The organism is Aliiroseovarius sp. YM-037, from assembly GCF_048060095.1.
Lineage (GTDB): Bacteria > Pseudomonadota > Alphaproteobacteria > Rhodobacterales > Rhodobacteraceae > JBLUOA01.
In genome coordinates this window covers 1-55,062 of the sequence record NZ_JBLUOA010000009.1, presented here as the reverse complement: position 1 = coordinate 55,062, position 55,062 = coordinate 1, and the positions used below count along the sequence as shown (strand labels likewise).

The 55,062-nt window shown below is 59.6% G+C and carries 57 protein-coding genes and 2 pseudogenes; 28 read left to right on the top strand and 31 right to left on the bottom strand.

From position 1 onward, the window contains the following. The 6 genes and pseudogenes from ACEWPJ_RS18045 to ACEWPJ_RS18020 form a co-directional block, all read right to left on the bottom strand. Positions 1-247 (bottom strand): annotated as a pseudogene (locus ACEWPJ_RS18045) (DUF411 domain-containing protein); the annotation flags it as partial. Further along, positions 244-870 carry an SCO family protein gene (locus ACEWPJ_RS18040; protein WP_037210201.1) on the bottom strand — a complete coding sequence of 209 codons (627 nt, stop codon included), beginning with the start codon at positions 868-870 and terminating at the stop codon, positions 244-246. The pseudogene ACEWPJ_RS18045 and the gene ACEWPJ_RS18040, both read right to left, overlap by 4 nt. Then, positions 870-1,331 carry a copper chaperone PCu(A)C gene (locus ACEWPJ_RS18035; protein WP_052071533.1) on the bottom strand — a complete coding sequence of 154 codons (462 nt, stop codon included), beginning with the start codon at positions 1,329-1,331 and terminating at the stop codon, positions 870-872. The genes ACEWPJ_RS18040 and ACEWPJ_RS18035 overlap by 1 nt, the downstream gene beginning before the upstream one ends. Before the next feature lie 25 nt (positions 1,332-1,356). Then, positions 1,357-2,016: a DsbA family protein gene (locus ACEWPJ_RS18030; protein ID WP_037210200.1), complete on the bottom strand. Its 660-nt coding sequence runs from the start codon at positions 2,014-2,016 to the stop codon at positions 1,357-1,359. Beyond that, entirely contained in the window at positions 2,013-2,438 is a 426-nt protein-coding gene (locus tag ACEWPJ_RS18025; RefSeq protein WP_416514352.1) for a disulfide bond formation protein B, read from the bottom strand. Before ACEWPJ_RS18025 ends, ACEWPJ_RS18030 begins: the two co-directional genes overlap by 4 nt. Beyond that, complete coding sequence (locus ACEWPJ_RS18020; protein WP_416514356.1) at positions 2,435-3,031, bottom strand: SCO family protein; 597 nt, start codon at positions 3,029-3,031, stop codon at positions 2,435-2,437. Before ACEWPJ_RS18020 ends, ACEWPJ_RS18025 begins: the two co-directional genes overlap by 4 nt. A 172-nt stretch (positions 3,032-3,203) precedes the next feature. On the opposite strand from ACEWPJ_RS18020, the gene ACEWPJ_RS18015 reads away from it, so the two are divergent. From ACEWPJ_RS18015 to ACEWPJ_RS17975, 9 genes are all read left to right on the top strand, one after another. Next, a complete protein-coding gene (locus ACEWPJ_RS18015; protein ID WP_323804412.1) occupies positions 3,204-3,632 on the top strand; it encodes a helix-turn-helix domain-containing protein in 429 nt (142 codons plus the stop codon). A 115-nt stretch (positions 3,633-3,747) separates the two neighbouring features. Continuing rightward, positions 3,748-4,293, top strand: a complete 546-nt coding sequence (locus tag ACEWPJ_RS18010; RefSeq protein ID WP_299832016.1) for a c-type cytochrome — start codon at positions 3,748-3,750, stop codon at positions 4,291-4,293. Between the two features lie 105 nt (positions 4,294-4,398). Continuing rightward, positions 4,399-5,169 (top strand): transglutaminase-like domain-containing protein, encoded by a 771-nt coding sequence (locus ACEWPJ_RS18005; RefSeq protein WP_200878986.1) that lies wholly within the window; start codon positions 4,399-4,401, stop codon positions 5,167-5,169. Then, a complete protein-coding gene (locus ACEWPJ_RS18000) occupies positions 5,159-6,079 on the top strand; it encodes a cation diffusion facilitator family transporter (RefSeq protein WP_416514351.1) in 921 nt (306 codons plus the stop codon). Before ACEWPJ_RS18005 ends, ACEWPJ_RS18000 begins: the two co-directional genes overlap by 11 nt. Beyond that, a complete protein-coding gene (locus ACEWPJ_RS17995; protein ID WP_416514350.1) occupies positions 6,076-6,627 on the top strand; it encodes a methyltransferase family protein in 552 nt (183 codons plus the stop codon). The genes ACEWPJ_RS18000 and ACEWPJ_RS17995 overlap by 4 nt, the downstream gene beginning before the upstream one ends. Before the next feature lie 221 nt (positions 6,628-6,848). Continuing rightward, positions 6,849-7,592, top strand: coding sequence for a hypothetical protein (locus ACEWPJ_RS17990; RefSeq protein ID WP_416514355.1), 744 nt, complete (start codon positions 6,849-6,851; stop codon positions 7,590-7,592). After that, positions 7,477-7,989 (top strand): isochorismatase family protein, encoded by a 513-nt coding sequence (locus tag ACEWPJ_RS17985; protein ID WP_416514354.1) that lies wholly within the window; start codon positions 7,477-7,479, stop codon positions 7,987-7,989. Before ACEWPJ_RS17990 ends, ACEWPJ_RS17985 begins: the two co-directional genes overlap by 116 nt. 210 nt (positions 7,990-8,199) lie before the next feature. Then, positions 8,200-9,027 carry an NmrA family NAD(P)-binding protein gene (locus tag ACEWPJ_RS17980; RefSeq protein WP_416514349.1) on the top strand — a complete coding sequence of 276 codons (828 nt, stop codon included), beginning with the start codon at positions 8,200-8,202 and terminating at the stop codon, positions 9,025-9,027. A 66-nt stretch (positions 9,028-9,093) separates the two neighbouring features. Then, positions 9,094-9,597, top strand: coding sequence for a DUF1772 domain-containing protein (locus ACEWPJ_RS17975; protein WP_416514348.1), 504 nt, complete (start codon positions 9,094-9,096; stop codon positions 9,595-9,597). A gap of 439 nt (positions 9,598-10,036) precedes the next feature. Here ACEWPJ_RS17975 and ACEWPJ_RS17970 read toward each other — a convergent pair whose 3' ends face one another. The 3 genes from ACEWPJ_RS17970 to ACEWPJ_RS17960 all read right to left on the bottom strand — a co-directional run bounded on the left by ACEWPJ_RS17970 (position 10,037) and on the right by ACEWPJ_RS17960 (position 11,067). Then, a complete protein-coding gene (locus tag ACEWPJ_RS17970; RefSeq protein WP_416514347.1) occupies positions 10,037-10,264 on the bottom strand; it encodes a hypothetical protein in 228 nt (75 codons plus the stop codon). Positions 10,265-10,433: 169 nt separating this feature from the next. Further along, the gene (locus ACEWPJ_RS17965) at positions 10,434-10,691 is read right to left on the bottom strand and encodes a helix-turn-helix domain-containing protein (protein ID WP_416514346.1); all 258 of its coding nucleotides are present in this window, start codon (positions 10,689-10,691) and stop codon (positions 10,434-10,436) included. Between the two features lie 124 nt (positions 10,692-10,815). Beyond that, entirely contained in the window at positions 10,816-11,067 is a 252-nt protein-coding gene (locus ACEWPJ_RS17960; protein WP_416514345.1) for a hypothetical protein, read from the bottom strand. 210 nt (positions 11,068-11,277) lie between these two features. On the opposite strand from ACEWPJ_RS17960, the gene ACEWPJ_RS17955 reads away from it, so the two are divergent. The 16 genes from ACEWPJ_RS17955 to ACEWPJ_RS17880 all read left to right on the top strand — a co-directional run bounded on the left by ACEWPJ_RS17955 (position 11,278) and on the right by ACEWPJ_RS17880 (position 24,294). Then, the gene (locus ACEWPJ_RS17955) at positions 11,278-11,631 is read left to right on the top strand and encodes a hypothetical protein (RefSeq protein ID WP_114276223.1); all 354 of its coding nucleotides are present in this window, start codon (positions 11,278-11,280) and stop codon (positions 11,629-11,631) included. Between the two features lie 43 nt (positions 11,632-11,674). Beyond that, a complete protein-coding gene (locus ACEWPJ_RS17950; RefSeq protein ID WP_416514344.1) occupies positions 11,675-12,295 on the top strand; it encodes a lytic transglycosylase domain-containing protein in 621 nt (206 codons plus the stop codon). Positions 12,296-12,402: 107 nt separating this feature from the next. Continuing rightward, positions 12,403-12,687 (top strand): TrbC/VirB2 family protein, encoded by a 285-nt coding sequence (locus tag ACEWPJ_RS17945; RefSeq protein WP_037931816.1) that lies wholly within the window; start codon positions 12,403-12,405, stop codon positions 12,685-12,687. Further along, on the top strand, positions 12,680-12,958 hold the full coding sequence (locus ACEWPJ_RS17940) for a type IV secretion system protein VirB3 (RefSeq protein WP_012187324.1): 279 nt from the start codon (positions 12,680-12,682) through the stop codon (positions 12,956-12,958). Before ACEWPJ_RS17945 ends, ACEWPJ_RS17940 begins: the two co-directional genes overlap by 8 nt. Continuing rightward, complete coding sequence (locus tag ACEWPJ_RS17935; protein ID WP_416514343.1) at positions 12,948-15,323, top strand: type IV secretion system protein B4; 2,376 nt, start codon at positions 12,948-12,950, stop codon at positions 15,321-15,323. Before ACEWPJ_RS17940 ends, ACEWPJ_RS17935 begins: the two co-directional genes overlap by 11 nt. Beyond that, positions 15,320-15,487 carry a hypothetical protein gene (locus ACEWPJ_RS17930; protein WP_416514342.1) on the top strand — a complete coding sequence of 56 codons (168 nt, stop codon included), beginning with the start codon at positions 15,320-15,322 and terminating at the stop codon, positions 15,485-15,487. The genes ACEWPJ_RS17935 and ACEWPJ_RS17930 overlap by 4 nt, the downstream gene beginning before the upstream one ends. After that, entirely contained in the window at positions 15,477-16,631 is a 1,155-nt protein-coding gene (locus tag ACEWPJ_RS17925) for a lytic transglycosylase domain-containing protein (protein ID WP_416514341.1), read from the top strand. The genes ACEWPJ_RS17930 and ACEWPJ_RS17925 overlap by 11 nt, the downstream gene beginning before the upstream one ends. After that, positions 16,631-17,440, top strand: a complete 810-nt coding sequence (locus ACEWPJ_RS17920) for a type IV secretion system protein (RefSeq protein ID WP_219436694.1) — start codon at positions 16,631-16,633, stop codon at positions 17,438-17,440. The genes ACEWPJ_RS17925 and ACEWPJ_RS17920 overlap by 1 nt, the downstream gene beginning before the upstream one ends. Before the next feature lie 14 nt (positions 17,441-17,454). Next, positions 17,455-18,111, top strand: coding sequence for a virB8 family protein (locus ACEWPJ_RS17915; RefSeq protein WP_036562862.1), 657 nt, complete (start codon positions 17,455-17,457; stop codon positions 18,109-18,111). Positions 18,112-18,113: 2 nt separating this feature from the next. Beyond that, a complete protein-coding gene (locus ACEWPJ_RS17910; RefSeq protein WP_416514340.1) occupies positions 18,114-18,809 on the top strand; it encodes a TrbG/VirB9 family P-type conjugative transfer protein in 696 nt (231 codons plus the stop codon). Then, positions 18,806-20,185: a TrbI/VirB10 family protein gene (locus ACEWPJ_RS17905; RefSeq protein WP_416514339.1), complete on the top strand. Its 1,380-nt coding sequence runs from the start codon at positions 18,806-18,808 to the stop codon at positions 20,183-20,185. Before ACEWPJ_RS17910 ends, ACEWPJ_RS17905 begins: the two co-directional genes overlap by 4 nt. Positions 20,186-20,189: 4 nt before the next feature. Further along, positions 20,190-21,176, top strand: a complete 987-nt coding sequence (locus ACEWPJ_RS17900) for an ATPase, T2SS/T4P/T4SS family (RefSeq protein ID WP_416514338.1) — start codon at positions 20,190-20,192, stop codon at positions 21,174-21,176. Further along, positions 21,173-21,367, top strand: coding sequence for a hypothetical protein (locus ACEWPJ_RS17895; RefSeq protein WP_416514337.1), 195 nt, complete (start codon positions 21,173-21,175; stop codon positions 21,365-21,367). The genes ACEWPJ_RS17900 and ACEWPJ_RS17895 overlap by 4 nt, the downstream gene beginning before the upstream one ends. Next, a complete protein-coding gene (locus ACEWPJ_RS17890; protein WP_416514336.1) occupies positions 21,364-21,777 on the top strand; it encodes a hypothetical protein in 414 nt (137 codons plus the stop codon). Before ACEWPJ_RS17895 ends, ACEWPJ_RS17890 begins: the two co-directional genes overlap by 4 nt. Positions 21,778-21,789: 12 nt before the next feature. Beyond that, positions 21,790-22,866, top strand: a complete 1,077-nt coding sequence (locus tag ACEWPJ_RS17885) for a type IV secretion system protein (RefSeq protein ID WP_416514335.1) — start codon at positions 21,790-21,792, stop codon at positions 22,864-22,866. Positions 22,867-22,944: 78 nt separating this feature from the next. Continuing rightward, entirely contained in the window at positions 22,945-24,294 is a 1,350-nt protein-coding gene (locus tag ACEWPJ_RS17880; RefSeq protein WP_276155363.1) for a hypothetical protein, read from the top strand. A gap of 53 nt (positions 24,295-24,347) precedes the next feature. Here ACEWPJ_RS17880 and ACEWPJ_RS17875 read toward each other — a convergent pair whose 3' ends face one another. The 3 genes from ACEWPJ_RS17875 to ACEWPJ_RS17865 are packed head-to-tail and all read right to left on the bottom strand — an operon-like array spanning position 24,348 to position 30,373. Next, positions 24,348-25,613 carry a GIY-YIG nuclease family protein gene (locus ACEWPJ_RS17875; protein ID WP_276155364.1) on the bottom strand — a complete coding sequence of 422 codons (1,266 nt, stop codon included), beginning with the start codon at positions 25,611-25,613 and terminating at the stop codon, positions 24,348-24,350. A gap of 5 nt (positions 25,614-25,618) precedes the next feature. Continuing rightward, positions 25,619-27,679 (bottom strand): DEAD/DEAH box helicase, encoded by a 2,061-nt coding sequence (locus tag ACEWPJ_RS17870; protein WP_416514334.1) that lies wholly within the window; start codon positions 27,677-27,679, stop codon positions 25,619-25,621. Further along, on the bottom strand, positions 27,680-30,373 hold the full coding sequence (locus ACEWPJ_RS17865) for a DNA methyltransferase (protein ID WP_416514333.1): 2,694 nt from the start codon (positions 30,371-30,373) through the stop codon (positions 27,680-27,682). Between the two features lie 269 nt (positions 30,374-30,642). Here ACEWPJ_RS17865 and ACEWPJ_RS17860 point away from each other — a divergent pair, with 269 nt between their 5' ends. Beyond that, entirely contained in the window at positions 30,643-31,560 is a 918-nt protein-coding gene (locus ACEWPJ_RS17860) for a DMT family transporter (protein WP_416514332.1), read from the top strand. 242 nt (positions 31,561-31,802) lie between these two features. On the opposite strand, the gene ACEWPJ_RS17855 is transcribed toward ACEWPJ_RS17860, so the two are convergent. The 5 genes from ACEWPJ_RS17855 to ACEWPJ_RS17835 form a co-directional block, all read right to left on the bottom strand. Beyond that, positions 31,803-32,114 (bottom strand): hypothetical protein, encoded by a 312-nt coding sequence (locus ACEWPJ_RS17855; protein WP_276155368.1) that lies wholly within the window; start codon positions 32,112-32,114, stop codon positions 31,803-31,805. Further along, entirely contained in the window at positions 32,111-32,299 is a 189-nt protein-coding gene (locus ACEWPJ_RS17850; RefSeq protein ID WP_276155369.1) for a hypothetical protein, read from the bottom strand. The genes ACEWPJ_RS17855 and ACEWPJ_RS17850 overlap by 4 nt, the downstream gene beginning before the upstream one ends. 2 nt (positions 32,300-32,301) lie before the next feature. Continuing rightward, on the bottom strand, positions 32,302-32,565 hold the full coding sequence (locus ACEWPJ_RS17845; protein WP_276155370.1) for a DUF6953 family protein: 264 nt from the start codon (positions 32,563-32,565) through the stop codon (positions 32,302-32,304). Continuing rightward, positions 32,562-32,759 carry a YodC family protein gene (locus ACEWPJ_RS17840; protein WP_276155371.1) on the bottom strand — a complete coding sequence of 66 codons (198 nt, stop codon included), beginning with the start codon at positions 32,757-32,759 and terminating at the stop codon, positions 32,562-32,564. The genes ACEWPJ_RS17845 and ACEWPJ_RS17840 overlap by 4 nt, the downstream gene beginning before the upstream one ends. Positions 32,760-32,851: 92 nt before the next feature. After that, positions 32,852-33,928, bottom strand: coding sequence for a hypothetical protein (locus ACEWPJ_RS17835; RefSeq protein ID WP_416514331.1), 1,077 nt, complete (start codon positions 33,926-33,928; stop codon positions 32,852-32,854). A gap of 142 nt (positions 33,929-34,070) precedes the next feature. On the opposite strand from ACEWPJ_RS17835, the gene ACEWPJ_RS17830 reads away from it, so the two are divergent. Continuing rightward, positions 34,071-35,018, top strand: coding sequence for a hypothetical protein (locus ACEWPJ_RS17830; protein ID WP_416514330.1), 948 nt, complete (start codon positions 34,071-34,073; stop codon positions 35,016-35,018). Between the two features lie 169 nt (positions 35,019-35,187). On the opposite strand, the gene ACEWPJ_RS17825 is transcribed toward ACEWPJ_RS17830, so the two are convergent. The 10 genes from ACEWPJ_RS17825 to ACEWPJ_RS17780 all read right to left on the bottom strand — a co-directional run bounded on the left by ACEWPJ_RS17825 (position 35,188) and on the right by ACEWPJ_RS17780 (position 47,729). Then, positions 35,188-37,182, bottom strand: a complete 1,995-nt coding sequence (locus ACEWPJ_RS17825) for a type IV secretory system conjugative DNA transfer family protein (RefSeq protein ID WP_416514353.1) — start codon at positions 37,180-37,182, stop codon at positions 35,188-35,190. A gap of 8 nt (positions 37,183-37,190) precedes the next feature. After that, positions 37,191-39,542 carry a relaxase/mobilization nuclease domain-containing protein gene (locus ACEWPJ_RS17820; RefSeq protein WP_416514329.1) on the bottom strand — a complete coding sequence of 784 codons (2,352 nt, stop codon included), beginning with the start codon at positions 39,540-39,542 and terminating at the stop codon, positions 37,191-37,193. Next, positions 39,529-40,122: a transposase gene (locus tag ACEWPJ_RS17815; protein ID WP_416514328.1), complete on the bottom strand. Its 594-nt coding sequence runs from the start codon at positions 40,120-40,122 to the stop codon at positions 39,529-39,531. The genes ACEWPJ_RS17820 and ACEWPJ_RS17815 overlap by 14 nt, the downstream gene beginning before the upstream one ends. Positions 40,123-40,640: 518 nt before the next feature. Next, positions 40,641-40,847 (bottom strand): hypothetical protein, encoded by a 207-nt coding sequence (locus ACEWPJ_RS17810; RefSeq protein ID WP_007120662.1) that lies wholly within the window; start codon positions 40,845-40,847, stop codon positions 40,641-40,643. 539 nt (positions 40,848-41,386) lie between these two features. Further along, positions 41,387-42,316, bottom strand: a complete 930-nt coding sequence (locus tag ACEWPJ_RS17805) for a DUF2493 domain-containing protein (RefSeq protein ID WP_416514327.1) — start codon at positions 42,314-42,316, stop codon at positions 41,387-41,389. Positions 42,317-43,181: 865 nt separating this feature from the next. After that, positions 43,182-44,033, bottom strand: coding sequence for an ATPase (locus ACEWPJ_RS17800; RefSeq protein WP_416514326.1), 852 nt, complete (start codon positions 44,031-44,033; stop codon positions 43,182-43,184). Beyond that, on the bottom strand, positions 44,030-45,652 hold the full coding sequence (gene metG, locus ACEWPJ_RS17795; RefSeq protein WP_416514325.1) for a methionine--tRNA ligase: 1,623 nt from the start codon (positions 45,650-45,652) through the stop codon (positions 44,030-44,032). The genes ACEWPJ_RS17800 and metG overlap by 4 nt, the downstream gene beginning before the upstream one ends. 109 nt (positions 45,653-45,761) lie before the next feature. Next, positions 45,762-46,862 carry a methionine adenosyltransferase domain-containing protein gene (locus ACEWPJ_RS17790; protein WP_416514324.1) on the bottom strand — a complete coding sequence of 367 codons (1,101 nt, stop codon included), beginning with the start codon at positions 46,860-46,862 and terminating at the stop codon, positions 45,762-45,764. Continuing rightward, positions 46,859-47,176: a hypothetical protein gene (locus ACEWPJ_RS17785; RefSeq protein ID WP_416514323.1), complete on the bottom strand. Its 318-nt coding sequence runs from the start codon at positions 47,174-47,176 to the stop codon at positions 46,859-46,861. Before ACEWPJ_RS17785 ends, ACEWPJ_RS17790 begins: the two co-directional genes overlap by 4 nt. Beyond that, positions 47,169-47,729, bottom strand: coding sequence for a GNAT family N-acetyltransferase (locus tag ACEWPJ_RS17780; protein WP_416514322.1), 561 nt, complete (start codon positions 47,727-47,729; stop codon positions 47,169-47,171). The genes ACEWPJ_RS17785 and ACEWPJ_RS17780 overlap by 8 nt, the downstream gene beginning before the upstream one ends. Before the next feature lie 264 nt (positions 47,730-47,993). Here ACEWPJ_RS17780 and ACEWPJ_RS17775 point away from each other — a divergent pair, with 264 nt between their 5' ends. Beyond that, positions 47,994-51,737, top strand: a complete 3,744-nt coding sequence (locus ACEWPJ_RS17775; protein WP_416514321.1) for a hypothetical protein — start codon at positions 47,994-47,996, stop codon at positions 51,735-51,737. 305 nt (positions 51,738-52,042) lie between these two features. Here the strand turns inward: ACEWPJ_RS17775 and ACEWPJ_RS17770 are convergent, their stop codons facing one another. The 4 genes and pseudogenes from ACEWPJ_RS17770 to ACEWPJ_RS17755 form a co-directional block, all read right to left on the bottom strand. After that, positions 52,043-52,771, bottom strand: coding sequence for a DUF736 family protein (locus ACEWPJ_RS17770; protein ID WP_416514320.1), 729 nt, complete (start codon positions 52,769-52,771; stop codon positions 52,043-52,045). Positions 52,772-52,895: 124 nt separating this feature from the next. Beyond that, the gene (locus ACEWPJ_RS17765) at positions 52,896-53,198 is read right to left on the bottom strand and encodes a hypothetical protein (protein WP_416514319.1); all 303 of its coding nucleotides are present in this window, start codon (positions 53,196-53,198) and stop codon (positions 52,896-52,898) included. A gap of 86 nt (positions 53,199-53,284) precedes the next feature. Beyond that, a pseudogene (locus tag ACEWPJ_RS17760) lies at positions 53,285-54,640 on the bottom strand (strawberry notch-like NTP hydrolase domain-containing protein); the annotation flags it as partial. Between the two features lie 103 nt (positions 54,641-54,743). Next, a complete protein-coding gene (locus ACEWPJ_RS17755; protein ID WP_009820264.1) occupies positions 54,744-54,896 on the bottom strand; it encodes a hypothetical protein in 153 nt (50 codons plus the stop codon). Between the last annotated feature and the right edge of the window lie 166 nt (positions 54,897-55,062).

The following is a 55,062-nucleotide window of genomic DNA, read 5'->3' as shown; positions in this document are numbered from 1 at the left end:
CCTCGACCAGGCCCGTGTGACAGGACACCATGCGTTGCGGGACACCGTTGTCGAGCTTGAAGCGGACGAGCAGCCCAGCAAACATGTCCTCGCCCTTGGGTGCGAAGCCGTTCTCCTCGAGGTGTTCCATCCATGCAAGGCAGCACCCGCAGCCATTTGTCTTTTTGACGTCGATCGGTGTGGCTTCCGCGACCGCCTGAGCGGCGAGGCTGAGCGAAAGCATAGTTGCAAGCGTGAACAGCTTCATGACGTTTGTTCTCCGGTTGTTGCAAGAACGCGGCGGATCTTTGGCACCGCGAATTCTCGTGATTCATGGTAGTCGATGGTACCGGCAAACTGTCCCTCAGCATCGAACAGAAAAACGCTCGCTGTGTGGTCCATCGTGTAGTCGCCACCTTCAACGGCGACTTTCTCATAGCTTGCGCGGAAGCCTGCTGCGGCGCGTGCCGTTTCATCCAGCGTTCCGGTCCACCCCTGGATCGCTGGGTGAAAATAGCTGACATACTCTGCCATGGCGTCCACGGTGTCGCGCTCCGGATCGACCGTGATGAACACGACATTCATCTCCGCGACGTCGTCCCCAAGATCGTCAAGCCAGCCAGAGATATCCGACAATGTGGTGGGGCAAACATCGGGGCAGTATGTGAAGCCAAAAAACACCATGGATGGATTGCCCAGAAGCGACGCGGGTCCGACGGTTGCACCGCCTTGATCGGTCATCTGGAATTCCATCTGGGTGAGCGGCAAGGGTCGCTGAGCTACAGGTTCAGGCGCGCCAGGACCGTCCACCTGCCACCAGCCGATAAATAGCGTGAGCGCAAGCGCCCCGCTTATTGCGGCACCATAAGTGAAAAGGGTTCTTCGGTTCATCAACCCTCCGGCCCACGCGCTGCGATACCCAGAATGGGCACATCAACTGTCAACATCCCGCCATCGGCAAAGCGCAACGTCAGCGGAAAGGTTTCGCCTTCGACCATCTTCGTTTGCAACCGCATCAGCATGGCATGCATGCCACCTGGTTCCAGCGAAACACTTTCGCCCGCTGGGATGGTGATTTCACCGACTGGGCCCATGGAACTGACGCCATTTGCATCGGTCGTCGTCTCATGGATGTCCGGCATCATGGCGAGCGGCGTTTCCAACCCCACCAATGTTACCGGATCGGGGCCTGTATTGCGCACAGTCATGTAGGCCGCGCCCGGACGGTTGGTGCCGATGGACGCGCGAGCCCACGCGTCTTCGACCACGACGTCTTCCGACCCTGCAATTGAGGCTGTAGGGAGCCCGACCAAGATACTGAATACAATGCCAATGGCGGAAGATGATTTCATCGGTTTGTTCCTTGAAATTCTCTGGTCACGATCCGCTCGCCGCGACTTCCGCTGCAACAAGGGCGCGCAGCTCGTCAGCGCCAAAAGGATCGAGGGCCTTGCCGTTTACGAAGAAGGTGGGGGTCTGGCGCACGCCAACCGCCTCCACATCCGCGCGATCTTGATTGAGGACGCCAACGGTCTGAGGCGCCATCATTTGGGTTTTAGCAGCTTCCGGGTCCAGGCCAGCTTGCTCTGCAATCCCAAGGATCAGGCCGGGGGCCGGCGCACCATGTGACGCCCAACGCGGCTGATACTCGAGGAGCGCCTCTAGCACCGGCTCGAAGACGCCTTGCATCCGTGCGGCCTCAAGGACACGAATGGCTTCTTCTGAGCCTTCTCCGTGAAACGGCGTGTATCTCAGCACGACACGGACTGCGCCGTCATGTTCGGCCAATATGCCCTTCACAATCGGATGGAAGGCGCGGCACGCTTCGCAAGCCGGATCGAAGAACTCGACGATGGTGACAGGGGCCTCCTCCGGGCCGAGGATCGGAGAATAGGGCCGGGTTAACGCCTCTGCGATTTCGGGCTGGACCGGCTCGACTTGAGCCACCGGGGCAGGGCGGGATTGATACCAAATGGCGGCGGCAAAGATCGCAAGGCCAACGAGAAGGACCGATAGAACTATGGATTTGTTTTTCATTTGCGCTCCTCCTTGAGGGAGAGAATTGACAGGATCGCGATCAGCCCGAAGGCGGTTAACGACAGAAGCGGGATCGGCATGCCGAGAAAGACCTGATTGTCATCGGTGCAGGATGGACCGGTCGCCGTGCAGGGTTGGATGCGTTCCGGGAGAATTCCAGTATAAAGGCCCAGATGCCAGAGTGCGATGGCGGCCCCACCAACGGCGAGCGCAACACCGTAGCGACCGACTCGATGATCCTCCCACCAGAGACCGAGGCCCAGAATGACGGCCAGAGGGAACATGAAGGCGCGCTGGAACCAGCATAGATGACACGGAGCCTGCCCTAAAACCTCACCGATATAGAGCACGGCCAGGGAACTCCCCAAAGCGACGATCCAGGCGGCGGTCAAAGCCGTAACTTTTGACATCACCCGGCTCATATCGACATCCGCGCCTTTAGATCGGAAAGGATCTCCTCCGCTGGCGTGCCGTATGTCCAGGCCCCGACATATCCGCCTTGCGGGTCAAAGAGAAAGAGCTGGGAGGAATGCCCCATCGTATAACCGTCAGGGGAGGCGGCTTCCTCGATCTTCTCAAAGTAAACGCGGAAACTCTCAGACGTGCGTTTGATCTGATCGGGTGTACCGGTCAGCCCAATTATGTTTGCGTCAAACGCTGGGACAAATTCCGCTAGTTTTTGCGGCGTGTCACGTTCCGGATCAATCGAAATGAAGAGCGGCTGGACTTGGGTCGCATCTGAACCGAGTGCATCCATTACGGCGGCAACTTCGGCTAGGGTCGTTGGGCACACATCGGGGCAATTCGCAAATCCGAAGAAAACGAGCATCCAGCGTCCCGCGAAATCTTCGTCCGTCTGCACCATGCCATGGTGATCGGTCAGTTCAAAATCTGCGCGGAACGCAGGCTCACCCGTTCGCTGTTCGCCTTTGGAAGAAACTTGTAGCCAGACGAACCCCACGATCGCGATCGCGGCGAGGACCCATAGTACTTTCTGAAATACTGATAATCTCATTGCTAGAATTGCGCCTGACTCCATCCATTTTTTGAGCCTTGTAAATGTTCTAGTAGCTAGAGGTTCAAGCTGTTTCTTTACACAGAGACGGTGCGTCACGGACCCGTGATTGCAAGACTGGCTTGCGCATACCAATAGCTATAGCTACCAAAACTATAGATATGGAGGTTGCATGCTGACAATCGGAAACCTGGGAAAGAAGACCGGCACGAAGGTTCAGACCATCCGGTACTATGAACAAATCGGGTTGATGCCTGAGCCCGGTCGGACAGAGGGGGGACAGAGGCGCTACGGCGATGCTGAAGTCGACCGCCTGTCCTTTATTCGGCATGCGCGACAGTTAGGGTTTCCCCTCGAAGCGATCCGCGAACTTCTCGATCTCAGCGACAATCCGGATCGCTCATGCCATGAGGCCGATTCCATCGCGCGCCGGCAACTCAAGCAGGTCGAGTTGCGGATGGACCGCTTGAAGGCGCTGCGCACCGAGCTGAAGCGCATGATCCACGAATGCAGCGGGGGCAATACGGCCGACTGTAAGGTTCTCGAGGTTTTGCGCGATCACTCGGAGTGTCTGACTGATCACGATGAGATTGGCGCCTAAACTCTGCAACGCTGTGCATTCGCTCTTTGCCCGCAGTTGATCTGTCTCAATGACGTAGATCAGTTTCGGTGTCAGTTTTGTCGAGAGGAATTACCAACCATAGGAGCGACCCGCCATGAAGCAGAGAACATTTCTTAGTCTCGCCGTAGTCGCGGCAATTGGTGTCGGGTCAATTGGCGCATTGGCCCAACAGAATAATGGCGGCTGGTGGGGGCACGGTCGGATGAGTTCCGGCCAAATGGGGTCTGATCACATGCAAGGTTGGGGTTGGGGCAACATGGGGCCCGGACAACAAATGCGCATGCAGCGGCATTGGACGTACATGAACGAAGGGGTTCCCACAGCCTATCGCGGTGCCCGCAGTACGGTGCGGGGCACGGCACAGATCATCGCGGACGGTAAGGCGCTCTATTCGAATTCCTGTGCAAGTTGCCATGGCGCAAAAGGCCTCGGAGATGGTGAGGCCGGACGCTCTTTGGTTCCGTCCCCGGCTCTTCTGCAAAGATTCGTGCAAATGCCTATGGCGGGAGACGAGTACCTTCTCTGGGCGATCTTCGAAGGCGGTGAGCGTTTTGGAACTGATATGCCAGCTTTTGAAGAAGTATTAAGCGAAGACGACGTCTGGAAAATTATTGCATACATGCGCGCGGGTTTTCCGTAAGGCACTGCCTGACATTGACGCTGGATTTGCTAGCAAATTTGGTACTTGAAGCTACAGTAACTATAGCAATTACAACTCTCCTAAATCGAATCAAGGAGAGTGCCGATGACAATCGCTGAACCGTTACTTGCACCAACCCCAATCCTGAACTTCGACCATCCGTCGATTGCACGATTGGTCAAGGCTAGAGCTTGGAACACCCTGTCTACACATGATCGGATCGGGGCTGTCTACGATTTCGTGCGCAATGAAATTGCCTTTGGGTACAACCGCTCAGACGACATCTCTGCCACCGATGTGCTCGCTGACGGTTTTGGTCAATGCAACACCAAGGGCACGCTTCTCATGGCGTTGTTGCGCGCGGTCGGCGTACGCTGCCGTCTTCACGGCTTCACTATTCACAAGGCGCTGCAACGCGGTGTCGTTCCGGAACTGGTCTATCCCCTCGCACCGGAAGAGATCATTCATTCCTGGGTCGAGGTGGAGACCGAGACAGGTTGGGTCAACCTCGAGGGGTTTATTCTCGACGCTGCGTTCCTGTCATCTATCCAATCCACATTTTCCGGGACCCCCAGCCTTTGCGGATACGGGGCAGGGACTGATTCCCTGCAGGCCCCGCCAGTGGAGTGGACCGGCGGCGACACCTATATCCAGGAAACAGGCATCGTTCAGGACTTTGGTACCTTTAACGCGCCCGACGATTTTTACGTCAACCATCGGCAGTCGTTTAGTTTGGTAAAGGACTTGCTGTATCGTCATATCATCCGCCATTGGATGAATGCCCGCGTGCGCCGTATTCGGTCCGGTAGCGTACCGCAAATTCCTGGCTTGGCGTTGCCCAACCATAAACACGAAGAATCCCGTCATGCCTCATGATCACGGCCACGCGCATATCGATCCCGCTTCGGGGGACCGCCGTGTCTCCATCGCGATCTGGGCCAACGCGCTATTAACCGTTGCGCAGATCATCGGCGGGATCTTGTCCGGCAGCCTCGCTCTCATTGCGGATGCGCTGCACAATTTCTCGGACATGGCATCCTTGGTGATCGCCTTTGCTGCGCGAAAGATCGCCAGACGCCCCGCCGACGAACGCATGACCTTCGGCTATGGCCGGATCGAAGTCGTCGCTGCATTGATCAACTACACCACCCTCATCCTCGTCGGCGTCTATCTGATCTACGAAGGCGGGATGCGGCTCATCGAACCGACCGAGGTGGCCGGTTGGACTGTGGTGATCTTGGGCTCAGTGGCGCTGATCGTCGACACATTGACCGCCGTGCTAACCTACTCGATGCAAAAAAGCAGCGTGAACATCCGCGCTCTCTTCCTGCACAACCTGTCGGACGCATTGGCCTCTGTTGCTGTGATTATCGGCGGCTCCCTCATCCTGCTCTATGACATGTGGTGGGTCGATCCTACGATCACGATCGGTATCGCGCTTTACATCCTCTATCTCGCTCTGACTGAAATCGGCCGCCCGATCCGCATCCTGATGCTCGGTAGCCCGCCCGACGTCGACAATGACGCGGTTGTCGCTGCAATCAAGGACGTCGACGGAGTCCATGACGTTCACCACGTTCATCTTTGGCAGATGCAGGAGAATGAAGCGGCGCTGGATTGCCATGTCGTGACCGCTGATGGCGCATCCGGTGAAGGGATCAAAGCTGCCGTAAAGGCGCGCCTAGCCGAGGAGTTCGGCATCCGGCATTCCACGCTTGAATTGGAAGACCTTAAGAATGCGCACAATGGCGCGCGACTCTATGGGCATGAAGAGGCCGGACCATGATGGAATCTACGCTTCTCTTTCTCGGTCTGGGGCTTGCAGCAGCGACACTGGCTTCGATCCTTTGGTCAATCGCGTTCCCAGAGCGTCGTATCTGGCCGCCCCAGCACTACACAGCGGTCACGCCCATTCTGGTCTGGATGCCGACCTTCTCCTTATTCGGCATCCTCATTTTGCTTGGCGTCTGGGGGTGGGGCGATCTGGCAGTTCCAGGATGGCTGCGTTTCGGAATTGGGATGCCCCTCATCGTGATCGGCAATGTTGTCGTCTGGTCAGAAGTCGCCCATTTCGGGGTGCCCCAAACCGGCGGCGCGAAAGGCACGCTGAGGACCGCTGGCATGTATCGCTACTCACGCAACCCTCAATACGTGGCCGATATTGGCATTGTCGGTGGTTGGATGATCCTTACATCTTCACCTTCTGTACTCATTTTAGGATTAGTAGCAATCCTTGTTCTGATAGCCGCGCCCTTCTCGGAGGAGCCTTGGCTGAAGGAACAGTACGGGTCAGAGTTTGAAGCCTATGCGATGCGGGTGAGGAGATTTCTCTGACCCAATTTCAGATCGTGCAGAAGGTAGCGTTCGCAATGGTGCAGCAATTCGAAGATGCTGACAATCTATAGGACACGTAGTTATCTATTTAACATAAGAAAGATTATGCGACGAATATACTCGGTGTTGTGATAGTATATTATTGTATGTATACTGGGAGTCCCCTGCCAAGGAACCCAAGCATGAGTGTCTTCCTTAGAATCCGACTTATACCGTTGATTATGGCTCTTACATTGACGGGCATTTCGCTGCCTTCTAGCTCAAGGGCTCAAACGTATCCTATCGATTGCGCAATTCTTCTGTGCCTGTCTGGTGGTTGGCCGGCGTCTGTACCATGTTCCCGTGCGCGCGCCGAATTCATCCGGCGGATCACGCCCTGGCCTGTGGAACCGCCGCTGCAGATCTGGCGCTGTCCAATGGGCGCGTCCTACAACATCGAACGTCAGCCGAGCGAAACAGACCAAATCCTCGACGCCTTGTTCCGAACAGAAGATATTCGCCCACGCCAGTCATTCCCCACGACCCTTCACGCATCTCAAGCAATGACAAAAGCGGCCGTATTGAGCATGGACGAGACCCTGAATGAGTTCGTCCCCGTGGATCTTGCCCTGCGCCTCGTTCAGGATCGTGCAGACATCGACATCAGCGGACCGGAGTTCAATTTCGTGCGGTCTATCCGCGTCTTTGATGTTCGTTATGCACGGCAGCACGAATCCGGGCGAGACGGCGACTGCAACCGCAGTGCGGTGGTCGTCCTTGGCACCTATGGGACCCAAGGTGACTTCTCCTGGCAGAGATCTTCCACCGCCGCCCTCCCCTCGGCCCATGACCGGGATACGCGACTATTCCATCGCAGATCTCAAACACAACATCGTAGGCCTTGCCAAAGCTGCAAAGGCGCTTGGCTTACCGATTGTGACAACCACCACCTCGTCCCAGACGCTTTGGGGTCCTGCGATTCCTGAACTGCAAGAGGCCTTGCCCGATCAGACCTTCATCGACCGGACAACGGTCAACGCATGGGATGACCCACGAGTGGAAGAGGCCATTCGCGCGACCGGTCGGAACAAGCTGATCTTTGCGGGTCTTTCCCTCGAAGTCTGCGCCGCCTTCCCAGCAATGCGAGCCGTGCGTGAAGGGTTCGAGGCTTACGTCGCCGTCGATGCCAGCGGGACCTTCAATATGACCAAGCGCGAAACCGCTTTGGTTCGGCTGACCCAGGCCGGTGTTGTTGTGGCCGATGGCGCGAGCCTGATGATTGAGATCCTGGCAGACAACGCCAGCAATCAGGCAGGCGAGGTTTATGGCGCTTTGGGCATGGATTGGTCGATCCTCGTCGGCCAAGTCCGTGAGAGTGCGTAGCCATGCATCGCTCTCCCTATGCGCCCCGTAGCAGGTACTCGCACCGGGGCATGCAAATCCAATTTTACCGCATCTACTTCACATCGCTGTTCTGTTTGATCGCGATGGGATGGGCGGCGGCCCTGATTCTTTAAAGGCCGCAGCCACCACACCAGCACTTCAGCAACCAAGAAATCAGGGTGGGCCCACGGCTCACCACAGGAGAAAGCTATGTCTAACGAACCTATCCTCGTCATCGGCGCCACTGGCAAAACCGGCTCTCGCGTTGCAGCAAAACTGGAAGCTAAAGGCTTCTCTGTCCGGCGCGGCGCACGGCGATCCGAAACCCCATTTGATTGGGAAGATCAAAGCACCTGGGTCCCAATCCTGACCGGTGTCTCCAAGGCCTACGTCACCTATTTCCCTGACCTGGCCTTCCCCGGCGCAATCGAAAAGCTGGAGGCTTTCGCGAAGGTCGCCCTCGACAGCGGCCTACAGCACATCGTGCTCTTGTCCGGCCGGGGGGAACACTTCGCAAGCATGGGCGAAGAGGTGATCCGCAATTCCGGCCTTGGCTATACCATCGTGCGGTCCGCCTGGTTTGCTCAGAACTTTTCTGAAGGCTACCTGCGCGACCCAATTCTGGGCGGTGTTCTTCCCATGCCCGGCGGCGATATCGCAGAGCCGATCATCGACATTGATGACATCGCCGATGTGGTCGTCGCAGCACTGACCGAAGAGGGGCATCTGGGCGAACGGTACGAAGTCACCGGCCCGCGCCTGATGACATTCGCTGAGATGGCGGAGGTCCTGACCACCACCCTGGACCGCCCGATCCAGCACATCCCCATCAGTTTTGAGGACTTCCACGCCAACGTGGCCGCCTCTGGCGACACCTTCGTCGCCGATGTCTTCACTGCAATCGCGCGCGAAACACTGGACGGGCGCAATGCCCACACCGCGGACGGGGTCGAGCGCGCCCTGGGCCGCAGGCCTCGCGATTTCGCAGACTTCGCCCAAACCGCCATGACCGCAGGCGCTTGGCCAAGCGCAGCCTAACCCACACACACCGGGAGGTGGGTGGCGCAGGCCACCTGCCTCCTCTGAGAATAAGGAGCAAATGACATGTCCACCACGATTTTTTTCCTGATCCAATTCGCCATCCTCGCCTATGCCCTCGTCGGCGGCGTCTTTCTGGCCTTTTCTGACTTCTTGATGCGATCCCTCGCGCTCACTGGAGGTGCCAGCGGAGTCCAAACAATGCAATCTATTAACCGCGAGGTTTTCCACTGGATCTTCATGGTTTTCTTCATCGGCCTCGCACCCATCTCACTGTTCATCGCAGGCTACGGCGGTTGGGTTCTGGGCGGCCAGCCCGGGACGCTAATGCTGCTCGCGGGGATCATCTATTTTGTCGGATGTTTCGGCGTGACTGTGTTTTTCAACGTTCCGATGAATGAGGCCTTGGCCGAGATGGATGCCCACGTCAATGCAACACGGGCCTACTGGGAAGAAATCTATCTGCCACGTTGGACCTTCTGGAATTCGGTGCGCACAGTGGCTTGTGCGGTATCTGCTGCGCTGTTGCTGTTTGCCTTGCTGTGGGCCAACCAACTTCAACTGGCTTGACAAGATCAAGGAAGGCGGTCTCAAACGGGTCGCCTTATTCTAAACGCAACGCTTGCTCAAAGTAGCAAGTGCTGGAGCTCGCAGCCAAGTAAATCAGCCTATCATGGCCAGACCTATGTACAGCTGCGCTGCAGCGAACAACTGGCATCACCAGCGGCGTCTCCCGCTGTGCCTGAGGAGAGTCGAAAGCGGTTCTTGGAGCTCTGATTTCAAACGCTGGCTTCGCCTGGCGACTTGATCCGTGCCGTCTTGATCTTCGGCAGGCAACGAGCGAATGGCAGGTATTGCCGCCGCAGTGCAGCGCCATGCAATGGGCAGGTGCAGCGAACTCCATGTTGCGAGCGCGCGCAGCGAGAAAAATCAATGACAGAGTCGGGCTCTTTCGAGCCCTTCGCCGCAGATGATTCCAATGTCCGCTTCGACATCGCAGTGGCTACCCCTACCCCCTGCTGCGACGCCGAATTCTCTTTAAGCCTTCGAAGTCGATTTCGCGCTTCTCCGCGTTCTTCAAATCAGGCTGAACACCTGAAACCCGTTGCGGACCGCTGACGTCCCACCTCACCGCAAGCGCGCCTGTATTCCAGCGATATACCCAACCGACAACACTACGCATATCCGCCCCGATCAAATTCGCAATCGCGACGCCTTCGACCTCATCTTCGTTCACTGTTTACTGACTTCCTGCACTGTGGCGCTGCGAATTGCGGCGTGGGGTTGCAGAGCGTTCACTCCGACCGCGCGCCGGACTTCGTTGATTTTGGCTACCTGGTCCTCGATGAGGGAATGATCATCAGACCGGGAAAATGGGTTCCCGCGTTCTCAACAATTCATTGACTTCAAATCCTGTGGTCGGGCTCCGTGGCGGCTTCGACAATCGACAGGACTTCATCTTTATCAAAGCCAATGACCCTCGCGAGAACTGTGAACTCCACGACGTCGATACGACGCTCGCCGCTTTCGATGCGTGCCACAAATGACTGGTGGCGTTTGAGCTTCGCCGCCAACTGCTGCTGGCTGAGACCCGCATTTTGACGTGCATCAACCAACGCACGGACGAGCGCCAACTGGCCATTTGTTCTGATTGTTTTTGCCACGCGTCACACACCTTTTGTGACGTCGCTAGCGGATGAAATCTGTTATCTAAAAAGTAGATATTTGAGGGTGTTATCGGCGTCTGGTTTCCATGGGCTGCAAGTCTGATGCTCCCGAGGTTGCCCATCAATCCCCTACCAATTGCAGAAATCGGCCATAGTCCTCGCTGACTTCGCGCGCTTCCTCGAAGGCGCGGGCGCGCTCGCTGTCGAGGCAACGGAAGTAGCTCTGGATATCCTGGATGTAATCTTCGAAGTCGCCACGGATGATGTCCGAATAGTCCCGCGCTGCCTGCGAATCGCTTGGCATGAAAGGACGGGCCGGGGCGAAGCAGGATTCCGCCAAAACCAGTCCGGGAACGCAGATCAGAAGGACCATAGCTTGCAATGGGAGCAGGCATCTCAACCTTGGGTTTCTCAAACCTGTTATCTCCTTGATCGCGGACACTGGCCGTGACTAGTGTTTGCGTAACCAAACTACAGCTAAAGCACGATATTACATCTTGCGGTTGATAGTATACTATCGTAACTCTGGGCTTCAAGTGGGAATGCCTGGGGTCGCGCCATTGGAGAAAGCGTGAGCCGGGCCATGAACTGGGACATCGAAGCACCAAATGTGGTTACGGAAGCCAGGTTCCGCGAGCTCGTGGAAAGCGGCTATAGCGCAGAAATCCTGTGCCAGGAGTCGGCACATAAGAAAGGCCCCAGCTATTACGGGGTCTGGATCATGCGTGTTGTCTCTGATGATGGCGTGGAAAAGCTCCTCGTCACCGCCCGCACGCGGACGACCTACAACGATATCAAGATCCGCGAGTTCAAGACGATCTCCGGCGTGGTGTCTTTCTTCATTGGCCTTGGTTTTGCGCATGTCGACCTGCCGCTTGAAGCGGGGACAAGCCGGAGCCACAAGCTCGCCCCATCAGACAAGGCCGCTGACAACTAACCTCGTCTGTCTCTGGCTGGTCGCAGCGCCAGCCTCAGCGCAAATGGTCCTGATCATGGAGAGCGACGGCTCTCTGACCCCATCCCGGCCTCAAGACAGTTTTGCTCGTAACTATAACGACGGCGTTGGTCAGGGATCGACGTCCGACGGATTGGCCATTCTTGGTGAGACTGAAGCAGCGCCCAAACCTGACGCGCTAAGGTTTGCAGCGTTCGCCCAGCCAGCACCCCTGCCCCGCGCAGACGTTCTCTTGGGCATCGAGGCAACAGCCCTGCGCTATGTCGGCCATCCCGGCCTGCGCCGCGCGGGACTGTCCGTCACGGATTGGCTGGCTCTCTACCGGGCCAATATCGAGGTGGAAAGCGCCTACAGGCAGAATGCCGTCTCGAGCGCGGGCGCCGTTGGTCTGGGCCAATTGATGCCTGCTACTGCCCGAGATCTCGGTGTGGATCCTCATGACGCGCTGCAGAACCTCGACGGCTCCGCCCGCTACCTGACAATGATGCTGGAAAGCTTCGGCGATCCGCATTTGGCGCTGGCAGCCTACAACGCCGGGCCGGACGCCGTACGCCAGTACGGTGGCATTCCCCCTTACAGAGAAACCCAGAACCACGTGGCCCGCGTCATGGCTGTCGTGGCCCGATTGGAAGGATCAAATTCATGATGTCCCAACCTTTTTGGAAATCATTCCTCAAAACACTTATCGGCAATGTCACGAGAGCGCGCAGCGCGGCAGTGCATTGGCGATACCGCTTTTTCCAAACAAGTTGGATTTCAAACCTCTTTGTCGCCTCGCTGGCGCTATTCCTATTCATTGCCGAGCCCGCCCTTGCACAGAGCATCGATCTTTCCCCGATCCAGAGCTTGTTGCAGGGCATTGTCGATGCGCTGACCGGACCTCTTGGTGTGGTCATCGCCACACTCGCGGTCCTCGGCGTTTTCTTGAGCTGGTTCTTCAACATCATCGACCTGCGCCAAGCGCTTTGGGTCCTCGTGGGCATCGCTGGTGTCGCGGCTGCCCCCACCATCGTTGCCGCGGTCTTTGCCGGTGGCTGAGCGCGCGCCTCTCTTTCTCGGCCTCGTGCGGCCGCCCAAGCTTCTGGGCCTGCCCATCATGTATGCGATGGTCTGGCTCTTTGGCTCGGTGCTCCTGTTCGTCTGGGTCCAGCATATCGCGGTGCTGGGTGTCGCCGCCCTTCTCTATCCGGTGCTGTGGAAGGCCGCGGATTGGGACCCGCGTTTCATCGACGTGATGATGACGGCGCTGCAGGAGACGCCACCCACGCGCAACAGGTCCATCCATGGCGGGGACAGCTATGCCCCGTGATGACGCCCGTGATGCTGCGCTCGATGCCCGCACAATGACGCCGGACTGGTATGCGCGCGAGACCCGCCTCGCGCATATGCTGCCCTATGTGAGCCTCGTTGACGACCAGACCGTGCGGACACGGGTGAACGAGCTCTTCCGGTGCATCCGGCTCGAGGGGATCAACAGCTATACGACCGACGACGCCTATCTCGACAAGGTGACGGCGCTTTTTGCCCGTATCGTCGCGCAGCTTGGGCCAGAATTCAGTTATTACGTCCACAAGGTCTCAAAGGCCATCAAACCGGATCTGGACCCAATTCGTGAGGACAGCTTCGCGGGCGAGGTCGACCGGCGTTGGCGCGCCAAGCTCGAAACCAGCGGGCTCCGCGACAAGACGCTGACGCTCACCGTCATTCACCGCCCACCGCCCAAAAGCCTCCTGCCGTTCCTCAGCCGCAGCGCGCCAGACCGACTGAGGGAGGAGACTCGCAAACGCCTGCAGCGCCTCGGCGAGGCCGTGAACGTCTTCCTTTCGGGCCTCACCGAGCTCAAGCCGCGCCTGCTGTCGGCTGCATCGGGGGAATTGGTGGGGTTTCTGGGCGCGCTGAACACGGGCACCGAGCTGCCGCTCTACCCTGCCAATACCTACGGCTTTCTGTCCTTCAACGTCGCCAATACCCGGGTGACTTTTCACGGAGACCATTTCGAGCTCTCGGAAGGCGTCGTGGGCCATCGCTACGGCAAGAGTTTCACCATCGGGGAATACTCGGAAGGCACCTCCTGCACCATGTTCGACATGCTGAACCTGCCGGTCGACATGATCGTGACGCACTCCTTCACGCCGATCAATTCGAACCTCATGGCGGGCCGCATCAAGCGGCAAAAGCGGCAGATGCAGGCGAGCCAGGACGCGGCCCTCTCGCTCATGGAAGCCCTCGACATCGCCGCCGATGATCTCGAAGCCAAGCGCCAGAGCTTCGGCGAGCATCACATGGTCGTGACGCTCTTTTGCGACACGCTCGAAGAGCTGCAGACGCTCAGCGCCGAGATCGTGAACGCCGCCGCGACCGAAGGCGTGAAGATGATCGGCGAGCGGGTCGCCGCAAAGGCCCATTACCTCAGCCAGCATCCCGGCAACCAGCCAAAGCGCGTCCGCGCCAGTGCCGTCACCAATCGCAACTTTGCGGATTTCGCGGCATTCCACCGAACGCAGCTCGGCAAACCCGCAGCACTTACCCCCTGGGGCCGGGTCGTCACTTATTTGCCCACGCCGGAGCAGAGCGCCTACCGGTTTTCCTATCACGAGCAGGGATCGCCCGACAAAGAACCCACCAGCGGGCATACCCTGATCATGGGGCGGCCCGGGTCGGGCAAATCGGTGCTGTCGGCCTTCCTGATGACGCAAGCCCGTCGCGCAGGGGCGCGGGTCTTCGTCTTCGACTACCGTCTCGGTATGGAGATGGCGGTCCGCGCCAATGGCGGGCGCTACGCCTCCCTGAACGCCGGCCTGCCCACGGGTCTCAATCCGCTCTGGACCGAGACCGATGCGCGGGGCACCGCCTGGCTCTCGGACTGGCTTGCCACGCTTCTTTACCGCGCCGACAAGCCGCTCACACCGGCACAGACCAATCGCATCCAAGAAGTCGTGCGCCAGAACGCGCAGGCCTCCAATCCGGCCCTGCGGAACTGGCGGGATTTCGCGTCGCTTTTTGTGTCCACCGATGATGGCGGCGATCTGCACCAGCGCCTGCTCGAGTGGACCGAAGACGGCCGCTATGGCTGGATCTTCGGGCAGAGCCTCGAGGACACGTTCTCGCTCAAGGGCGATGTCGTGGGCTTCGATCTGACCGGCATTCTCGACAGCGAGGCCGACAAGGAGCGGATGGCGGTTCTCTCCTATCTTTTCCGCCGGGTCGAACGCGAGATCGAGGATCGCCGCCCCACCATCATCGTGATCGACGAGGCCTGGAAGGCGCTCGACAATGCGTATTTCGCCGAGCGGCTGTCGAACTGGCTGGTGACCGCGCGCAAGCAGAACACCGTCGCGGTGATGATGACGCAATATGCAAGCCAGCTTGAGCGCACCCGGACCGGCAAGACCATCGTCGAAGCCGTTCCGACGCAGATCCTGCTGCCCAATATCCGCGCGCAGCCTGCGGACTACGCCATGCTGAACCTCACGGAGAAGGAGCTCGACGTCCTTCTCAACACGGGCAGCAACAGCCGCCTCGCACTGATCCGCGACGATCAGGGCTCAATCGTCATCGATGCCGATCTGAGCGCCCTTGGACCCAATCTCACCATCCTCGGCGGCATGGAAAAGGGAGAGGCGCTCGTCGGCGCCGATTACCGCGACCGCCCAGATTTTTGGAGGCTTTCATGACTCGTACTTTGTTGCTTTTCGCCGCGCTTGGCGCGCTGGCCTCCTGCACCCAGTATCGGGAGCCGCAGGCCAATTGCTTTTCCTTTCTCGCCTCGACGGCAGCGACAGCCCAGGATTGCCACTTCGCACCGCTCGGCGCGCCGGAGGGCGACGTTGAAGTCTAGCCTGCCTCATATCCTCGCGTTTTGCCTGCTGCCCGGTCTCGCCTTGTCTCAAGGCGTGCCAACCAATGACACTGGGCTGACCGCGCGTGACATCGTCGAGACTGGCGATCGCGAGGCCGACTTGGCTGTTCAGGCCGACAAGCTTGCAGTGCGCGAACTCATCGCCGAGATCGAACGGGAGCAGCTGGAAACCCTCCGACGCATCCTCGATGCCCAGACCAGCTTCGGCGGTCAGGGCCTGCCCGCCATGGTCTCGGGGCTGGAAAGCGGCAGCGGGGATCCGGCCCGGTCAGTCGAGACGGTCTATGGCAATGCCGACATCGACCCCAATCCCGGCGGTGCGCAGATGTTCGGGGATGCGTCTGAGACCATCGAGCAGCTCATCATCCGCGTTGCCCAGGAAACCAGCGGCTTTGCGGGTGTTGGCCGCGCAGGACTCTCCCCCGTCCAATGGCGCGCGCTTCTACAGGCCCTCATCTGGCAGGAAAGCCGGTTTACGATTGGGGCACGGTCTCCCGTCGGCGCCTATGGTCTCACCCAGATCATGCCTGGGACGGCCAGCGATCTGGGCATCAACCCGGAATACTATGACAGCCCCTATCTGCAGGTGCATGGCGGCGCGCGCTATCTCGCGACCCAGCTCAGCACATTCGATGGCAACATCATCAACGCCCTCGCGGCCTATAACGCCGGACCCGGCCGGGTTTTCGAGTATGGCGGCGTGCCACCCTTCCGCGAGACCCAGCACTACGTGTCGGTCATCCCTGAACGCTACAATCTCTATCTAAGCCGTATCGGCGGGATCGATGCGCTTGGCACGATCGATCCGGCGCTTCTCGCCAATGCCAACCTCTCGCTCACGGGTCATGGGGCGGCCTTTTATGGCAGCAACTCACCAGCCGCGATCCGCCAAGCCGCCCTGCGCATTTCCGACATCGTCGAACGGATTTCCGAGACTGAAGACGTGCAGGAAAGCATCGCACTCAACACCTATGCCCGCGCCGAACTGGTGCGTCTCGTGGCCGCCCGCATCCGGCTTCAGGCCGCCCGCACCCGCGTGCTCTCCGCCGAAGAGCTGGCCCAGGCCAGCGCCCGCATGGCCGAAGGCGCGTTCATGGATTTTACGATCAGGGAGATTGAATGATGGGACATCTGCTCTTGAGGACAGCTTTGGCCACGACACTTGGCGTTGGCTTGCAGTTCAGCGCCCTACCCCCTGCCGCAGCACAAGGTGTACCGGTCGTCGACACCCAGAACATCGCGCAAAACATCCAGCAGCTGCGGCAGATGATCGAGGACGAGATTCTGCAAAACGAGCAGCTGACGCAGCTCCGCGAACAGCTTGCCACGCTCACGGACCAACTCGCGGAGCTGCAAAGAACCTATGAAGCGCTCACCCGACTTGCCGAGCTTCCCGAAATCATCCGGACGGAAATGGAAGACGAGTTGAACGGTCTGCTCGACCAAGAGTTCGGGGACATCCTCGCCACGATTGAGGCGATCAAGACTGGGGATTTCTCGGGCCTCTCGGGCTCCGGCGCAGGCGAGATCGAAACTCAGATGGACCGGGTGCTGGCCGATCTCGGCTTCGATGAAGACACGCTCTCGGAAATGGCCACCAGCGGCAATCCCGGGGCCAACCGTGTGGCCACGCAGGCAACAACCGGCGCACTCGTCTCAGCCGCCGCCCAGAACAGCTATGAAGATGCCGGCCAGTCGCTCGAGCGCGTCGACCGCCTTGTCGGGCTCATCGACGACATGGAAGAGCTCAAGCAAAGCGTCGATCTCAACACGCGCGTGACCGCGGAGGTCGCCATTGCGCTGGTCGCCATGTGGCAGCTCGAAGCCATCCAGACCGTGGGCGATGGCACGGGAGGCGTGATCGATGCCGCCACCATCGCCGAAGAGCAGCGCTTCATGGATTTCACCTTGCCGGACCTGCGGGCCGAGTAATCGCGGGGGCATGAATGGTGGCGACTGAACAAGAAATCATCGAGGAAGAACTGGTCTATGGTGCCCTGCGCCGCGAACGGCTCTGGCAACGCCTTGGCCTGATGGGCCTTGTCTTCGGTATCATCGGCTGTCTGAGTGCCGCGGCTGTCTCGATCCTCGATGTCGACCCGCCCCCCGTCGTTGTCCCCTATGATCCCGCCACCGGCTTTGCACTCCCCGAAGCCTCGGTAGGCGCCTCCTCGGTGACCGCCAACCAGGCGATCATCGAGGCGGAGGTCTTCCGCTACGTGACCGACCGCGAGGTCTATAACCAGCTCGACAACGATCTGCGCATCCGCAGTGTTCTGCGTCGCTCGGATGGGGCCGCTGAAAGCGGGCTGCGTCAAATCTGGAACAGCGCCAACGAGAATTACCCGCCGACAGTCTACGGGCCGAACGCCCGGCTCGACGTGGAAATCCTCAGCATCAACCGGATCGGAACCAACCGCGCGACGGTCCGCCTGCGCAAGCGCCTGACGTCCATTAACGGCACCCAGACCGGCCTCTTCACTGCGACGCTTCTCTTCGAGTTCCGCCCGGAGACCCGCCGCTCCATCGATGAGGTCTGGACCAATCCATTCGGCTTCACCGTCCTCGAATATTCCATCCGCTCCGACAGATTGGAGAACTGACGTTGTTGTTTTTAAGATCTCTTATTTTTGTCATTGCCCTGTTGCCCGGCCTCGCCTCTGCCGAAGCCATCCCGCGTGGCGGTCCCAACGACAGCCGCGTGCGGCTGGCAACATATCAAGAAGGTCAGGTCTACCGCCTCAGCGTCTCGCTCACCCATGTGACCACCATCGAATTCGGTGAGGGTGAAAGCATCCGCTCGATCATCGCGGGCGACACCGAGGGCTTCGAGATCGATGGCGTGCCCGGAGGCCAGGCATTTGCAATCAAGCCCGTTGCGCGCGGTGTCCATACCAACGTGACCGTCTACACGAACAGGCGCAGCTACTATTTCAACGTCGAGGAGGTCCGCAGCCCGACCTTCTACGTGGTGCAGTTCCGCTATCCGGACGACGCTGCGCGCCCGACCCGGGCCATCGCGGCCCAAGCGCCGAACTACAATTACGGTGCCAGCGCGCGGACCGAGTTCACGCCAACGCGCATCTGGGATGACGGGACGTTCACGTATTTCGAATTCTCACGGAACGCGCCGGTGCCCGCGATCTTTCGCTACGCCAATGGCCGCGAGCGGACGGTCAACACTCAAGCCACCGAGGACGGCGTGATCCGCGTCAGCGGCGTAAACCGCCAATGGGTCCTGCGACTTGGCGAAGAGGTGGTCTGCATCGAGGCGACGCCGCCTGCGGGGGTGGGGTCATGAGCGACACCGGAAACGCAGACCTCGAAAAACGCCTCGCTGCCCTCGAACAAGGCAAGGGCGCAGGTTTGCCCCCTGCCCCACGGCGCTCACCGCTGCTCGCACTGGTCGTCGTCCTCGTGATCGGCGCGGGAGGTGCATTGCTCTATCTCCTGTCCCAACCCGAGGAAGAAGAAGCCTTGCCAACGGCCACACCGGACGTATTCCAAAACGAAGGGGACGGCTTTGGCGCCATCGAAACCCTTCCCCCGCCCGAGCCTGAGGTGGTTCTGGTCGCACCGGAACCGGTGGAACCGAATGCCGAGCTCTTGGCTCAGCTCGAAGCCCTGCAGGCCCAGATCGAGGAATTGCGCAACGCCCCTGAACCGGTCGTCGAGGAAGACACCGCCGCCGCAGAGGCGATCGACGCGCTGACCGCTCAGATCGCTGCGCTCCAAGCCGCCTCGGAAGCCGCACAGCAACGATTCCAGGACGAACTGACGGCGCGGGATCGCAGCCTTGAGCAACTCCGCACGGATCTGGAACTGGCCCAACTCGAGGCCAACCGCCCCCTCCCCGCACCCACAGGGCCCACCGAGGACGAGTTGCGCGCGCGGGAAGAAGAACGGCTGCGCCGCGAGGAAGAAGCACGACGGCTCGCGGAACTTGAACGCCGCGCTACTGAGGAGCGTGCGTTTCAGGAACGCCGGATCGCCTCGCCCACCATCGCCTTTGGCGGCACGTCCGGTGCGAATGAGACGGCTCTGACCGAACGCACTTTTGGCGAGGTGACGGATTTTGTGCTGAACGGCGCGCTGCCGACTTCGGTGACGCAAGCCGAGGTCATCGCCAACCCGTCCAATACCATCATCCAGGGCACGATGATCCAGGCCGTCATGGAAACCGCCCTCGACAGCTCCCTGCCCGGCCAGACCCGGGCCGTTGTTTCCGAAGACGTGTTCAGTGTCGATGGTTCCCGCCTCCTGATCCCACGCGGATCCCGCCTGATCGGGCGCTATCGATCCGGCGTCGATATCGCGCAGCGCCGCGTCACCATCGCATGGGACCGGATCATCCTGCCCGATAATCAAACCATCCAGATCAGCTCCTTCGGGGGCGATGAACTGGGTCGCTCAGGTGTGACCGGCTTTGTCGATACGCGCTTTGATGAGCGCTTTGGCTCGGCAGCGCTGATTTCACTGATCTCCGCCGCACCAAGCGCCGCCGCCGCAAATGTCCAGGACGAAACAGCCGCGGACGTGCTCGAAGACGTGGGCGATGATCTAGCGGATGCCACGGACAGCGTGATTGGCGACTATCTCTCCATCGGCCCCGTCATCTATGTCGACCAGGGCGCGCGCGTCACGGTCATGGTCGACCGCGATCTGGAGATATTCTGAGCCCATGTCGCTGAGCTATCTCGAAACCTCGCTCGACCGGATCAACGCCGCCGCCCGCGACGATGTCATCGAGATCTGCATCAACCCTGATGGCACCTGCTGGGGCGAATTCCAGGGCGATCACTTCATGCGCGCGCTGGACCAGAGGCTGACCGGCGTTCAGGTCAGGGACCTCGGCAACCAGATCGCCTCATCGGCCAATACCACGATGAGCAAGGACCGCCCCATCGTCTCGGTCTCGATCACCTACAAGGGGCGCCCGATCCGGGCACAGGTCATCACCCCGCCCGCCGTGCTCTCGGCCATGTCGATCAGCCTGCGGTTCTTCTCAAGCCTGCCGCTTGACGGGATTGCGCTTGATTTCCTCTTTGGCAAGGAACGCAAGCTTGAAGAACTCCGCCTCGAGAAAACCCACGAACTGCGCGAAGTGGTGGCCGCGGGCGTGATCGACGATGCGCTGGCCTTTTGCGTCGACAACAAGCTTAACATGATCGTCTCTGGTGGCACCTCCACCGGCAAGACCGTGGCTGCGCGCAAGATCCTCTCGCACGTGCCATCCGAGGAACGCATCGTCACCATCGAGGAAGCGGCCGAGCTTTTGCCAACCCAGCCAAATGCCGTGACCCTCATCGCCAATCGCGACGCGGAATTCCAGTCCGCCGATGTGCTTCTCACTGCGACGCTGCGCATGCGCCCCGACCGGATCATCCTTGGCGAGGTGCGCGGCAAGGAGGCCATGACCTTCCTGGAGGCGATCAATACCGGCCATGGCGGCTCCATGACCACGCTCCATGCCGAAACCCCGCAACTGGCCGTGCAGCGTCTGGCCATCGCCGCGCTGAAGACCGAGATCCCGATGACCTATGCGGACATGATCCAGTATATCGAGAATTCCATCGACGTGATCATCCAGGCCGGTCGTCATGACGGCAAACGCGGCATCACCGAATTCTACCTCCCCGGCACCAATGAGATCGGAGCTTCCCAATGAAAACCTTTGAATACGATATCCTGTCCTTTCCCATGACCCGCAAAACCAGTCTTGCCGACATGCAGGCCAGCCTAAATGTGAAGGGGGCAGACGGGTGGGAGGTCGTGTCGATCAGCTCCTCGGAATTCGCCAACGTGGGACACACTGTCTTCCTGAAGCGCGAGACCACACCCGCCAGAGCCACGGCATGAGGCAGGCGGGCTGTACCCTCGTACTGACTGCGCTGGTCTTGGGCCTGACGTCGGCACCCGGCTTCGCTGAGCGCAATCTCGTGCCGACCCTCGAGCGCAGTTTCGACGTCTGTCCAGACCGGCCCGCTGAACCCATGTGGATGCAGGAGATCCCCCTGCGCCAAGCCTATCAGCGCGTGTTGGTTCAAGACATCTACCGCGCCCAGAATCTCGAGCGCATCGTCGAGACCGAAAGCTGCGACTGTGAAACCCGGTTCCCCTCTTGGGACGCTGCCGAGGCGGTGTTTCGGGAAAGGTACGCGAGTGACGAACGATGGGAGATGCTGCAAGCCTCGGATGGCTACAACCGCCGCGCAAACGCTGCCCGCCCTGCCGCCAAGGCCATCTGCGACGCCGCGGGCAATTGGTAAGGCAGCCCCGTCATGAGCGTCGTCACCTATTTCGTTGAAACCTCCCAGGGCTATCTCGACACCGCCGCAGAAACCCAGTTCGGGTCGGTCGCGGTAACGGTCGGCACGCTTCTCGTCCTGGGAACAACGCTCGTGGTGATCCTCGTCTTCCTGAACATGATCTACCAGTACAAAGCGATGGACGGGCGCACGGCCTTCTGGCTCGCGGTCAAGATCGGGTTGATCGGAATATTCGCGACCAACTGGGTGCAGTTCAACGCCCTCTCCTCCGCTATCCTGGCCGGGATCGACAGCATTGCGGGGGCGCTCGTGGCTTCGGTCGGTGGTGGAACTCCTGGCCCTTCTGGAACTTTCGCCGAAGAGTTTGACCGGCTGATCGCGGAACTAGGGGACTATCTCAACGCCGCCGGGTCTGAGCTGAACTGGATGGCCGGCGCCATGCTCGACATTGTCGGGGTCCTCTTGCTCTCGATCCTGGGCGGTTTGGCCGCCTTTATCCTCGTGGCATCCCGCCTGATGATCGCACTTCTGATCGGGATCGCACCGGTGATGATTTTCCTGACCCTCTTCGAGGTCACCAAGGACTATTTCGCGCGCTGGCTGTCGGCGCTGGTTTCCTTCGCGCTCTACCCCATCGTCGTCGCAGGGGTGTTCGCAACAATCACAGGTGTATCATCCGCCCTCATTGGTGAACTCGGCGACCCGGAAGGGGCCTCAAATATAGGCGCGCTCATCCCCTTCTTCATGATGGTCCTCATGGCCAAGGGCTTCATCATCGCCACGCCGTTCATCGTTCGCGCAATCTCAGGGAACATCATGATGCCAGCGCTGTCTGGGGGCTTGGCAGGAAGCTACAGCTTTGCGCGCGCTGCGATGGGCAATCAGCAGGCTTACAATCGGTATCTTGTTGGTGGTGCCAGTGGAGCCGAATATGCAGCACTCAGAGCACGGCAGTTCTTTGGGGCCCAACAAATGCCGCAACGGCCGGGAATGGCAAATGTGACACCTGCAGGGGGCAGTCCATCCACCGGAACCGGATCGCAAATGATGGCGCAGCTGGCTCGTTTGGGAAGGTTGGGGAGGCGTTGATGAGGTTTTTTTCTGCGACGCCGTTGAACAATGAATGAGCGAGGGTCCCATAAGCATTCGCCAGTAAAAACGGTACCATTGGAGCTGGTCCAAGCAGTCCTGCGCTCAGCAATCAATGGAAGATCTGTCGGGCTTGAAGAGGCAATACGGACCCTGGATTGCGATGCCCATCATGCTGACCTCATCTTGCGCCAGATGGCCGAGGCTGGGTACTTGGAGCCTGCCGACATCTTTGACGGTTTGTTTTATTGGCAGCTAACGCCGAATGGGACTCGCCTCGCACTGGAACCCAAGCGAAAGCGTATCGGGCGCGATAAGGTTCAGACCATCATTGCTGAACTTCTCGCCCGGGCTAAGGTCATCAACGGCGATCCCGATCGCCTGCAGCGCATCACCTTGAAGCTGTTCGGCAGCGCGCTTGAGGAGCGAGACGACTACGGTGACGTCGATGTTTCTATCGCGTATCTACGACGCCAGCTGAGCGATATCGAACGTGAGCGCATCGAAAACGCACTGAAAGCCCGCCAAAGCAATTCAGATCGGCAAACCTTTCAAGGGCGGCTCATGGGCGCGGAACGTCAGGATACGCGGGAAATCATGGCGTTCCTGAAAAAGGGTCTGCCACATCTTTCGCTCATGAATGATGATCCTAAGGACCTCGGGACACCGTACCGTTGGCTCGTCGACCACGACGTGAAAACAGACAGGCCAGTGGATGTTCCTGACGATATCGTTCGACCCAACGCTCCCTCAATTCTCGACCAACACCCGAGCAAACCGCTACCGCCCATTACTATGATTGAAGCCCAACACAGAGCCATTTCTGCGAATACCAAAGTTGCGATTGATGACATGCACATAGGTTTGGAGGACGCAGCCGCGCTCGAAGAGCAAATGTGGTCTCCAAAGGTCACACGCGAAGGCAATTTCGTTGCTAACGACATCAGAAGTGAGAAGCGGGTCAAATTCGCCGGGTTTCAGCACTTATGTCCGATCTGGAAGAAAGACCTAGGCGGCGTAGCGATGTTGAAGGAAGCCCTCGACTGGTGCGATGAACATAAGGTTTGGGTCAGGGACCTATTTCCGAGAGTTTCAATCCAACGGTCCGACCGGACACATATCATACGCCTCGGGTGGGGCCATGACCTGATCTATTTCAATGTCGGCGGTAAATCGACAACTGGGAGCCTGCTTCCTATAAATCGGACACGCGTTTCCAAAATTGACTTGGCCGGCGCTTATGCGGTCGGAAGGGCACTTTCGAAGATGTATGATGAAAGCCGGTGCGCGAAAATGCCATGGTTCAGCGCTGACATTTTGCTTCCGTTAGTCGAGATAGACAGGCTCCCGGATTTCCCGCGGCTGCATAAAGCCGGCGCGTTCAAAGAAGGCGCGTTTCAAGGCCTGCGGGAGGTCACCTTCTTCTGAGCTCGGATCACGCGCCCTACTCCGAACGAACCTGTTTCAATAGAAAAGCACGCCTAAGCGCCCGGCTCCACCTTGACGATCAACTGGCGTTGGCTGTCGTACCTGTACTCATGCAACCTGCGTTCTTGAATGAGCTGAACGGCTTGGCTCACATGCTCAGGAAGCACGTAGAACCATTCTCGAGGATGGACCGCCTTGCCGAACCGGTCGGTGATCACAAGACCCTGCGGCCGCGCGACATCAAAAAAGCGATGCAAAAGGTCTTCGACCTTCATGCGTTCCAGATTGTGCAACTCATAGGTGGCGACAATTTCGACAGGCGCGAGCAGGAAAGTTGGGTCGTTTTTCGCATCGGCAATGCGCCGCCGGACATCCTGACTGGTCACACCGACCTTGTGCAGGATCTTTGATACTTCTGCGATTTCCGGGACTCTGGACAGGCTTCGCGCCACATACACTGTGCCGGTGACCGCCATGCTATCCTGATCCCATTCTGGATCGAGCCGGCCAAACCCAGCCCTTTCGACAATCCGTGCGGTCTTATCTGCTGCGAGCGCTTTGCGAAATGAAGATGATAGAGGATCGTTCTCCATGCCATTGGAAAAGATGATCCGTAAACGGTGATCCGGCTTACCGCTCCTGCGCGAAAGTTCCGTTTTTTCGGCGACATAGACCAGAAGGCCGCGATGGATGAAGAAGTCGCCTTCGTAGACCGTGATCTCGACATTGTCCTGAACCGGGAGAACCTTTCGATCTCCGGACTCGAGCTTCGACTGCATCTCGGCAAAGCCGCCTTCAAAGTGTTCGAAATCCGGACACGGGAACATGTCGGCCCGGTGGTCAGGCAACTGGCGTTCTGAGGCTGGCGTCACATAACGGATGTTGAGAACCGCGTCATGCACGTCGAGGTCATCATCGCCGAAGATGTCGTCAAGGCTTGCTGGAACGTCCTCGTCGGCAACGTCTTCGCGCCAATCGGGCTCAGGCACGGGCGGAGCCTCCGTTTCGACAATGGTTGCGGTCGGTGCCACTGGATGGCCATGCCCAAGAAGCCGGTTCCGGTCTGCCTCCATCATCGCTGCCGTTGGACTGGTCCGGATCGATCGCCAGATCGTACCAAGTTTCATCTCTTCGAGGTCCAGGCTGTTGTCGTCCGGAATCCGGCCGTTCGACTCGTAAAAAGCATTCACCTGCGAGACGATCTCGGCATTGCGGGCGTCTGGCGTTGCCGCCGCGCCGCGGTTCCGCTCCTTGATATCGAGCAGCCCGAACTCATCCGGCTCGTCGAAGATTTCATCGAGGGATCGGTAGCGCGGCATGTGGCTCAGGTTCCCGACTGAGCCGCTCGCTGGCGTTCGGCTTTTTTCGTCTTGATGTATGCGTGAGCCTCCGCAAGGCGCTTCTCCAATGGATCCGCCGAATGCGGATTGGGTTCGCGGCCCTCCTGCGCCCGAAACCGTTTGATGCGCGGCCACAGTGTCAGCGCTTCTTTTTCAGTCATCTGGATGCGCTGAGAAATCATCGCGTCCTGGATCGTCTTCAAGAGTGGAGTGTCGAAGGCGCGCGAGGCGACGTCGAAGCCTTCCTTGAATGGGTTCACGCTGTCGATCAGGTCGATATCCAGTTCACGGACATTCACGAACCGCTTCACCATGTTCATCAGGGACAGGTTCTCCGACGGCTCAGCGTCGTACTCCTCGCCCTCTTCAGCAAACCCGCCTTCTTGCGATGCGCGTTTCGCCATGCCGATCAGGTTCATCCGCGCGGCAAGGTCCTGGCGCACGGATTCTGTTTCGTCGTCTGACAGGTTCTCGTAGGTCGTCTCTATGATGTCCGTCAGCACCATTTGTGTGGCCACCTCGGGTGCCACGTCATCCGCGACAACGCGCCGGTCCATAGCTTGACAAGCCTTGGCCACCAGCTCGTTCATATCGTTCTCAACGATAGCACGGGCGCGAGGAGTCGGCGGTTCCATCAAGCCCCTTATACCGATATGCACCGTGCCGTCCTTCGTCGTCTCCACAGGCGCGCGGATATCGCCGTCTTCACGTCGATAGAACTTGAAGTTGGGCGCGAGCACCTGCTCCATCAGCATCGCACCCGAAATCGCCTTGAGCATGTCGTTGACCGCGTCCGCCACGACCGTGGTTTCCACGCCAGGCTCGGCGACGAGGTTGGTGAACTGGGCGTGGGGCTTGCCGGGTGCATCGCGGGTGGCCCGACCGATGATCTGGACGATCTCCGTCAGGGAATTCCGATAGCCGATGGTCAGCGCATGCTCGCACCATGGCCAGTCAAACCCCTCCTTGGCCATGCCGAGGGCAATGATGATGTCCACTTTGGCCCGATCCGCTTCGTCGTCTCGCTTGCCATCCGAGCCCTTTGCCTCCGCCTGCAACGCGGCCTTGATGCGCGAGCGCCCGTCGCCGTCATCCACGAGGTCAGCGATCTTAAGAACCTTGCCGTCCGAGGCGCGTTTCACCAGATCGAACCCGGTGTCCGGATCGCGGCCGACGTGTTCGCCGATCGCGCCCATGATCAGCCCGACCTCATCGTGCTTCTCGCCAAAGGCTTCCGCCGATCCACGGTGCGGGATGTGGATGATCGTCTTGCGGTCCGTGTCGAGCACATCAGGGATCGCCGAGATATATCGCCCCCGGTAGAACGAGTAGGAAATCCCCAGCGACTTCAGGTGCTCATAGCCTTCAAGCTGCTCATAGTAGCTGTAGGTGATAGACTTGAACCGCGCCTCATCCTCGGGGCGCAGAACCGGTACGCTGTCGCCACGAAAATAGGAGCCGGTCATTGCCATCACGTGGGCTTTCTCGCGGGCCAGCAGCTTGCGAAGGATCTCCCCAAGGCGGTTGTCATCGGCTGCCGCAACGTGGTGGAACTCGTCGATAGCGATCATGCAATCGTCAAAGGCCTCTACGCCGCGCGCTTTTTCGATGGCGTCGAAGGCAAACCGGAATGTGGCATGGGTGCAGACGATGACGCTGGCGTCGCTGTCTATGAAGGCCTCAAACGCCTTCACTTTTTGCGATTTCGCCATGCCGTCCTCGCCCGACAGGCAGAGGTTCCATTGCGGCTTCACCTCCCAATCGGCCCAGAACCCGTAGGAGGTCAGGTCGGTTGAGCGGAATGAACTACCGATGGAGGTTTCGGGCACCGCGACGATCACCTTTTTCACGCCCTGGTTTTCCAGCTTGTCGAGCGCAAGGAACATCAAGGCACGGGACTTGCCCGCCGCCGGGGGCGCCTTCAACAGCAGGAACTGTGCGGCGCGTGCCTCGTAAACGCGGGCCTGCATCGGGCGCTGGCCAAGGCTGTTCGTCTTGGCATCCGCCCCGGAATGGCCATAGGTCATACGCACAAGATCAACCATTTACGCGGCCTCTTCCTTCTTCAGCTTCTCGATCCGCGCGGCATAGAGCTTGAAAAGCCGCTCCAGCCGTTCGGTATCGTTGCGGAACGGACGCCCGATGTACATCGTTTCCAGCAATTCGTCATTCTGGCGGTGCACCTCGCGCAGGTCGTCTGGCATGTCGTCGGGGTCGTACAGCTGCGCGATGGTCTTGGGGTGGTGCATGTAGCGTGTCTTGAGGATCGCGCGAGCGGAGGCGTTTAGTGCCTCCAGTTGATCGTCGGTAAAACGGGGTATTGGAAAAACGTGCCAGCACAAGGTGCTACTGTAGCGGAAATCATTCTTCATACGTCCGCTGACGGTACTCACCCAACACCATTGAAGCTTAGATGCCAAGATCGCAAAACACCATTCAGGAGGGTCGAAGATGATCTGGCAATCTGCCGAGGCAACAACATCACTGCCGACCAACTCGACCGGTAGATAAGGCCTGCGAGAGGACGATGTCCGCGGCATTAAGATCGCTGATTTCTTCGGCACGCCTTTGCCAGTGATTTGACCAAACCGATGGGGCACAGCGGCTGCGTCTCGAGTTACTTGTGCATCGCTTTCGGACCTAAACTTGGCTACCGCATCTAATCGTTTCGCCAACGGAGGAAAGCGTAGCACATCTTCCAGTTCATTGGTCTCCGCCCATAGACAATAACGGACCAAGCCTTGCGCTACTTCCCTGGCACCCATGTAACGGCGGATAAATGGCGCGGCTTCAGGATGCTCCGAAATAAGCTGGGCTCTCTCTGCTTCCGAGAAAATCAAGTTCCCTTCGTCACGCGCTATGCTGCCAACATCCATTTTGGGAAGCGGGAAAATCGGCCGACCCTTCTGCGCAACCGTTACGTCGGGTGCATCGAGAAGGTAGCCGTTGATGTTGTTAGCATTCTTCCGAAGTTCGCCGTCAAAGATGACTGACTGTCCAGTTCTTGAAGATGAGATGCCAACTACTACGCATGAAACCGCCGCATTCTTCGCAGCATTGTTGGACCACATGAAAGGTCGATGGGCGAAATTAATTCTGATCCCTTCACGCAGGACCTCGGGCCAAAGAACATTGACCGTCACTCCTTGGGCAATCGAATTGGTCGAAACCAAAGCTCCCGCTCCAGCGCGACCGCGAATGTAGTCAGCAGCCTTGATGAACCAACAGATCACCAAATCGAGGCGCTCAAAGCTCTTCAGCCGGTCGGTCAAAAGGAAGCGCATGTCTTCTGATTGAGCTGGCGTCCTCGAGTTGAAACCGACAAATGGCGGATTCCCCGCAATAAAGACTTCCTCATTTTCCCCCGGCGGCGAGCAAACCGCCTCCCAATTCAATCGCAGCGCATTGTCGCAAACGATGTTACCACCATCTCGCAGGGGTAGGGCCGGGGCTGTATTCCCGAACATCTCACCGAACCGCGCATTGGCCTGATACTCCGCGATGAAAAGTGCCAGTTTCGCCGTCTCCGCGGCGAAATCCGTGATCTCGATACCGTAGAAATTCGCCAACCGCACGCCAGAGAACATCTGCGCCGAGGCCCCGCCATCCAGTTGCGCCATACTCTCCAGAACGCGCATCTCCCGCGCTCGAAGCTCCCGATAGGCGACGACAAGGAAATTGCCCGATCCGCAGGCCGGGTCGAACACCCTGATCCCCTCGATCCGTTTCAGCACCCTTGCCAGCGCCTTGCGGCTATCGCCAGCCTTCTCGATCTGCTCATCCAGATCGTCGAGGAATAGCGGCCCCAGCACCTTAAGGATGTTCGGCACCGAGGTGTAATGCATCCCAAGTTCGGACCGTTTGTCCGGATCGGCGACCGACTGGATCATGGACCCGAAGATATCCGGGTTGATCTCTTGCCAATCGAGCTGGCAGGCGTCCTGAAGGTAGCGATAGGCCCCGCGGTCGAACTTTGGCACGTCCAGTGCATCGGCGAAAAGCCCGCCGTTCACGTAGGGAAAGGCATCAACCCAGGCTGGCAGGTCCTGACGCTGGCCATTGGGTAGGTTCATCGCGGCAAAGGCCGAGGCGATACACGCCTGCGCCTCCTCCCCCTTGTCGCCCGCATGGGTGAAGATCAGGCGCGAGAACAGGTTGTTTTCAAAGATGCCCACGTCCTCTGCAAACATGCAGAAGATTAGCCGCGTCATCAGCTGGTTCAGGTCATGCCGTCGTTCCGGTGTCTTCCATTCCGGGTTCTTCTTGAGAAGCGCATCATAGAGCTTGGCCAGTCGCCCAGCCGCCTTGACGTCGACCTCGTTCTCTTCCGCCGCCTTGTAGCGCGACATGCCGGCCGCTGGCAGGAAGAACCCGAAGTGATGATGTAGGTCGGCGAACTTTATGTGCAGGCTGTCACCCGAAGCGACATGTTCGGCGGACAAGTCGACACCGTCGGTGGCCAGCAGGATCGCCGGTTTGTGGGTGGTGGTCTTCTTGTCCGACCGGATCATCGACAGGCCCTGGTCCACCGCGCCGGGGTCGGTCACCATGGCATAGAACTTGCGGTTCATCAGGACCGCGCCGGGCACCTTCGACTTGTTGATCGTCCCACTGCGGAGCTTTGAAACCGTGGCTTGCGGACTTCCCATGGCGGCGGCGAACGCAAACGGGAACTCGCCACCGTCGAACGGGCGAGTGGCGATTTCTTCCAGGGCGTCTGCGATTTCCGTAGGGTTCATGTAAGGTCCGTCGGTAAACTCATACGAATGCTACAGAAAGTTTGGGGCGATGACGATAGCGACCGACGCCTTAAACGGCCCAATTCGGCCGTCTTCAATGAAATACCGTGCGTTGGCACCACGCCGCCATTTTTGCCGATCGTGAAATTACTGGCGATTTTGATTCTCCGAGAAACTCTGCAGCAACCACCGGCAATGTCGCAAATGGGTGATCGGCACACTCGTCCCAAGGTTAATCTTGACGACGTGACATTCTTAATCGGCCAGACATGACATCAATCACCACAGCCCCTTCCACTGCCGATGCCCACAAGTACGGTGTGCTCTTCGTATTTGCGGCGGGTGTGTTGTGGTCGACGGTCGGCCTTGGTATTCGCCTGATCGAAGACGCTGTCGTGTGGCAGATACTGCTCTACCGGTCGATCAGCATGTCGCTGTTTCTCTACGTGCTTATCCGCGTGCGGTCTGGCGAAAGCCCATTTGTTCAGATCCGACGCATCGGCGCCCCCGCTGTCATCGCAGGGCTTTCACTGGTTGCGGCCTATTCAGGCGGAATCTACGCGATCCAGAACACCTCGGTCGCAAATGCCATGCTTCTGTTTGCGACAGCACCGTTTATGGCTGCGGTGCTCGGATGGATAGTGCTGCGAGAACCTGTCCGCGCCGCAACCTGGATAGCGATCGCCGTCGCAATCGGCGGGATCGGGATCATGGTCGCCGACAAGTCCGGAGGCGTCGCCCTGAAAGGCAGCCTTGCCGCGCTTGGTTCGGCATTCGGTTTTGCAGTCTTCACCGTGGCGTTGCGATGGGGGCGGACAGGGGAAATGCTGCCAGCGGTGTTCCTCTCGGGCATTTTCGCGATCGCCATCACTTCGGCCATATGCTTGGGCCTCGGGCTCTCCTTCGTGCTGAGCCCCAGTGATGGCGGCATTGCAATGGGCATGGGGGTATTCCAAGTCGGCGCAGGTCTGATCCTCTACACATTAGGATCGCGTAGCCTACCCGCCGCAGAACTCGCCCTTTTGTCCTTAGCCGAGGTGCTGCTCGGACCACTCTGGGTCTGGCTGTTTCTCGGGGAAACCGCGACTGCGAACACTCTGATCGGAGGTGCTGTTCTGCTCGCGGCCATTGCGGGCAATGCGCTTTCGGGCAAGCGAAGAAAACCACCGCCAATCACGGCTCCTTAGAACCGCAACCTCGGCCCAATCCTGCCGTCCAGCAGATGGTCGTGATGCTGCAGGCGCAGCCCCCAATTCTGCCGTTCGCTGCATGAGCAAAGTCGTGAGCAGCTAAAGCATTCACGTCCCGGTATACGCTCTAGCGTGTACCTGTCTTTAACTTGCCGCATTCCGAGGAGCAGATCATTGGGATTTTGAAAGAGCACCAGGCTGGGCTTGGACCGGTCAGGTTATGCGAAATATGGATCAGTTCAGATCTCGTCCAAGAACCTCGTCTCCTCCTCCTTCAAAGTTGCGTCTTGGCCGAGAAGCTTCACCAGAAATACATTCATATCGGGCCGCATGCTGAATGCCTTCGATGTATCGTAATACCGATACTGGACGAACACAGAGTCATATCCTTCTGTTCGTAAGTACCCTTCGTGAAACTTGGCGTCTGTTGCCTCCACCTTCTGAAATCCCAGTTCGTCCAGTTGGCGAAACACGGCAGGGGCGTCAGCTTCGTTCGCAGCGGCCTTGATAATTGCCAAGACGCCTTCGTACAGGGTCGGTACAGTTCTCATTCTGAAACCTGACTATCAATCCACGCCTGCGCCTCAGCCTCTGTCTTGAACGCTAGGTCAGCGTTCCGGTGCGAGCGCTCTTCGCCGTCGAAGTCGAATACTTCCCAGACCTCGTAGAAGACTGCATCGGCCCCGTCAGGGGCCTTAATGTCCGCTACACGGCGGATATCATAACGCTTTGACATGCTCAGTCTTGCATCCTTCCGGGCTTGTCGTACTTCTTCCTGAAACGCCACTGTCGCTCAGATCGCGACCAGACCACATCGTCACCTTTTGTGAGCTTGTTAAACTCCGCCAAGACAGGCTTAGCTATCGCCAAGTTGCCGTTGTCATTCTGGTACGTCAGGGATTTGTCCTTGCGCGTAAGTTGCCAAGCGGCGTTTTCTTGGTCTAGTACCTTTCGCTTGGTAAGCTCATCAAACATCCATTGCGCTGCTTCGACCGGTGTCATTCGTCGTCTTCCGAGTATTCCTGAAGCGCTTCCTCTGAAAAGCCTTGCTTGTTGTGCTTTGCTCCAGAAAACCAAGTGCAATAATATGTTGCGCTGTCGCCGCCGTATCCACTGGATGCCTTCTCAACCGTCATCTTTGGCCCGCCCGACTTGAGTTGCACCAAGTCGCCCGGATTGAATTTGCTGCCCGACATCTGCCGTATTCCTTTCATTGTTGGTTTGAAGAATGAACGCCGCGCATGCCACAAGATGGCTGCCGACCGTGAATTAGAAACGTATTGAAGCCCTAACTCGCATCTTCGTCATCGTCATCTTCGTCTTCGTCTTCGACATAAGTGAGAAGCTTTGTCTTTTGAACTTCCGCGCGATAGTCTTGTATCAGATCGCGTACGTCATCGACAGTTTGCGCGAGCTCTTCGTCGTACTCATCCGACTCTTCGTCAAGCTCAGGCGGCAACACGAAATCCACGTCACCACCGTCTTCCGAAAATTTGATGTGACGATCTACCGCCTTTTCCAGTTTGGCGACTTCCTCCGGTTTCGCGTTTGGCACAATCCCTTTAACGGCTTCCAAAATCAGCGCTTTGCCGTTGGCGCGCCTTTCATCTTCTTGCCGCTTCAAGTCCTTCTCAATGGCGTCCGACATCATTCTCGAACGCCGGAGTTCTTCGCGTTTCAATTCGAAATCCAGATAGTCATTCGCGATACTTGCTATGTGCTTTGACACGGTGGCCAATATTTTGGTGACAATCGGCGTTGCACTCAGTGTGTAGATAATGGAGCCGTTTTGCGCGCCGACCACAGCAACATCTTCTGGTTTTTCGCCAGCGACCGCCGTCACGCCGCTAATTATCAATTCCCAATCCGTTGCAGTTTTCTTCCAGTCGCGCACGTTTCTAATCGATGCGTCATCTTGGAAAATCACGTTAAATACGTATGGCGTAGGCGCATCAATTTCGTGCGCGTCAACAAACCCAACCTTACCAGCACTCGACTTGAACTCCCGCAGAAGCCGCTGAGCCTCTTCAAGCTTTTGCTGTCCTTCCTGAACCGACTGAAAGGTCGTGGCAGGATCGTAGGTTGTCGCACGAACACGGTGGTTGATCCACGCTTTTCCCTGTTTTCCGACCAACTTCGCAACGTCCATTTCTTCCAGCACGCCAAGTTGAAGCGTCGATAGCTCTGACGTCTGCATGTCTGCCAATGCGCGGGAAAGTTCTTTAAGTGGTTGGGTCACTGGTTGCTGCGACGGTTGCTGAGAGTTGTTTTGCAAAACACTCACGAGCGCCGAATATTTCGGCGTCACATCTTTCAAATTATCGTCCAGCCACCCGGACAACTGAACTACTTGGGAAACTTCCATAAACAAAGACTCCGTGCGTGAGGTTGGCGCTATGTGGAATATAGGGAATCCCAAGCGCAAACACCACACCCATACACCTAGAAATTGTAGGGCAAGCCCCTATATTGTGTGGAACGACTGCAGGTAGCTGGAAGGTTTTGTGGTGACCGAAGAAAGTAAGCAAGAGCCGTCTCGGGGCTTCGATATCTCGAAGATTGCAGCCGCCGACGCGAGATTTCAAGAGCAAAGCAAGAAACTTGCTGAGCAATTTCAGGAAGCAAATCCGCACCTGAAATCGTTGCAAGATGCGGTTTGCGACAGCGGCGCCTTCTCGGCTGTGAACGAATTGCAGGACGCGCTGAGCAACGGAGGGTTGTCCGAGGCTGTGAAGGCCGCGCAAGGTATTTCAGCGCATCTTGATCCTTTGCGAGAACACGCTGCGACTTTAGCTGAGGCTGCGAAAATCGCAGCGCCCGCCAATGATGTGTTGGATCAATTGAGGGCGTCCGGTGTTCACGATCGTCTCAGCGAGTTGTCTGCTACTGCAACCGAAGGGTCCCGGTTGGCTGACGTAATTCGAGGTATAGAAAAACAGCAACATGCATTGGACTCGATGGTTTCCCCTGAGCCGGTAATACCAAACCTAGACCACCTTCACATCGAAAGCCCAATCGTTGAAACCAATCGCAAGCTTGAGCGTATTGAAAGTCAGTTCTCTCAGATTTCAGCAATCGCGCATGAGTCCGCGCAGGTTGCAACGGATTTACAGGCATACGCTGCGGAGTTTCTGCAAAAGTTCGAAAGAGCGGCAGAGGACGCTAACCAATCGGGGAGCAAAGCCATTAAAGTTGGATGGCTGGCATTAGCAATTGCGGTCGTTGTTGGTGCTGGACAGATTTTCGCGCCTACGTTGATGCGTGATCAAGAAGCGGAAGCACTTCGGCAGTCTGTGGTGAGCCTCAACGCAGAGATTTCAACACTGCGGGCCGAACAGAGTGCTGCGAGTGAACGCCTTATTGAAGCATTGGCCAATTCTGATGAAGCCACAGCCAACGCGCTTAGAGAAGCGCTTTCAGCAATCGTTGCGCAACAAGTTGACGCGGCTGAATGACGACGCCTCCACTACTGGATCACTGTGTCCAGCCCAAATAACTCAGGTTGATCTTACCACAGACCGTGTCAGTGGAATGTCGGCTCTTTGACATTCTGCTAGGCTAATTCGCCTTTGCAGAGAAAGACCGCTTTCCGCCCTGCCTGACAGACAGGCGATGCCTACCACCCTATCGAGCAACCAGCTTTTCACCATTCTCCTCTCGCAGCATCTCTTCCATGTCGTCCAAGCCATCGACTGCAGAGCGCATCTGCGCCTCATCATCCACTGTGTCGGAATCCGCAACCTGGCCCTCAAAATCCATCTCCATCTGGCGCTGTTCCTCGGCGACAACAGTTTGAACGACGGGCGCGGTCTTCCGTGGATTGGGTTCAGTTTGCCCGGACGGTTGATCGCCAACACCTTCGCGCAGGCCCTCAACATCGGCCTCGGGTCTGCTTGACCCGTTCGGTGGCGGCGTCATCGGCATGGCCCGCACACTCAGCGGCAGCGTGCCCTGCGGCCCCCCTCCCCCCGGCTTCGGAAACGGCAACTCCCCCGTCTGCGCCGCGTGGATCGCCTTGAACAGCCGATCGTCAAAATATTGGATCCGCTTTGCACGGACCGGCATTTGCGCATCGATTACCATGACGATCTCGTCGAGGGGCAGTCGGCGTGCCTCATCTTCGGGTAGCAACGAGCTTTCTTCGGTCCGTGTGGATTGGCTGCGCCCTTCAAAGGGGTTCTTGCCGATGGACTGCGAGCGCGTGATGACGGTCTTCGTTGTCTTGCCGACAGCCTTGCTGAGTTCTTCGACGGTCTTTTCATCAGAGGGCGTCAGGTAGAGCTTCACACCGGCATTGCCCTGCAGCGCGCGGCGGGTGTTTTCGCCATAGATTTCATCGAGGGCGGGGATGGTTTGGGTGACCACGGCCAAATGGCCGCGATAGGTCCGCAGGGTCTCGATGCTCTCGACCACGATGGGCATCTTGCCCAAGCGATTGAACTCGTCGAGCATGATCATCACGGGCCACGGCTCATCCGGCCCGGGGTCCTTTTCCTGCATGGCGGACAGGAGATCGGAAAAGAACAGCCGGATCAGCGGCGCGAGCGGCTTCACCATCAGCGGCTGGACGACGAGATAGACCGAAAAGGGCTTCTTGCGGATCGTCCGAAAATCAAAGTCCGACACCGCCGTCGCCTCATCGATGGCGGGGTTTTGCCATTGATCGAGCCCCGAGGTCATCAGGAGCGAGACGTATGAGGTCAGCGTATCGTTGTTGGTCGAAGCGAGCCGCGTGAAGATCAGCTTGGCCGCCCGGTTGTCGACTTCGTGGCCGCGCGCGAAATACTCCTTCTGCTTGTTCCCGCCCGAGGCCGCGATGCGGTAGATCTCGCCCAAGGTCGGGCGCTTGCGCTGGAAGGCCAGCAGGCCTGCCGCCACGAAGAGATCGATCCCGCCTTTGAGGAGGCCCTGCACCCGGTCGTTGTCGCTTTGCAAAAAGAGCGTCGCCAGGAGCTGCAATTCCATCTGCTGGCGCGCGGGATCTTTCAGTTGATAGATGCGCAGGAGCGGGTTGTAACGATGCGTGCGCTTGCCCTCCCAATCGGTGGGGGCAAAGCGATAGACCTTGTCGCCTTGGACTGCGCGGTGCCGGGCCGTTGCCTCGAAACACTCGCCCTTCACATCGAGCGTCACGGCGGAGCCTTGCCAGGTCAGCAGGTTCGGAATGACGAAGCCCGTGGTCTTGCCGCGGCCCGTGGGCGCAACGATCAGCGCATGCGGAAAAACCTTCGAGCAAATGTAATTGGCGCGGGAGCCCGGCGGCCCCAGTTTGCCGAGGATGAACCCGGTCCCTGGCGCCCCGAAGAAGCCATTGGCCTTCATCTCGCGCGCACTCTGCCAATGGGTCTGGCCAAAGCGTGTCAGGGCGGACCCGGAGAGGGCGAGGCTCAGCATGAGGCCGGCGGCAGCGAAGCTGCCGATGATCAGGTGAATAAGTTGCGCGTCCTCCGGGCGGCGGTCCAGGATCGCCAGATAGTTCTGCGCGATATATGCAAAGTCGATCTCGGCCCCGAAGCCGAGATCTTGGTAAGTCAGCACCGCCGAGGCGATGGTATAGCCCATGGCCCCGGTCACCAGCGTCACAAGCAGGACGCCCGTGGCGATCCGCGCTTTTCCCATGGAGGCGCTCAATGGACCTGACCCCGCTCGGTCTCGCCATCCACGTCTGTCGCGCGGTGTTTTTCATATTCGGTGTCGGCAAGATCATCGACCACCTGGCGCAAGGCCTCCGTGTTGGCCGTCGCGGCATCGGATTGCAGATAGACCTTGGCGACATAGAGCCGGTCCAGGCGGTCCTCGAGAACCTTCTCAAGCGCATCCGCATCGCCGGATGTGAGCCGGCCCAATTGGCGGTCATCAAGAACCCGCGCAATCTCGCCGCGGAAGGCGTCCCGCTCCGCCTCGGTCTCGAAGGGCGCGGACAACTCCCCCGCCCGCTCATGGTCTAGAACACGCGCAATCTCGTCTGCAAGGCGGTCGGCACGGTCAAACTGCGGCGCAGTTTCACCGCGGGCTGCGAGGAGTGCATCGCGCGTGCCAGACCTAAGCCCGTCGCGCATCTCGTTTTCGCGGCGGACCTGATTGATGACCTCCGTGTCGCGTATCTCGACGACGGCCGCATAGGTTGCGCCAAGCCCGCGGGCGAGGTGGGACGGCATGTCCGGATAGCGCGCGCGCAAGTCATCCGTGACAGCATCTGCAACAGGCGTGCGAAGGTCCCGTCCCTCCATGATGCGGTCGACCTCGCGGGTGATCTCGCTGGCGCGGGCTGCATCGGTAATGGTCTCCCTGTAGGGCTCAGTCCGGTCAATCACATCGCCAGGGCGTGCGAGCAGATCCGGGTGTGCCGCGAGATACGCGCGCTGCTCCGCCTCGATCCGGCGCTCCGCCCGTGAGACAACCTCCCAGTCCCGGTCCTCCACCTGCTGCGCTGTCAGGCCCTCTGCGCGCATCTCCTGACGGATTGTCCCTTCCATCTCCCGCACCGCGCCCTCATGATAATGGAACCGCTCGCTGACCGGTTCCGCTTCCATGACGCCATCCCGGCGCAGCACGTTCTCGCGCTCCAACAGCGTGCCAAGTTCCACATGTACATCGTTGAGAATGTCGCGGGCCTGTTCCAGATCGGCGCGGCGTTCGAGGTTCAGATCGCGTGCCTCGGCCACCTTGGCAAGATCATCTGCGATCCATTGATGCTCCAGCGCTGCATTTGACGCGCCCGTCTCGATCCGGGCCACCACTTCCGATGTGCTGATCCCGGTGCCGTGTAGTGCCGCGTCAATGCGCGATCTCAGATCGGGCTCTGCCAGACGCTCGCGCTGGCTGGCGTCGATATTGGCTTCGGAATAGATCCCGCCCTCCGAGGGGGTCTCTGACAGCGTGGATGATCGCAGCCCCAAGGGCTGCATGTGCTGGACCTGCGTCTGGATCTCGATGAGGCGCTTTTCCAGCACGGGACGTTCCGCGTCAGACTTCTCGGCGATCATGCCCTGCACCCGCGCGAGCTTTTCCGCATAGAGGCTTCTCAGATCCTCGAAGCTTTGATCCTCGGCCATATACACATCTCCTGTTCGGTCCACCTGCCCGCCGCGCGCCAGCACCTCGCCCGCGCGGAAGAGTGCCGCGGCAATGTCTTCGCGGGCCCCGCGGACCTCGGAGGTCTCCCGGGAGGCCTCCACGGCAAGCGAATGGTAGACGGTTCTGGTGTTGGCGATCTCCGCCAGCGTCCGCGTCAAGTCGGTCCCCACACGTTCCCGCTCGCGGGGTGCGCGCCCCTCTTCCTTGGCAGCATAGACCTCGCGGGTCCGGGCGGGGTAATGCACAACCCCCCGATCGACGCGGCGCGTGGCCTCCAGGCGCACGCCGTACTTCTCCGCCTCCTCGACCATGGCGAGGCGGAAGTCGTCATAGTTGAAGCGATGGTTGCGCCCGAGGAAAAAGAACTCGCCTTCCTGCGAGCGGCGGTTCAACACCAGATGCGCATGCGGGTGATCGCGGTCCTCATGCACCGCGATGATGTAGTCGAAATGCCCCGCGTCGGTCTGGAAGAACCGCTCGGCCACATCCGTCGCGATGTCGCGCACATCCTCCCCGCGCGTGCCGATGGGGAAGGACATGAGCATGTGGGTGGTCTGCCCGAGCTTGGGTTTGAAGGCCGCATCCCACCGTTTGGCAAAACGCTCGGTCAGATCCTTGATGTCACCCGCCTCGAGCTTGGACTTGCCATCCAGGAACCCGCTACTGTCCACGATATGGGTGGACTTGGTCGTTAGGTAATCGAGCTGGTTTGCGAGCTGCGATTTGGTATGCGTGCCCCCGCCCCGGATAGCTTTGAACACCGCTGGCCGATGCCCGGATGCCGCGCGCCTAAGCTGGGTCTGCTTAGCCACGTGCAGACCTTGCATCGAGCCCCGGACGCGGCTCCAGCCATCCCGAAAGACCTCGCCCGTGACAGCATGGACGGCATCATTCAGCCGCATGGGCAAACTCCCTCAGCGCGGCCGTGGCCTCGAGCTGCATCGCGTCCCGACGACGGCGCAGGAGCAGGTCGATCTCGTCAGCGGAATCCAAGATGAACCGCGCCAGCCCGCGCATCTGCGCAAGGCGCGACTCAGAAAACTCGGCACGCGTGCCCCCCACGGCCCCCTGCCCCCGCCGGTTGGCCTGCGTCATCTGCTTGGCGATCTGCGCGACCCCATTACCTACCTCGTGCAGAGAGGCGCGGTAGCGCGCCATCTCTGCTGCCATCTGCGCGTCCGGAACGAACACCCCGCCCGCCGCCTGAATGAGCCGCCGCAGCCCCTCGGCCCGGCTCTCGATCCCCGCCTTCGCCAACACCGCGTCAAGCGCCGCCAGCTCCGCAGCCGTGACCTTCACACTGACTGCTGAGACCGGAATTGCGGCATCCGTCTGGCGCTCGGCATCTGCTTTGAGCGTGTACTGAATCGCCCGCACCGACACGCCAAACCGTTCCGCCAGCATTGAAGTGGAAACGCCTTCCGCAGCTTCGCGAACGATCTCCATGCGGTCTGCATCGATGAGGCGTTTTGAGCGCGACATGCGAAGAAAGACCCCCTATTTCCTGCCACCTTCCACCAAGGCTACCCCTACCTTACGATAATATATCATGCTGTCAATTATATACTTACGTCGCACTCAGGCTCAGGCAGCCTTGGTGTCCGCTTCACGCCGCGGCCCGCAGGGACGCGGCTCTGCCGCCCTCACCACCAGGCGATCCACCTGCCCTAGGGGTCCCGTCGACCAGCCGCGACCGAGGCTCTGGCCGAACACGCATGTGTTCGGACGGAACCGCGGGCGGGCGCAAACCCCACAGACAGGGCGGACAGGCAGGGTCAAGGAGGGCCAGATTTGGCTTGCCAAATCTCTGCCGCAAAAACCGGGAGGCCCTGGCCGATAGGTTTTTGTGGATGGCCCCCTTGAGGCTGACTGGCCGGTCTGTCGCGGCCTGATCATTCCGGGCGCAGTGCGTCCGTTGAACGCGCAGGGACCTGCATCCCTGGAACAGGGATCGGGCCGCCCCAAGATCGTCCTGGGGCGGCCCATCCTCGTCAGAGGATTTAGTCCTGGGGATCTTTCGCGCTCGGTGGGAACATCACCAGCTCCGAGACCGCGACCGGGAAGTCGAGCTTGAGGCTGAAGAACTCCGAGCCATCCCCATTGCGGGTGTTGCGGAACATCGCACCCACGCGCTGAAAACGGGTGCGCTCCTGGCCATCGGTATCGGTGAACTTGACGGGGACGGTAGCGACGTAGTGGTTGGTCATTTGGGTTACTCCTTGTTGCGATGGGGATCACCCGGCACGGGGGCAAGAGGCCCGGTCGCAAGCGCAAATGCGGAGGGTCCGCGGCTCCGCCGTGGAAGCCGTATTTGTGCTTGCCGAAGCGTGAGCTGAGGGCACGGACGGGCCGACCCCGTGCGATCCACATCAATGAGCAAAAAGGAGTGATCCGGATGACCCTTGCCATCACCCAGCCGCCACCATCCGCGTCCGCGTCCCGCCGAGCCTGGCCGGGGTGCTGACGGAGCCCGCCCGCGTGGATGCGATGTTCCGAAACACGCCCCGAGGGACGTGCAGCTCTTCAGCCTCAAGTGCGACGTCTCGATCTCTCGAGTCTTGTGCTGTTAAGGATGTGCGTGAGGTGCGCACCATCCCGAGCCCATACCGATGCGGATGGACCGCACTCTGACGGACCGGGTAGAGGGATAACGGTACTGGACGCCGCAGACTGCCGATCACGCGTGACCGATCGCACGCACCATGAGACATAACGAAAGGGCCGCGCCAAGCGCGACCCCCTCTCTTCAATCCTGCGCAGTCTTCTTCGCCGGGTCCGCAACCCGCATGACCGTCAGGCCTTTCGCTTCCGCCTTCTGCCCGAGGTTCAGCGCGACCCCGTTGCCGCCGAAGAGTACAACCCCCGTCGCCGCGAACTTGTCGTCCAGCATTTCGTCGTTGCACTTGAACGGCGCCGCCCGCCCATGCGCGGACCAGCGCGGATCGAAGCGGGCCTGCGCGACCCCGCGTGCCCGGGCCCACCGAGCCGCAATCATCTCCGCCCCGTGCTTGCCACCCTTGTGGCAGAGGAAGATCTCCTGATTGCGGTTCTGCTTGATCCGTTCGCGAACCTTGTCGAGCGTGTTGAAGATCACATCGACATCTGTCCAGTCGGTGGCGCCTGAGACGATCAGGGGCACCCCCTCGACTTTCGATTTCTCGGCAGTCTCGCGGTCGTGCTGCTCCAGGAGCTGCCGCGCCTCGAAGACCGCCCCGGTCTCTTGCGCCCGGACGCTTGCGCGCGAGCCGGCTGCCGGGATGAAGGCGTGACCGGTCTCGATCTCGTAGCATTCCGCCGCCGCCTCGCTCATCACCTCGATGGCGCTGACAATCTCGCGCAGCTGCACAAAGCGCGCCTGCGCCTCTTCGAGCGCGGTCTCGGCGATCTCCGATCCGTCGTGGGATTTTGCTAGCGCACCGATCTTGTCGGCGGTGCGGTCGACCTCCTTGCCAAGCGCCACCTTCCGGCGCTGCAGGATCGTCGCGAGCCCATGGGCCAGCGGTTCAATCTCTGCTTCAAGCCCGGTCCCGCGCAGCTGACCGAGCAAAGCCTCGAAGCTCTCGCGGATGATGTGGTCGGTCAGGATGTGATCTTCCGGGATCGGCAGCTGCGCGTCCTTCTCGGTCAGCCCGAAAAGTTCGATCGTCTCGTAGGTGTTTGCGGTGTCGTAAGCCATGTCTGGTCTCCAGTGTTCGGTTCCTAGGCCACCACGTGAGTGTGGGGGCATGGCCGAATGCCTGGTTTCCGAATCTGCCCGGGTCAGGGACGGCGCAGCCGCCGGCTTGCCGGGCGCAAAAGTTTTCCGCGCGCAGCACCCGACACATGCGCGCCCTCACCCACGGAACCGCCCCGCCGCAGGCGCCGCCCTCGCCGAAAAGTTTTGCGATCCTTGACGCGGGCTGATTTGGGGGCCATCCGGAGGATATGCTTCCGCGCTCATGTGTGTGTGTTTTGACGGTAGGTTTGCCCGACCCGAGCAGGCAAACGGCCCGACCGGACGCGGCAGACGGATGGAGCGGCGGGATCGTTTTGCACCGCAAAACAGACCAGAGCGCAATCCGGCGGAGCGGCCGGGGAGGAACGTGCTCGCGAGGCGGGCAAACCGGGGGCCTGGGCGCAACGCCGCGGTGAGGCCGCATGGCCGAATGCGCGACGGACCGAAGGGCCGTTCTCCCCTGCGACACGCGAAGCCGAGCTGGGGAGGCCGCAAGGCTTATGCCAAGGTTGATGTTCAGGCGACTACGCTGGCGACAGTACGTATTACTTATTCCGTCATTCGTCATGATGGACGGAGACCGGATTTTCGGATCGGTCGCAATTTGTCGGATGCTTTGGAAAAAATTTGACTTTCGAGTTTGGCGTGTCGCGTTAATGGTGCACAGACTCTGCGCATCCGATGAATTACTACATCTTTCGCCTTCAGGTTAATGATGTCCGAAACCGTTCTGGTTAGGCGGCCTAGCCTTGGCCGTTGCCCCAAAAAATAAAAAGACCGCCGCCCAGGCGATCTGGGCGGCGGCAACACGCGTGATGGCGCTACCTTAGGAGATATGGGCCCGAAGTACGTCTAGGATTCCCTGTTCACCGGAAGCCCTGGCCAGTTCTTCCGCCTTGATGCGATAACCCCAGCGGTCAGCAATCGCTTCATAGCGCGGACGGCGAAAGGCCATGAGGCGCTCGTATGCCCAGATCGCGAAAGCGTCGGGGTCGACGATGTCCCAGCTCTTGTCTTCGCCTAGGTAGTCGCGCTCACATTGCTCAAAGAACGCGTCCGAATAATAAATCGGTTTGGGCCGGTGCTTGAAGCGCGCGATCAGACGCTCTTCGTCTTCGGCCCCGGCTTCAAGATAAACAACGATATGCGTAGCGGCGAGATCGGACAAGATGGAATCGTTCGGATCCCAAGGGTCGACTACACTGCAAAAGCTGCCCGACGTATCGCACGTGAAACTTGGATAGCCATAGACTGTCTCAGAACGGCGCACGAAACTAGCGGTATCCTGCATCGCCGCCTGTTCCGCGTTGCGATGGATACGTTGGCGTTCGAGGAACTCTGCACGCGTCAGCCCTCCCTTCCTTGGATCGCCGATCTTGCCCAGATAGCCCGACATCACGTCCAGATTGTCGATGGCGAACTTGGCACGCAGAGTCAGCGCATCGACCAGAAGCAGGGGGCCAAGCACCGGATCCTGCATGGCGCGGGCACGTAGATCATCATCGATATGGCTGGCCAGATAGGCTTTGCCTAGCCGGTAATCGACGGAATAATGGTACCAGCGTCCGGTGTCTCGCAAAAGGCGCGAAAGGTGGGTTTTGCCAACGCCGCTCATCCCGATCAAGGCGATCCGCTTGCCGCTTAGGCGGTCGAAGGTCCTGCTATCTAGAGGTTTCATTGAACGGTCTCCTTTCCACTCTGGCTCTCACCAAGACAGCTCAGCGCAGCCGCATCGATCCGGTCGAACAGCCGGGGCGGTATAGTGATATTCTGGCCCGTAGGCGGTACCGCGAGTTCGTCCCAGCCCAGCTTGGACAGACCGAATACCGCCAAGCAGCGCCCGGCCAGGCCGGGGCAGATCGGCTGCATCAACGCCGCAATCAAGCGGAACTGAGCCAATGCCTGAGTGCAGATCGCACGCCTTTGGTCGGGGTCATCGACCGTCCATGGCGCTTCGCGATCGACATATTCATTGGTCAGATCCGCCAGCGACACGATACTGCGCACTGCCGCTGCCGTGTTCACCGACTCAAAACACGCCAGCGCTTCGCCCGCCAACACCAGCGCCTGGTCGAAAAGGTCAGAGTCAGGCAGGCTATCGCTCAGCAAGTTGTCCGACATGGCGATTATCGGGCGCAACCGGCTCGCAATGTTGGCAATCTTACCGACCAGATCTGAATTGACCTTCTCGGCCACACCCTCGGCATCAATGTTGAAATCGGTTATGCCATCACCCATCCGTGCCGCTATGGCATAACGCAACGCGTCTGCATCGAGCTGGTCAAGCAGCTGCGCTAGCGTGACCGAGTTGCCGCGTGATTTCGACATCTTATGCCCGCCCACAGTTACAAAACCGTGCGCATGGAGCCGATCCGGTAACTGGATATGCGCACCGCACAGCAGGGCTGGCCAGAACAGCCCGTGGAAATTGATGATGTCCTTGCCAATAAAATGCCGTGTCTCGGTGTCTTCGTCACTCCAGATATCGGCCCAGCTCTTTTTACTCTGCTGCTCTTGCAGATAGTGCTGAATCGCCGACAGATAACCAATGGGAGCATCTAGCCAAACATAGAAGAACAACCCCGGTTCGCCCGGAACCGGGATGCCGAAATAGGGGCCGCTGCGGGTGATGCACCAGTCGCGCAAGCCTTCATCCAACCATTCAAGAAGTTTCGCGCGCACCTCTTTCTGCACCGCGCCACTTGCAAGCCAAGCGCGGATCTCCGCAGCGAACGCCTCGATCTTGAAGAAGAGATGCTCGGCGTCTTGCACCTGCGGGCGCGCGCCGGTCAGGGTCGAAACCGGATCAACCAGCTGGATCGCGTCATAGGTCGCGCCGCATTCACAGGCATCTCCATACTGGTCCTTGCGCCCGCAATCGGGGCAGGTGCCGCGCACACGCCGGTCGTCGAGAAACCGCCCCGCCTGCGCGTCATACAGCTGCGGCACGGTTTTGCGCTGCAAATGCCCGCCCCGCTTCAACTCATCGAAGAAGGCAAAGGCAATCGCCTCGTTCTCGGTCGAATGGGTGCTGTGATAAGCATCGAACGAGATCTTGGCGCGGGCAAAATCGGCGCGGTGGCGGGCACCGACCTCCTGCAAAACGCGCTCGGGCGACTTGTTCTGCGAGGCGGCCAGAAGCTCAACCGCCGTACCGTGACAATCATCGGCGCAGACAAATATCACCTCCTGCCCCGCCAAGCGGCGGTAGCGGGCGAAGATATCGGCCTGGATCGCTTCGGAACCGTGGCCGATATGAAGATCACCATTGGCATAGGGGAGTGCGGTGGTCATCACCAACCGCGACTTTGCCGGAGGAGTATAGGAAAGGTTTTTCATGGTCTTGGTCCTTGTTTGGGGTTCGGGTCGCACCCCCGGAGCACGGCTGCCTCGGGGATGCGGCTGATCACTCGGCGTGTTCCCATGGGAACAGATCGCGGCCGTAATGGCCGAAACTGGCAGTGTCGCGGTAACGCCAGCCCTCGCGGCGCCACAGGCCCAGGCGGTCCTGGATGGCACGCGGCGACAGATCGGAGAAGCGGGCGCGCACCCAGTCGCTGACATCGTGCTTGCCGTCGATGATGGCGCTGACCGCTTCGGGCTGGAGCTGACCGATGCCATAGGCCAGCTTCACCGTGCAGTCGGTGCCGCCGCCCGGATGCGACGCCAGCACCTGACGGGCGATGAAGCGGGCCATATAGGCGGCGCTGCGGTCGACCTTGGTGGCGTCCTTACCGCTGAAGGCCCCGCCACCAACTGCTACCGAAGGACCGTAGGCATCGACCACGATCTTGCGGCCGGTCAGACCGCAATCAGCGTCCGCACCGCCTTCGATGAAGCTGCCCTTGTGGTTGATTTTCACCAGGCCCGGGGCGACATCGCCCAGACAGGGGTGGACCACCCGGTCGAGCACCTCGCGGCGCAACTCCTCGAGATCGACGCTGGCGCGGTGCTGCACCGACATGATGACGCTGATCACCTCGCCCGAAGGATCAAGCGCGACCTGCGACTTGGTGTCGAGACGGAGCCAGGGCAGCGTGCCGTCCGTAGCCAGATCATAGGCGCGCGTGATCAGCGCCCAAGCCTTCTCTGTCTCGGGCGGCAGCATCGAGCGGGTGCGGGTGGTGGCATAACCTTCCATAATGCCCTGATCGCCTGCCCCATCGACAGTTAACGCCGCGATCTCGCCCGCCTGCGGGCGGATCAGGTTGGTAACGCGCAGGTCGTCACGCAGGTCGTTGCCATAGGCGAAATAGACCTCGCGCACCGCCGCCTCGACTGCCTCGGCATCATACACGCCCTCCGGCGCGCTGATCTCGCCGCCGACAATGATGTCGGCACCGTTGATCATGACCTCGCAGGCCACACGCACGCTGCTGGGCGGATGGCCCGCCGCGACGGCGCGGTCCATCTTCGCATCCAGCACCGCATCTGACATCGCATCAGCCTGCTTGTCGGGATGGCCCTTGCCGACGGCCTCGGCCACGCTGGTTTGGTTCTTGATCATATCTCAGTTCCTTCTTTCTTGGGGTTGCTCAGGAGGGGGGTATGGGGCACCACAAGGCGCATCTGCCGCGCGGCCAGCGCCCCGGTCATCAAGGCGTTGATCCCGCAGAAGATCAGGATGGGCATGTGACCGCCGGCCAAGGCGTATAACACCCACAGGGCATTGCCTGTCGCCAGCGCCACGTTGCGCAGAACGATCCAGCGGCTAACCGGACCCGCCCGCCGCAAGGTCACGATCAGTTCGGGCGTGGTGCTGACGGCGCACAAGGCGCCCGCCGTCAGCCCAACCATGGTGATGGTCACAGGATCAACCATTGGCCTGCTCCGTTGCCGTCTTGGTGCCCAGCGCGAGGTACATGTGACGCTGGCGGAAGACGCCGCCCGGATCGGCGGTCAGCCACAGGTGACGATCGCGGTGGGTATGACCGATCGGCACGACCGACACCCCGGGCAGGAGCTTGAAGCCGCGGTTTTCATAGACCCGCAGCGCCGGGATCGGGAGGCCCGCATTGGTCAGGCGAATTTCCAAGCTGATGCCGGTCACACCGTGCGCGACGCAATCGCTGATCGCCTGATCGACGACCTTGCCACCAACGCCCAGCCCGCGATAGCCCGGCAGGGCGACAACCGAGAACAGCTCGGCTTCGTCGCCGTCGAACTTGGTCGCGGCAAAGCCCGCGATGGCCAGGGTCTTGCGGTCCTCGGCGATGTGCAGGTTGGCGTCGGCGTCCAGGAAGTCCTGCAGGTCGTTGACGTAAAGATTCGCGCCATCGGCGGTCTGGCTGACCTGCTCAAGCAGGCTGGCCACCGCCGCCGCAGCGATCGGGTTCTCCCGCGCACGGCTGCTGTAGAGGTAGATGTCCGGCATGTGATGCTCCGTTGCTGATGTTCGTGAACACCAACAACCGCAGCCGCCGCGTTATATGAAGAGACGAGAATTCACTCTCCGTAAGCCACAATCTACTTGTGGATAAATCCGGAGAAACAAGAAAACTGCGCCGGTAAATTAACTAGCTCGTTAGTTTTTAACTAACGCGTCGATTGTTTATTGACGCAAATTTCCGTGCCTATCTCTAGGCTCGCCGAAGGGCTAGGGCGATTCGCCCGATAAGGCAAGACAGGAGGTCGACCAATGGGCGCACCGCGCAACGCCGATCTTTTTTATAATCGTCCGACGCTGAATCAGGCGCTGGAAGCGCTCGAAGAGCACTGGCCGACATGCTGGAAGGGCGAGGCTGCGAACCTTAAGAAGCACAGCAAAAGCAATGACATAAGCCTGTGGTATGGTGGCGAGACCGAAGGCCGCGTCGGCGTCCGGGTGATGATGTTCGCGGCCCTGCTGATGTATCGCTATGCCGAGCCGTCGGAAGTCAAGCGTAGCGCCTTCGGCACCGTCAACGCATCCAGTCTGGACTGGATGGTAAATATCGAACCAGGTGAGAATCTTGGAGAGGCGCTGGCCTCTGGCGACAAGTCCACGGTCTTCGCGATGTTGCAACAGTTACTCAGACCGAACAACAAGGACACGCCGGGTTATGTGCAAAACTTTGATCGCTGGTGTTTCATCTTCACCGCGTGCAGAGCCCTGAAGGCACTGCAGGAGCGCACTGGCCAGCCGGTGCAAGACTGGCCGACGCTGGCCGAGGATACCGCCGCCCTCTATGACCAACTTGTCGCGGACAGGCCGCAAAACGCGACAGATGTTTTCCGCCATATCGAAGCGCGCTGGCTGACCGGGCAAGACTATGTCGCGCCAGAGGGCATTCAGCCCAAACCTATGGCAGCCGCCGCTGTTCAGCGCCGGGCTTTGCACTGCATTCCCAGCAAATTCACCGACTACCTATGGCCAAAGGGCAGGTTCCGCGAAGACGAAAACCCCCGGACGATGGCCAGCTTGGCCAGTCAGATCATCAAGCATGTGAAAACCACCGGCGCGTCAGCGCGGGTCATTCTGCTTTACGGAAACCAGAATGCGGGCAAATCGGGCTGTTTGGTTGAGCTCTTGCGTCAACTTCAGAACGAAGACCCGGACCGGCCGACCATCGCGCTCGATCTGGCCCGAGACCCCGAAGCGGCATCCCCCCTGCCGGTGTTCCTGATCAATGTGCAGGACCATAGCAATCAGGACCTGGTCGGGCGGGTGCTGGCCTTTTTGCAGACCCTGGACGGCGCTCGCACCAACGATAGAAAATCCACGCCGATCTCTTACGATCAGGCGCTTGCACGGATCGATGGTAACACCGTCTCGCCCGACGAGGGGGGCAGACTCGATGCGATGTATCGCGAGATCCACAAGCTGCACGAGCGCAATCCAGCCTTTTTCATCCTGACCAATTGGGAAGACCTGACCTGGAGCACCCCGCGCGCACAGCTGCGCGACCAATGCCGCCCCTCGCTCATCTCGTGGCTATTCAACAGTAATCCCGAAAGTCGCTTGCTGATCTCAACAACCAAACCGCCATCCAAGGCTGCAGCTCGGCGCTTGCCTGAGGCCAAAAGGGTCCGGCTGACGGACCCGCTCTTGGAAGATATCGGCAGGTATTTCCCCGGGATGAAAACGCCTGCCACTTATGACAAGACAATAAAGCGTGCGTGCGAAAACCTAAGCCGGGTGACCGTTCCCGGTGACATCCTGATCCTGCTCGCCGCAACCATGCAGCTTAGCATAGGTCACGATACCGCCGAGGAACGCGTCAAGAAGGCGATCACCGAACTGTCCAAGGTCAAGAAGAGTATCGAGGTTGGAACGGACACGGTGGGTGATCTTGTTCGAATCTTGGTCGAAATGCTGAACGAGCGCAACATGTTCCGGATCACCATGGCCATCGCCGCATCCGACGACGGCATGCGCCCGTCGACGCTCATGCAGTTGCTGAAGGAATGGGACCAGACCACCGGGCGCAAGCTGAAACGCCCGGCCGAGACGATCCGCGAAAGCCTGAAGGAAATGGAGAAGATTGCGCGGGGGTTCCTCCTGACACCCAAGGCCGGACGCCCAATCGACATGGCCGAATATGGCCCGCATCAACGCATCAACCCATCCGAACCGACCTGGGAAATGCACCAGACCTTGCGCGAGCTCATCTTGTCCAAGCTCAGTCACCCGGACCATTTCGACTGGGCCGACGAATACAATGTCATTATGCGCGAAGCCGCAGGCCAGGTGGCGCGGGTGGCCCATCAACGAGCACAGGAAAGGCGTACCCAGGCCACGCTGCGCTGCCGGGCGCCACAATGGCAAGGCATGCTGCGTGACATCCAGGCCTTCGAGGCTTTGTTGGCAAGCATCGATTTCGACCGTTTGATGGACCGCGAGGCGAATACGACGCTGATTGCAGAGAATCCGATGCTGCACCAAGCCCCGCCCAATGTTTTCGCTGCCGGCGAACGTCAGCACCCCGCTGTTGCCTTCCGCTTTGCCGTGCAATGCCTCCTGCAAGAACTTCTGGACAAGGACGGGCAGATGACGATGGTCTGGGATCAAGACCAGATGCGGGCGCATCTCTACATGCTTGTTTTCCAGCCCACTGGACAGTGGTATTTCCAGCGTATCGACACGCTGAAACAGCAGGACCTGCCGCGAACCCTGCAACCCTACCTGCTCGACATCTTTTCGCCCGAACAAATCATCGAGCTTCTTGAATCGCTTGCGATATCCGCACTGCACAGCCAATCGCCGAAAGTAGTTCATTGGGCCTGGAGCAGGTCCTTGGAGCTCATCGACAAGCTTGCACCTCTCAATGCCGGGGAGCCGCCAAGCGACCGGCGCAGGGCCTTGGTAAACCGCGCGATCCGCATCCTGTGCTCGGCCGTGGACATGGCAATTTTGCGGGGTCGGCCTTTAACCCGGTTCAAGTCGCAATTCGACGAGGATCAGGTTGGCCACAGCAAGACTTTGTCGCGCCTGCGCAACCACATGCGGCGCGAATATCCCGAATTGGCTGCAAACGATCCCGAGAAGGTCTCGACGGTGTTGAATTTGATCGAAGACGCAGGGAGGCAGCAGATTGATACAATTCAGGCCTGGCTGCGACTGCGCACACGCGAGGTCGAGCTGGTCGCCCTGACTCAGCCAATGGAGAACGCCCTGGATCTATTGGAAGAGATTCACCAGATCGAGGACGTGCTGGCCCGCGAGACACGGAACGGCACTGGTACGGTGGTTTCGGGCCGCCCTGCACGAACGGCACTTCGGTTGATGCTGCGAGGCGACCACCATTTCCGCGGTACCGACAATCGCAAGGGTCTGCGCTGGAGGAAGGCAGATGCGCGCATTAAGGGTATGTTGCACGCAAACACCTGCCGCTTGTCCCGATTTGGCGCCGGCGAACAGGTGGCGCTCCTTCTGGATCAGTCGCGATACCATTACGTGAACGGGGACCTCGATCGATCTTTTAGTTATGCGTGGAAGGCGCGCAGCGAATGCAAGGAAGGTCAGATCAGCTATGGCATGCAGATGCAGGCACTCAGCCATTTCGTGGCCATGGTGATCGAGGCCGATGAGGCCGATGAGGCCGAAAAAAACATTGGGCTTTTCTCCGGGCTCCAATGGAATTTCCGCGGAGAGTCGGAGCTGTTGGATATGGCCGAACAAGATGCAGATGCGGTCTATCAAACCGCCAAGTCGTTGGGGTATCAACCAACACAGGGCATCGCGCTGTATCTGCGCACCCGTGTTCGTTTGCGCTTGGCTTCGAAAGGCCTAGCGCCGACTATGGTCGAATGGGCGGACGGGCTGGTGGCGGATGTTTGCATGGTGCAGGAGATCATGACGAAATGCGATGATTATTCGTTCCGCGAAGATATTTTGAAAGTCGAAACCCTCGCGAAAAACCTTCTCCGCAATGCCGTAAACCGCAACATGGAAGCGGTATAGGACCAATAGAAATCACGTGGTTGGGGTTTAGTCGACCCATACGATACCCGCGCATGATACTTGATCATCCCGAGTCTCTTGTCTTGTTGCAACCTCTGCCTCGGCGTCGAAATTATCGAACTATGGATGGCCATCGGTATTCCCGCCAAACACCCGCCCTAACGCTGTCAATAGTATATTATCGTGTATCATTTGCAGAAGATCACAAGAAGCTGTCGTCCCTCTAAGAAACAAACACAGCAAAAGGGGAACCGTGATCCCACGGCTCCCCTTTGGGTTCAGATCGTCTCCCCCTCGCGCGCCGATTAGGCGACCAAGGAGAGCCCCGCGCCCGCGTCCTGCGGCTGCTCACCGCTGTCGATGAACGGGATGATCGAGAAGGTCTGCCCGCCGCGCTGCTCTTCGTTCTGCACGGCGTTCACGCGCAGGTCACCATCGGGCGTGTTGATCAGCAGCGACAGGTAGTCATTGCCCGTGCGGCTGCTTTTCGCCATCCAGGCCGAGCCGACGCGGATCGGTGTGCCCCGGGGCGAGCTGACCTCGATGCGGTAATCGGGGTGGGTCTCCTCGGATTTGTAGCTGTTCTCGATCAGCATGAACTCCAGATCGAACATCATGTTGGCGATGTAGCCGGTGAAGGCGTTGTCGGCGTCCATGGCGGTGAGCTCGCCCGAGATCGAGCCGGATCTCATCAGGCCGTTCGAGACCAGCGGGATGATCTCGAACGCCCCGCTCTGGGCCGCACGCGCCTCTTTCGTCTGCACCGCGTTGACCCGGAACGGGCCCAAGCCGACATCAATCTGCATCGAGATGTAGGGGTTGCCGCTGGTATTGCCGGTCTCGTTCCAGGCCGTGCCGATGCGCACCTTGCGGCCTGATTTGTTGACTGCCGTCACGTCGTAATCCGGGCTGCGTTCGGACATCTTGGCCCGCGCCTCCAACTGGATGGCGATGTCAAAGCGCGTCGAGTGGATCATGCCGGTGTACTGAGCGGCCGCGGTCTCGACATTGCGGGTGAGGGTTCCTGCGAACATGGGATGGTTCCTTTTGGATTGGCCGGTGTCTGACGTCCTTGCCAGCGCATCCGGGATTGCTTTCTCGACCCCTTGAGGGATCACAAATCAGAAAGCCTGCTTTCCTTTCAGCCCCGCCCACGGGTCAGAGCTGCCGTCCGAGTGGGAATGCCCCCGCGCCTCCGGGTGCTACGCCCCTCCCCTGCCGGTCTGGTCTTGATTGGCTGCCCGGATTTTCCGCGCTGTCCTCCAATCGCGCGATGAAGAACTCCGCCTCTTTTCCGTTCAACCGGTGCCCGCCCCGGTCGGTCAGACCGATGCAGCTACCATTCGGCACATAGGTGATGAGGTACTGACCGAGCCGGTCCTTGTGGACAACGTAGCCGGTATTGGCCCAGTGCACGGTCTGGCCGGCATCGACGGCCGCCTTGATTTCATCGAGTGTCATGCGACACCTCCTTACGAAGAATGGTGGGGAAACGACGCAAGAAGCCCGGTCGTCCAACCGGGCTTCCATGCAGCATTTGTTTGGCCAAACCGACCGGGCAGGTCGCGCCCATGGGCGTCATGCGCCATGATGATGGTTTCCAGCTGCGCCTCGGAGAGATGTCCCTCCTCGATCAACCGCGCGGGCAGGCGCAAGTCATCGCTGCCCGTGTTTGAGGGCATGGGCGGGGCAACCGAGGCCATGGAGATGCTTTCAACGAGCGGCGTGGGATGTTTCTGCGCACCCGCAATCCCGATCCGCTGCGGACGGTAGCGCGCATAGATGTCCGAGATCGGCGTGTTGTCGCGCGGGATATCAAGGCTCGTGAAAGTTAGCGGGACAACGGCATTGGCCCGGGGTTTGGAGGCGGCGACAGGCGCAGCGGCCGTCTTGCGCGGAGCAGAGGATGGAACGGCCGGCCGCCCGTTAGGGATCGCCGCCACCCTTTGGGCGGGGCGCGCCTCGGGCCGGGTTGCGGCCACTGCGTCGACAAAACGAAGGGCTTCATCCAAGTCCCTGACACTGGCGCGGATCATCTCGCCGTCCTCCCGCACCTTGTCGAAGACCATCAGCTGGGTTTCGACAGAGGTGCCGAGCTTGCGGTAGACCTGCCCCGGCATCGTCAGCGCCAATCGTGGCGTCAGGAGACCGCAGGCGCGGGACCAATGCGCGGCATCGCGTTCGGGCTTGAATCCCGGCGGCATGATCGCCACCAGCCGCCCACCGGGCGCGAGACGCTTCGCAGCCGCGATGAGATGTTTGGCGGCGATGTGTTTGTCACGCGACCGATCGACCGAGGAGGCGAAGGGCGGATTCATCACCACGACGTCGGGTAGAACCGGCGTTTGCAGCAGATCATCGATATGCTCGCCGTCATGGCCTGTGACCTCGCCGCCGAAAACCGCGCGCAGGAGGCGCTGGCGAAAGGGGTCGATCTCGTTGAGCAAAAGCGTGGCACCAGCCCGCGCGGCGAAAGCGGCCAGTGCACCGGTGCCAGCCGAGGGCTCCAGAACGGTCTCGCCCTTGCGGATCGCCGTGGCCTGCAAGACCAGCGCCGCAAATGGCAGCGGCGTGGAAAACTGCTGCAGCCGGATCTGCTGCTCGGAGCGGCGGGTTTCCGTCAGGAGCCGCGAGGCAAGCAGCCTTGCAGCGGCGATGTCACCTGCCGCGCCGTCCCCACGCAGCAGCACCTGAACAGCCGCGGCCTGCATCAGGTCATATGCCATGCGCCAGTCCCAGGCACCGCCGGCATCGCTGCCAAGAAACGTCTCGCGCATGACGCGCGCGAGCGCTGAGCTGCGCAGGGGTTGGTGGTGGATCTCTGTGCCGATAAGCGCTAGCGCAGAGGCGAGATCGGCTTCGGAGATTGCGAGAGCCGGGTTGGCCGTTCTGGGTTTGGACATGGGGATTTTCCTTTGGATCAGGGTCTGAGTTCCAAAGGACAAAAAGCCCGCTTTCGCTTTTCAGGGTGACGGGGGTCAGACCGCGCTGACCTCCAAGGCTTGGTCAGGACTTGGGTTCGACCTCCCGTTTCGCATCAATCAATGCCTGTGCGGCCTGCATCACCTGAACTTGAGATGTTCCCGTGCATTCCTCCTCCAGCGCGGCCTGCACCTTCGCGCGAAACCACGCGTCATACGAATTGACATCAGCCGCCACGGAAATGCTCCTCGAGCCCGATATCCAGCAGCTTGCCGAGGTCATCGGGCATGTCTGCAACGTGCACAGCAATTGGGAAACGGTGCCCCGTCAGGTCAGGCGCGCATTGCTCCTCTAGCCCGAGGTGCTGCCTATCCTTTTCCGCCTCAATCATTGTGCTTTCTCC

What these genes read in the sequence shown, in the direction of transcription:
- ACEWPJ_RS18040 (WP_037210201.1), bottom strand. Translation starts at nt 870, where the DNA reads ATGAACCGAAGAACCCTTTTCACTTATGGTGCCGCAATAAGCGGGGCG.
- ACEWPJ_RS18035 (WP_052071533.1), bottom strand. Translation starts at nt 1,331, where the DNA reads ATGAAATCATCTTCCGCCATTGGCATTGTATTCAGTATCTTGGTCGGG.
- ACEWPJ_RS18030 (WP_037210200.1), bottom strand. Translation starts at nt 2,016, where the DNA reads ATGAAAAACAAATCCATAGTTCTATCGGTCCTTCTCGTTGGCCTTGCG.
- ACEWPJ_RS18025 (WP_416514352.1), bottom strand. Translation starts at nt 2,438, where the DNA reads ATGAGCCGGGTGATGTCAAAAGTTACGGCTTTGACCGCCGCCTGGATC.
- ACEWPJ_RS18020 (WP_416514356.1), bottom strand. Translation starts at nt 3,031, where the DNA reads ATGAGATTATCAGTATTTCAGAAAGTACTATGGGTCCTCGCCGCGATC.
- ACEWPJ_RS18015 (WP_323804412.1), top strand. Translation starts at nt 3,204, where the DNA reads ATGCTGACAATCGGAAACCTGGGAAAGAAGACCGGCACGAAGGTTCAG.
- ACEWPJ_RS18010 (WP_299832016.1), top strand. Translation starts at nt 3,748, where the DNA reads ATGAAGCAGAGAACATTTCTTAGTCTCGCCGTAGTCGCGGCAATTGGT.
- ACEWPJ_RS18005 (WP_200878986.1), top strand. Translation starts at nt 4,399, where the DNA reads ATGACAATCGCTGAACCGTTACTTGCACCAACCCCAATCCTGAACTTC.
- ACEWPJ_RS18000 (WP_416514351.1), top strand. Translation starts at nt 5,159, where the DNA reads ATGCCTCATGATCACGGCCACGCGCATATCGATCCCGCTTCGGGGGAC.
- ACEWPJ_RS17995 (WP_416514350.1), top strand. Translation starts at nt 6,076, where the DNA reads ATGATGGAATCTACGCTTCTCTTTCTCGGTCTGGGGCTTGCAGCAGCG.
- ACEWPJ_RS17990 (WP_416514355.1), top strand. Translation starts at nt 6,849, where the DNA reads ATGGCTCTTACATTGACGGGCATTTCGCTGCCTTCTAGCTCAAGGGCT.
- ACEWPJ_RS17980 (WP_416514349.1), top strand. Translation starts at nt 8,200, where the DNA reads ATGTCTAACGAACCTATCCTCGTCATCGGCGCCACTGGCAAAACCGGC.
- ACEWPJ_RS17975 (WP_416514348.1), top strand. Translation starts at nt 9,094, where the DNA reads ATGTCCACCACGATTTTTTTCCTGATCCAATTCGCCATCCTCGCCTAT.
- ACEWPJ_RS17960 (WP_416514345.1), bottom strand. Translation starts at nt 11,067, where the DNA reads ATGGTCCTTCTGATCTGCGTTCCCGGACTGGTTTTGGCGGAATCCTGC.
- ACEWPJ_RS17955 (WP_114276223.1), top strand. Translation starts at nt 11,278, where the DNA reads ATGAACTGGGACATCGAAGCACCAAATGTGGTTACGGAAGCCAGGTTC.
- ACEWPJ_RS17950 (WP_416514344.1), top strand. Translation starts at nt 11,675, where the DNA reads ATGGTCCTGATCATGGAGAGCGACGGCTCTCTGACCCCATCCCGGCCT.
- ACEWPJ_RS17935 (WP_416514343.1), top strand. Translation starts at nt 12,948, where the DNA reads ATGCCCCGTGATGACGCCCGTGATGCTGCGCTCGATGCCCGCACAATG.
- ACEWPJ_RS17930 (WP_416514342.1), top strand. Translation starts at nt 15,320, where the DNA reads ATGACTCGTACTTTGTTGCTTTTCGCCGCGCTTGGCGCGCTGGCCTCC.
- ACEWPJ_RS17920 (WP_219436694.1), top strand. Translation starts at nt 16,631, where the DNA reads ATGGGACATCTGCTCTTGAGGACAGCTTTGGCCACGACACTTGGCGTT.
- ACEWPJ_RS17915 (WP_036562862.1), top strand. Translation starts at nt 17,455, where the DNA reads ATGGTGGCGACTGAACAAGAAATCATCGAGGAAGAACTGGTCTATGGT.
- ACEWPJ_RS17905 (WP_416514339.1), top strand. Translation starts at nt 18,806, where the DNA reads ATGAGCGACACCGGAAACGCAGACCTCGAAAAACGCCTCGCTGCCCTC.
- ACEWPJ_RS17900 (WP_416514338.1), top strand. Translation starts at nt 20,190, where the DNA reads ATGTCGCTGAGCTATCTCGAAACCTCGCTCGACCGGATCAACGCCGCC.
- ACEWPJ_RS17895 (WP_416514337.1), top strand. Translation starts at nt 21,173, where the DNA reads ATGAAAACCTTTGAATACGATATCCTGTCCTTTCCCATGACCCGCAAA.
- ACEWPJ_RS17890 (WP_416514336.1), top strand. Translation starts at nt 21,364, where the DNA reads ATGAGGCAGGCGGGCTGTACCCTCGTACTGACTGCGCTGGTCTTGGGC.
- ACEWPJ_RS17885 (WP_416514335.1), top strand. Translation starts at nt 21,790, where the DNA reads ATGAGCGTCGTCACCTATTTCGTTGAAACCTCCCAGGGCTATCTCGAC.
- ACEWPJ_RS17875 (WP_276155364.1), bottom strand. Translation starts at nt 25,613, where the DNA reads ATGCCGCGCTACCGATCCCTCGATGAAATCTTCGACGAGCCGGATGAG.
- ACEWPJ_RS17870 (WP_416514334.1), bottom strand. Translation starts at nt 27,679, where the DNA reads ATGGTTGATCTTGTGCGTATGACCTATGGCCATTCCGGGGCGGATGCC.
- ACEWPJ_RS17865 (WP_416514333.1), bottom strand. Translation starts at nt 30,373, where the DNA reads ATGAACCCTACGGAAATCGCAGACGCCCTGGAAGAAATCGCCACTCGC.
- ACEWPJ_RS17860 (WP_416514332.1), top strand. Translation starts at nt 30,643, where the DNA reads ATGACATCAATCACCACAGCCCCTTCCACTGCCGATGCCCACAAGTAC.
- ACEWPJ_RS17855 (WP_276155368.1), bottom strand. Translation starts at nt 32,114, where the DNA reads ATGAGAACTGTACCGACCCTGTACGAAGGCGTCTTGGCAATTATCAAG.
- ACEWPJ_RS17850 (WP_276155369.1), bottom strand. Translation starts at nt 32,299, where the DNA reads ATGTCAAAGCGTTATGATATCCGCCGTGTAGCGGACATTAAGGCCCCT.
- ACEWPJ_RS17845 (WP_276155370.1), bottom strand. Translation starts at nt 32,565, where the DNA reads ATGACACCGGTCGAAGCAGCGCAATGGATGTTTGATGAGCTTACCAAG.
- ACEWPJ_RS17840 (WP_276155371.1), bottom strand. Translation starts at nt 32,759, where the DNA reads ATGTCGGGCAGCAAATTCAATCCGGGCGACTTGGTGCAACTCAAGTCG.
- ACEWPJ_RS17835 (WP_416514331.1), bottom strand. Translation starts at nt 33,928, where the DNA reads ATGGAAGTTTCCCAAGTAGTTCAGTTGTCCGGGTGGCTGGACGATAAT.
- ACEWPJ_RS17825 (WP_416514353.1), bottom strand. Translation starts at nt 37,182, where the DNA reads ATGGGAAAAGCGCGGATCGCCACGGGCGTCCTGCTTGTGACGCTGGTG.
- ACEWPJ_RS17820 (WP_416514329.1), bottom strand. Translation starts at nt 39,542, where the DNA reads ATGCGGCTGAATGATGCCGTCCATGCTGTCACGGGCGAGGTCTTTCGG.
- ACEWPJ_RS17815 (WP_416514328.1), bottom strand. Translation starts at nt 40,122, where the DNA reads ATGTCGCGCTCAAAACGCCTCATCGATGCAGACCGCATGGAGATCGTT.
- ACEWPJ_RS17810 (WP_007120662.1), bottom strand. Translation starts at nt 40,847, where the DNA reads ATGACCAACCACTACGTCGCTACCGTCCCCGTCAAGTTCACCGATACC.
- ACEWPJ_RS17805 (WP_416514327.1), bottom strand. Translation starts at nt 42,316, where the DNA reads ATGGCTTACGACACCGCAAACACCTACGAGACGATCGAACTTTTCGGG.
- ACEWPJ_RS17800 (WP_416514326.1), bottom strand. Translation starts at nt 44,033, where the DNA reads ATGAAACCTCTAGATAGCAGGACCTTCGACCGCCTAAGCGGCAAGCGG.
- ACEWPJ_RS17790 (WP_416514324.1), bottom strand. Translation starts at nt 46,862, where the DNA reads ATGATCAAGAACCAAACCAGCGTGGCCGAGGCCGTCGGCAAGGGCCAT.
- ACEWPJ_RS17785 (WP_416514323.1), bottom strand. Translation starts at nt 47,176, where the DNA reads ATGGTTGATCCTGTGACCATCACCATGGTTGGGCTGACGGCGGGCGCC.
- ACEWPJ_RS17780 (WP_416514322.1), bottom strand. Translation starts at nt 47,729, where the DNA reads ATGCCGGACATCTACCTCTACAGCAGCCGTGCGCGGGAGAACCCGATC.
- ACEWPJ_RS17775 (WP_416514321.1), top strand. Translation starts at nt 47,994, where the DNA reads ATGGGCGCACCGCGCAACGCCGATCTTTTTTATAATCGTCCGACGCTG.
- ACEWPJ_RS17770 (WP_416514320.1), bottom strand. Translation starts at nt 52,771, where the DNA reads ATGTTCGCAGGAACCCTCACCCGCAATGTCGAGACCGCGGCCGCTCAG.
- ACEWPJ_RS17765 (WP_416514319.1), bottom strand. Translation starts at nt 53,198, where the DNA reads ATGACACTCGATGAAATCAAGGCGGCCGTCGATGCCGGCCAGACCGTG.